Consider the following 57,218-nt stretch of genomic DNA (forward strand, 5'->3'; position numbering starts at 1 on the left):
CGCTGCCACCGCACGCCGCGGCGGTCAGACAGGCCGTGGTGGTCAGCGCCACAATCCTGGATGCTGTTCTCATTCTGGACATCAAGTGCACAGGCGTCATTACGGACTTGGCCATCCTGGGGAACCTCCTGAGCGGCCGACGGCAGAACATCGTCGGCGGGGGGATGGCTGACTTTAGACACCCGAGAGGCAGGTCGTGAATCGTCTGTTCGGACGAAACTGGCGCACTAATGTTGTGCGGGAGGACAAGGGGTCTGCTCCGGGCTATGCGTCCGGCGCCTGCGAGGGCAGTGCTTCTCCGGGGAACAGGGTCAGGCTGAACATGTGTCGCACCCGTTCCGGCGAGGGCTCGTTGCCCGCCCGGGCCATGATCACGGCGCGCAAATCCTCGATCATTCCCGCGAGTTCGTCCCGGCTGAGCCAGAGCGCGTGCTGGCGGAAACCCACCAGGTCGTGGATGGGGTCGGCACCCTCGCGATCGAGGTAGGCGTTGAACTCGGCCTGCAAGGTCGCCGCAGCCACCGCGAATGTCCGGCGGTAGTCCTCGGCCGACATCGAGGCGGCCGTATCGGCGTCGATCACCGTTTTGCCGCGGCACAACACGTACCGGCGTTCGATGGCCCCGCGGACCCGCTCCTCGCTCTCGACCGCGAGGACTTCGCCGCCGACCAGATGGCCGACGTGCCGGTAGACGGTGGCCTGCGACACGTCCGACAGCAGGGCGCACAACTCCGAGGTGGTGCGCGCCCGTCCGTCGTACATGGCATGGACGATGCGCATTCGTACGGGGTGCAGAAACAGGTCGACCGTATCCATGGACAGGACAATGCCATCGCCGCTACCTTTCTCAAAAATGAGAGTAGTTAGGACGCAGACCATGCCGAACCCATCGCCCGCAATCGGCCCCGACGCCGTGCTCCCCCCTCCCCCGCTGGGGCGCCGGCACGCCGTCGGCGGCCGACGGCTGATGCTGCATCGCTCCGGCTCCGGCGGCCCGGCCGTGGTGTTCCTCCCAGGAGGTGGGATGGTCGGTCTGGACTACCTCAACATTCACGACCGGACGGCCGAGCTGACCACCAGCGTGCTCTACGACCGCGCAGGCACCGGTTGGAGCGACCGGGCCGAACTGCCGCGCTCCGCCGGCGAGGTCGCGGACGAACTGCACGGCCTGCTGCGTTCCGCGGACATACCCGCCCCCTACATATTGGTGGGCCATTCCCTGGGCGGGTCCTATGCGCGCATGTTCGCGCAACGCTTCCCCGCTCAGGTGGCGGGCCTGCTCCTGCTGGATCCCTCCCACGAGGACTTCCTCGCCCGCGTGCCCGAGGAGGTGCGACAACACACGGAGCAAATGCGGCAGCAGCTGGAGCAGTTGCGGATCGAGGGATTGCCGGACCCGACACCGGAGCAACTGCGACAGGTTCTCGATCAGCTCGCACCGATCTCGGGGGGATGGCCGGAGTCGGTTCGCCGACCACTCGTCGACTACCACCTCGACGCGTGGCGGACCAGCCTCGACGAGGCATGGAACCTCGACAGCGAGATCGCCGACGAACTGCGGAGCGGTCCGGGCCTGCCGGATGTGCCGTTGATCGTGCTCACCGCTCTGGCGGAAGAGGAGGCCGAGGCCCGGATGTGGCCCGCCGAGACACGGCAGAAATGCAGCGACGCCAAGGCCGCGCTGCACGCCGAACTGGCCCGCTCGGTACGAAACGGTGAGCACCGAACCCTCGCCGACGCCGGACACGTCTGGCTCCACGAGCAACGCGCGGACGCCGTGCTCCGAGCCATCGACGATCTGCTCCGCACGGCGCGATGACACCCCCACCGGCCGACCGCCCCGGGGCACACCGGGGATCGACGCCCGCCCCACGCGTGCCGGCCGACGACGGCGAACAAGGCCGGCGCGGGCCCGGCCCCGTTGCGGCAGCGCTGATGGAGGCTCCGCACCACGGCCGCCCGGCGCACCGCAACCCACGGGGCCGCCGGATCGTCCGACCCACCCATGGGCGGATGCCATGCCGCCGAAGCCTCGGCGCCAGTTGTCCGACGCCGATCCGGACCAGCTCGCACCGGCCGGCCCGTGGCACTGTGTCGACGCGTGTCCCCTATATACAGCCACCGCGCCCCGGGACTCGTCCCGCTCGACGCGGCCGACTGACAGCCACACCCGGCACCCCTGGGCGGCCCAACCCTCCGAACGGCTCGATCGACCCGGCCAAAAAGGTGGAGCGCCGACCGAGCCTCACGCCCGGCCCGGATCGAAGCGCGTTGTCGACGCGCGATCGCCTCGGCAGCTACTCGGGCACGATGCCGCTCCGCCGGTCGCATGCCGCCGAGGGGGTCGGAGCCGTAGACGAGGGTGACGCCGCTGCGGTGGGCGCGTTCCGAGGCGGCGAGCCCCGAGTCCAGGACCTCGTCCGCCGTGCGGCGGCTGTCCTCGGGCAGCCCGAACTCGTTTGCGGTATCGGCAACGTTCGTTGCCCTCCTCGGCGATGGTTGGATTGAATGCGACGCATGGACGAGCCCTCCCCTATCGCCATCACGCTGGCACAGGTCGGCCCGCGACTTCGCCGCATCCGTACCGAGCGTGGCCTGACCCTGTCCGCACTGGCCGAGGCAACGGGGATCTCCATCAGCACCCTGTCCAGGTTGGAATCCGGCCGACGCCGCGCGAGCCTGGAAATGTTGTTGCCGATCGCGCAGGCCCACAGGTTGCCGCTGGACGAACTCCTCGGAACCCTTGAGTCGGGCAAGTCCCGGATGCACACCAGACCTCGTGTACGCCACGGCAGAGTCCATTTTTCACTGACCAACCGCCCGAGCCCCCTGCAGGCGTGGAAGTTGGTCATCCCGGCCGCACAGAACCGGCCCGAGCCGTGCACGCATGAGGGGCACGTGTGGCTGTACGTCCTGTCCGGACGGGTACGGGTCGTCTTGGGCGACCGCGAGCTGGTTCTGGAGCCGGGCGAGGCCGTCGAGTTCGACACCGGCGTGCCTCACTGGTTCGGTCCCCTCGGTGGCTCGGCCGTGGAGGTCCTCGGCCTATTGGGCGGCCGGGGCGAGCGCGTACACGTCCGCACCGGATTGCGGTCCCGTTGAACACCGTGCTCGCCGGACGAGCACGTCGCCCGCTCGGCCCGGCTCGAAGCTCGGACCCCTCGGCGCCACCAGTGTCGGAAGCTGTTTCCCCAGCGCAACCACGCGGCCTGATCAAACCCCGGGCGGGCGAAACCTGTCCCCGACGCCGAACCGCTTGTCCGCGATCGAGAAGAGGTCAGTGGTTGCGGTGCGGCCACCAGTGTTCAGGGAGGGCACGGGGTTGATGGGACGGTGGAGGAGTTGGGGCAGGACTGGCGTCTTCGGTGGCGCGGTCGCCCTACCCAAGGTGGTTGCCGTGCGGCCGGCTCGCATTGAGGGGCGGAGCATTCTTCGGACGCGTTGATGGTGGCCTTCCCGCCGGCAGGGCGTGCTGCATCGCGCCCGGGTGGGTGCCCAGCACACCGATGCTGCCCGCCGACGACGGGTCTGCGGTGGCCCCGCCAGGGCGACGGGCGCGCACCTCGGCACCCTCGCGGTCGGTACGGCGTCAAGCCAATCGTTCACACGGAGCCCCTGCTCCATCCCACTCCCGCCGTGAGGTACATCCGTGCAGGTCATGACCACGATGCGCAAGCGAGTACCGGCTCTGGCCGCTCTTGTGCTGTTGCTTCTCACCGCTGTCGCGGCCCTGTTGCCGTTACGTGTCTCCGAGCCCCGGCCGGCCTCCGCCCCCGTCGGCGAGTTCTCGGCGGCCCGTGCGGTGGCCCGGCTCGACAACATCGCGAAGGTCCCGCACCCGGCGGGTTCGGCCGCGCAGTCGCAGGTACGGGAGTATCTCGTCGGCGAGCTGCGGAAGTTGGGGTTGCGGCCCGAGGTCCAGGCCCGAGTCGCCCCCTCCGACCCCGACGGCAACCCGGCTGTCGTCGGGTCCGTCTCCAACATCCACGCCACGATCCCCGGCAGGGAGCCCACCGGCCGGGTCCTCCTCGTCGCCCACTACGACTCCGTGCCGATCGCCCCCGGCGCCTCCGACGACGGCGCCAACGTCGCCGCCATCCTCGAAATCGCCCGCGCACTCGGGACCGGACCGCAGCTCCGCAACGACCTCGAGATCCTGTTCACCGACGGCGAGGAGCAAGGACTGCTCGGCGCACGGGCGTTCGTCGACGCCGAGGCGGGCACACGCCGAGCCGCCGACCCCCGGCGGACCGTCGTGGTGAACATGGAGGGCCGGGGCCCCTCCGGGCCCGTCGTGATGTTCCAGATGGCGGGCACCGGTCTCGTCCCCGCCGTGCGAGCCTCCGGTGCCTTCACCACGTCGTTCTCCGCGGCGATCTACGACCGACTGCCCAACGACACCGACCTGACAGCCTTCGACGAGGCCGGCATGCGGGGGCTCAACTTCGCCTTCATGGACGGCTCCGGGCACTATCACACCACCCACGACGACATCGCCCGGCTCGACCGCGCGAGCGTGCAGGACATGGGGGAAGCGGCACTCGCAGCAGTCCGGCAGCTCGGCGGGGCGGACCTCTCACAAACCGGTCCGGACGCCACCTACTTCTCCCTGTTCGGCACGGTCGTGTCCTACCCGGCATGGCTGGTCCTGCCGCTCGCCGTGGTGACGCTCCTGGGCGTGCCTGTGCTGCTGTGGTTCGGCCGGCGCCGCGGGTTGTCCCCGGGCGGGGCCGGACGGGCCGCCGCGACCTTCCCGCTCACGCTGATCGGCGCGGCGGCCGGCGGCCTGGCCGGGTGGTGGGTACTGAGCCTGGCCCGACCGGACTTCGCGCTCGGTGAGGGCAGCGTGTACCACCTCGGCCGATACGCGTGGGGTGGGGTGTTGCTGCTCCTGGTGCTGCTCGTCGCCTGGTACCGCTGGGCCCGCCGCAAGGCGTCGCCGTTGGACGTCGTGGTGGGTGTGCTCGGCTGGTTCGCGCTGCTCGCCGTGGTCTGCGCGGTGCTGCTGCCCCAGGGCGCCTACCTCTTCACCTGGCCGGCGCTGATCGGGACGGTCGTCGTGGGCGTGACGTTGAGGTTCACAGCCGCGGACTCCCCGTGGCGGGCGGTGAGCGGAGCGCTGACCGCCGTGCCGGTTGTGGCACTCGTCCTGCCGGTGGTGCTCGTGCTGCTGCCCGCCCTGGGACTGACGCTCATCGCCGCACCGCTGGTCCTCGCGGTACTGCCCGCGGCGTTGCTGCCCGGTCTCCTGGAGCCCCTGCCCTCGCGCCGGGCGGTCACCGCCGGGATGCTCGCGGTGGCGGTGGCGGGTGCCGGCACGCTGGTCGTGGGCACGACCCTCGACGGGTACAGCACCGACGAACCCCGGCCGGTCAGCCTGGGATACGTCCTGGAGTCCGACACCGGCAAGGCCACCTGGGTCAGCCTCGGCGACACCTCCCAGCCCACCGTCGGCAAGCTCCTCACCGGTGAACCGGCACGCTACGACGACCGCGTCCCCTCGCTGGGCGGCCTCGCACTGGCGAACGGAGCGGCCAGGACCGCACCCCTGGACACACCGTCGACCAAGGACGTCTCGGTCGCCGAGGCCGACGGCGTACGTACGATCCGAGTCCGCATCCAGGCCCCCGCCGACGCGCACACCATCGACGTCCACGCCGACACCGGCGCCCACGAGATCCTCGACGCCACCGTCGAGGGCGCGAAGCTCGCCGGCGGCCCCAAGCACCCGGAGCGCGGCTGGGGCTGGAGCTTCAGCTACGCCGCCCCGCCCGCCGACGGCATCGACGTCGTCATCCGCACCCGCGGCAACGGCCCCCTGCCGCTCCGCGTGATGTCCACCGCCGTCGGCCTGCCAAACGGGGCCGGCGCACCCGCCCCGGCCCCGGACGAGAGCTGGGCGAGCTGGCCGTCGGTCGCCGGACAGACCTTCGTCGTACGGACCTTCCGGCTCTGAACCCACCCCACCAGAGCCCGCATCGGTTCCGGCCGCGACCGGGAGAGTCCGGTTCGGCGGAGGGCGCAGAGGTGCGCCGGATCGGCGCCATCAGCGAGCCGACGGTTATCACAGATATCATGGACCTTCTTAGTCCATGATACTGTGCGGATCACACATGGAGACGAGAGAAGGAAAGATCGTCATGCGGATTGCCATCGCCGGCGCGACCGGGAACATCGGGGCCCGGACCGCCACAGCCCTCGAAAAGAGCGGGCACGACGTCGTGCGGATCAGCCGCTCGCTCGGCGTGGACCTGTCGACCGGGGACGGGCTGGACGACGCACTGTCCGGCGTCGAGGTGGTCGTCGACGCGATCACCGCGCCGGTGACCGACCGAGCCGGGACGGTGGCGTACTTCGGCACGACCACCCGGAACCTGCTGGCCGCCGAGGAGCGGGCCGGCGTCCGCCACCACGTGCTGCTCTCGATCGCCGGCGTCGGTCGAAACGAGGGCAATGCGCACCACGCCGGCAAGCGCGAACAGGAGCGCCTCGTGGCGGCGGGGCCGGTGCCGTGGACCATCGTCCCGGCCACCCAGTTCCACGACTTCGCCGCGATGGTGACGAGCTGGACCGAACAGGACGGGGTCGCCGACATCGCGCCGCTGCTCGTCCAGCCGATCGCCCCCGCGGACGTCGCCGACATCCTCGCCGAGATCGCGGTCGGCGAGCCGCAGGGGCGCTACGTCGACGTGGCCGGGCCCGAACCGCAGGACCTGGTGGACATGGCCCGGCGCACCAACGAGGCACGCGGGCGCACGGTGCGGCTCGTGCCGACCTGGTCGTCGGTGTTCGATACGTCGATGGCCGGCGACGTGCTGCTCCCCGGCGAGGGCGCCCGGATCGCACCGACCACCTTCGACGAGTGGCTCCGGGAGCAGCGGTAGCGCCAAAGCACTTCGCCGAGTCCGGGCTTCGACCACCATCGGTCGGTCGGAACTCGCCGACCGGGGTGACCACGGCGGCCGTGCCGCAGGCCGAGACCTCGGAGAGTGTGGTCGCCGGCCTCGCCGGTCGACCGGGAACGCGACGCAGCGATACCCGGATCGCTGCGTCGCCCTCGGTGAGCGGGCCCCGAACGTGTTCCTGAACACCCCGAACCAGTCACGCCCGCGATTGGCGCTCCGGCGCCGGGCGGATGAGCTTGAGCATGATCTCGTCGCACTCCCGGTCCACGCGCCGGCTCTCCTCCGCGAAGCCCATCCGGGCGTGGGACCGGCGTGCGGAAGTGTTCTTCTCGTACACCTCCAGCGTCAGCGCGCCGTGCAAGGCCGCCGCGCTCGTCGGCGGGAACGTACGGGCGGATCACGGGATCTTCGGACATGCGCGGCCATACCCCTATGGGGGATGGGCCGGCTCGGCCGCCGCCGTCGCCGGGCCTTCGTCGAGCATCGTCGCCGTGTCGACGACGCCACCGCCGTCAGCTTGCGCGCGAAACGCCGCTCGCCCTCCGGACGAACCTTTGCCCGACTTCTCGATGCGAGAGCCCCACCCACCCTTGAAAGCCCGCGCCGCCGGCAAGGCCCCGGAGAGCGTTGCCGCCCGCCACGCCGACACCCGGTCCCGCGCCTCGACGGGACGCCGTCCGGGAGCAAACGCGCCGACCCGAATCCGCGCGCGCCCTGTCCCTGAACGTCACTCGAAATCCCTGGGTCTCCCCGGCCTGCGCGTCGCTCACGGACTTACGCGAACTTTCGGACACATCCCCCGAGACGGCCGGCGGCAGCGCCGGGGGACGGCGCCGGAAAGCGATTCTCGGCGGCGCGGCTTCAGGGTTGGACGTGTGGGCGTTCGTGCTGCGCCCGCCAGGAGGGCGTGGCCACGCCGGACATGACGATCATCACGATGTCCTCGGCGAGGGTGTCGGTGATGGGGAGGTGGCCGAAGAGCGCCCGGTAGTACGTGGTCGAGGCCAGCAGGTCGAGGAGAAGGTCGAGATCGGCGTCGGGGCGGATGTCGCCGCGGTCGATGCCTCGGCGCAGGGCGGTGGCCGTGGCGGCGCGGCGGGGGTCGAAGAGGCGAGTGAAGAAGTCTTCGGCCAGTGCCGGGTCGGCGGCGATGTCGGCGACCAGGGCGGGCCACACGCGACGGGTGCCGGGGCCGGCGAAGGCGGCGGTGAGGGTCGCGATGCCGGCGATGAGGTCGCAGTGGGTGCAGCCGGTATCGGGGGTCGGGGCGTCCCCCATGGTCGCTACGAGGGCGTCGACGACCAGGTGGCGGCGCGACGGCCAGCGGCGGCGGATGGCCGGCTTGGTGGTGCCGGCGCGTACGGCGACCGCCTCCAGGGTGAAGTCGGCGTAGCCGCCTTCCTCGAGGAGTCGCATGGTGGCCGCGAGGACTGCCTCGTCGATGCGGTGGTCGCGGGGGCGGCCCCGGTTGGTCGGGATCAGTCGCGTACCGGAGCTGGCCATGGTCACGAGTATAGAGCGCGTCTACTATCGTTCCGTTCTGGAACGGAACATAATTCGCGACGACCCGGGAGTCGACCTTGTCAGCCGAGCTGCAGCGCAAACTCGAAACGACAGTCGAGCCGAAAATGGACAGGACACACATGGGGACACCCGCGGGCCTCCGTCGGGCGGAGGGAGAGGGGACGGCCTCGCCTCCGGGATCGGGGAAGGCCCCGCCGCCGGCGATCACCGGCGTCGACGCGGCTGACGGCGTTGCCCCTGATGACGCCACCGACCCCGCCGACCGCGCGGGGGTGTGGGATCACGGGCATCGGGCGCTGTCGTTGGGGTTGTTGATCTCGGTGGGCCTCGTCGCCTTCGAAGCCATGGGTGTCGTCGCGATCATGCCGCACATCGCACGGCGGCTCGACGGGCTGGAATCGTACGGCTGGGGCCTGTCCGCGCTGATGCTCGCGAGCATCCTGGGCGCGGTCGTCGCCGGTACGGCCGGAGACCGTGTGGGCCCGCGTCGGCCGCTCGCGGTGGCCCTCGGCCTGCTGGCGGCGGGTTGTGTGGTCGCCGGTGTCGCGCCCACGTGGTGGGTCTTCGTGGTCGGCAGGTTCGTCCAGGGGCTGGGGGTCGGCGCGATCATGGGCCTGGCCTACCTGGTGATCGGCCGGGCCTACCCCGATCACCTGCAAGCGCGCATGGTGGCGCTCACCTCCTCGGCGTGGACCCTGCCCGCGCTCATCGGTCCGGTGATCGCGGGTACGCTCGCCGATCGGCTCTCGTGGCGTTCTCTGTTTCTCCTCCTGCCGATTCCGACCATGCTCGCGGCCCTGCTGACGTTGCCGGCGCTCCGTGCGCTGGGCGGCTCGGGAGACTCGGGCGGTTCGACGGCTCCGGGGGCAAGCGGGGATGCCCCTGGGGCGGGAACCTCTCAGGCGGGGGCTGCGGACACAGCCGGCGAGGCGGGGAACACGAAGGGGCGGCGGCTTCGAGACCTTGCGGCGAGTCTCGTACTCGCTTTGGGGATGGGGCTGATGATCGCCGCGTTCGAGTTCTCCTCGTTGGTGCCGGTGCTGCTCCTCGCATCGGTCGGCGCGGTCGTCGCCGTGCTCTCCTATCGCGCACTCACTCCGGCCGGAACCACGCGCGCCCGACGCGGGCTGCCGGCCGGGATCGCCATGCGATGGCTGCTCGCAGGGGCCTACTTCGGGGCGGACACCTTCCTTCCCCTGGGGCTGACCGAGCTGCGTGGGTTGAGCACCGTCGAAGCCGGACTCGGACTGTCGGCGGGCGCGTTGACGTGGGTGGCGGGCTCCGCGCTCCAGGCACGGTGGGACGACCGCCACGGCGCGCGACTGCGCCCGACGCACAGCGCGGTCGGCAGCGCGGTGCTGTTCCTCGGCATCGCGATCCTGGCCGGCACCGTACTGATCGACGCCGTACCGCCGTTGGTGGCCGTACTGGGCTGGGCGATCGGCGGGTTCGGGATGGGCATCGCGTACAACGCCGCCTCCGCCGCGGTCCTCGCGCAGGCCCCGACCGACCAACAGGGCCGCACCGGCGCGGCGCTCCAGCTGTCCCAGACCTCCGCGATCGCCGCACTCAGCGGCCTCGGCGGCGGCGCCGTCGCCCTGACCCACAACCACGGCGCGGGCATGGGTACCGCGCTCGGCATGACGTTCGGACTGACCGCACTACTCGCCTTGGCGGCCGTGGCGGTATCAAGCCGGATCAAACCACCGACCGAGGGCTGAGAGACGGCCGGCCGGGCCCGGGCCCGGATTCGGGCGGGTATCCGGTGCATCCGGCCGCCTTCGGTAGGGCTTTGGCCACGCCGTGTATCGAAACGCGCGTGCTCGCCCGGGTCACCGGCGAGACAAGTCTCGTGACTCGGGCCGTGCGGGTCACGGAAACGCGTGTGCCCGCCGCAGACTTCTCGTCCCATGGAATCCACGGCCTGGACATCCGGTTCATGCCCTCGGGAGACATCGGATCCCTGGACCTGGGGATGACGCCGCACGTACAGCGGGCCGACGACGAACTCCTGACCCGGGTGGTGTTCGGCGAGCCCAACGACCGGGCCCTCGGTGTGTACGAATCCATCCCGAGCGAGGAATGGAGCAGCCATTGAGCGGCGCCCTCAACGACCGCGAGCGAGCCGAGGGTGAACGACACACCCAGGCCGTCCTCGCCCTCGCCCGCCGTCGCGTCAACGTCCTGTGGGCCCTGCTGCGTGACGGGCGGTGCTATCGGACCACACCACCCGTCACCCTCGCCGCTGACAACAGGATCAGGAATCGATCAGTTCACTCTTCGGCGCATCGAGCGGTATTGCTCGGCATCGTGAGCACTGACGGATACAGGTTCGCCTGCGGCGTATGCGGAGTCCAACAGGGCTGGGGCGGTGTCGAGACGAGCGGCGCGCCCCAGCGCGTACAGGCCGAGTGCCGCGGCGCCGAGTGCGGTGCCTTCCGCGCCCGAGGAGAACACCGTGGGTCGGTCGAGCGCGGCGGCGACCACGGTCTGCCACAACGGCGAGCGGAAGGTGCCGCCGGTGATGCGCACGGAGGTGATGGGATGGACGCGGTCCAGGTCGGCGACGATTTCCGCGAGACGAAGAGCGGTTCCTTCGACGGCGGCGCGCACGAAGTGGCCGCGGGTGTGGTGGTGGGTGAGCCCCAGATAGGCGCCGCGCAACTGTGGGTTCCACAGCGGTGAGCGTTCGGGAAGCAGGTAGGGGAGCATGACCAGGCCGTCACTGCCGATGGGTACCGCTTCGGCCAGTTCGAGCAGCTCGGTGTCGCGTCGTGGACCCGCTTCCAGATCGGAGGCGAATACGTCTCCGGCCCAGCGGACCACGCTGCCGCCGTTACTGACCGCGCCGCCGATCACCCAGATCGAGTCGGTCAGCGCGTAGCTGAACAGTCGGCCCTCCGGATCCGCGTACGGTTCGGTCGCGACGGTTCGCACCGCGCCGCTGGTGCCCAGCGAGAGTCCGGCCACGCCGGGGGCCATCGCCCCGGTGCCGAGGTTGCCGAGGGGGCCGTCGGCTGCGCCCGTGACGACGGGAGTGCCGGCGGGGATGCCGGTTGCCCGTGCCGCGGCGGGTGAGAGGTCCAGGACCGCGGTGGTGGGCAGTATTCGGGGCAGTTGCTCGGGCCGGACACCGGTGAGCCGGAGCGCCTCGGGGTTCCACTGTCGTGTTGTCATGTCCAGCATGCCGGTTCCGGAGGCAGAGGACAGTTCCGTGACGAGATCGCCCGTCAGCTGCAGCAGGACATGGTCCTTCAATCCGGCCCACCAACGGGTTCGCGACCACAGCTCCGGTGTTTCCTGGCGGAACCACAGCAGTTTGGCGAGTGGGGTCATCGGATGGACGGGAGTGCCGGAGACGCGCTGTAGTTCGGTTGCCTGCCCGGAGAGGTGCAGTTGCCACGCCTGGTCCACGGCACGGTCGTCCGCCCACGTCACCAAGGGTGTGAGTGGGTGTTTGCGGTCGTCCAGGGCGAGCAGGCCGTGCATCGCCGTACCGACGGATATCGCCACGATGCGCGAGCCCGTGCAGGCGTTCGCGCATTCGCTCAGGACGTGGGTGATCGCGGCCGAGACGTGCGCCAGGTTCTGGGCGGGACCGGGCGGGCACTCCCGGGTGGCGAGATGTCGCCGGGTGGAGCCGAGCCGGAAGGCGACGGCTTTGACCGCGGTGGTCCCGACATCGAGGCCGATGACGACCTCGCCGGTCATATGAGGTCCCCGGCCTGGGCCGTGACCGCCGGCAGCGCACTGTCGAGGCCGCCCTCGGGAGTCCGGCCGCGGCCCGCTTCGGTGACGGTCGGCGTGACGACCGCCGGGTCCGGTGACGACCGGTCGGTGAACCGGGTGGCGCGGTCCGCGCCCGGATGCGCCGCGCCGACCGACGCGATCGACTCGCACCGGTCGCCGTCGCTCCCCCGGGCGATCAGGGTGTACATGCCGCCTTGGGCGGTCGGGCGCCGGGCGTTGTCGGTGCTGCTCCCGGTGAAGGAGGCGATGCCCCGGTGGACGGTGTCCGTCGCGTGCCCGGTGTACCAGGCCCGGTGTGCGCGGAAGAACCCGCCCGGTCCCGGATGGAGGAGGCGAATCGGCGCCGGACGCCCGTCGAGGGTGCGGGTCGAGGCGGTGATCACAGCTTGAACGCCTTTCGCGGGTTGACCGTGACCAGATCCACGGCCGTCTCCATCGCCTCGTCCTCGTCGAGTCGGTGCTCGGCGACCAGTTCGGCGAGATAGCCGCAGTCCAGCCGCCGCGACATGTCGTGTCGGGCGGGGATGGAGCAGAAGGCTCGGGTGTCGTCGACGAAGCCGGACGTCCGGGAGAAGCCCGCTGTCTCGGTAACCGCGCGGCGGAACCGGCGGATGGCGTCGGGGGCGTCGAGGAACCACCACGGGGCGCCCGCGTAGACCGAGGGGTAGAACCCGGCCAGCGGAGCGATCTCCCTGGTGAAGACGGCCTCGTCGAGGGTGAACAGGATCAGGTGGAATCCTTCGGCGGTTCCGTACCTTTGCAGGAGCGGACGCAGGGCGTCGGTGAACTCGGCGCGCAGCGGGATGTCGTGGCCGGTGTCGGGGCCGTACCGGTGGTGGGTGGGCGCGTGATGGTTGCGGCGCACGGATGGGTGCAGGGTCATCACGAGGCCGTCGTCGCAGGACATGCGGGCCATCTCGAGCAGCATGTGTCGACGGAAGGCGACGCCCTCGGCTTCGCTCGCCGTGCCCTGCAGGGCGGCCCGGTAGATGCGGGCGGCCTCGCCGTGGGTCAGCGGTTCGGTGCCCACGTCCGGGTGGCTGTGGTCGGCGGAGGTGGCGCCGTGCGCGATGAAGTGGCGTCGTCGGTTTTCCAACGCCCGGATGTAGCCGTCGTAGTCCGAGGTGTCGACGTCCGCGGCCTCGCCCAGGCGGGTCACGGCCTTTCCCCAACCCTGACCGGGTTCCAGGTAGCGGTCGGGCCGGAAGGTGGGGAGGACCCGCGCCGTCCATTCGGGGTCGGCGGCCAGCGCCCGGTGAGCGGCCAGATCGTCCGCGGGGTCGTCGGTGGTGGCCAGCACCTCGATGCCGAAGCGGCGGAACAGTGCCCGCGGGTGGAAGGCCGGATCGGCCAGCCGCGCGGCGATCCGGTCGTAGATCCGGTCGGCCGTGGCCGCGGCGGGCCGCTCGGTCACGCCGAAGATCTCGACGAGTTCCGCCTCCATCCAGTAGCGGACAGGGGTCCCTCGGAAGGCGGTCCAGTGCTCACACATCGTGCGCCACACCTGGCGGCCCTGCTGTTCGGGCAGTGGCCCCTGCCCTACTCCGAGTTCGTCGAGCGGGACACCGCGGGCGTGCAGCAGGCGCGTGACGTAGTGATCGGAGGAGATCAGCAGACTCGCCGGATCGCTGAACGGCTTGTCGTCGACCAGCAGCCGAGGGTCCACGTGACCGTGCGGCGACAGGATCGGCAGGTCGCGGACCGCTTCGTAGAGACGGCGGGCGACGGCGCGTGTTTGTGCGTCGACGGGCAAGAGCCTGTCGGGATGGAGTGAGGAGGGCATGTTCCGAATGGTTGTCCGCAGCCGGAGGCCACGGCAACCGGTTGTCATGTGTTGCCGCGAGAGCTTGTGTGCGGGGGTGGGCACAGGCGTCGATCAGCAAGGACTGTGGGCGACTTGGGCCGCTGGGGGGTAGCCGGCAACGGAACGGGGCTCATTCCCGGCCGTCCGACCCCCACGATGGAGCCCCGGCCGCCGGCGTGAGGGGTGCCGCGATCTGCGCGGCGAGGTGCCCGGCCCCGAAGCCGTTGTCGATGTTGACGACCGCGACCCCGGGGCTGCACGCGTTGAGCATCGACAGCAGGGGTGCCAGGCCGCCGAAGGCCGCTCCGTAGCCGACGGAGGTCGGCACCGCGACGACGGGCGCGGCGACCAGCCCCGCCACCACGCTGGGCAGCGCGCCGTCCATGCCTGCGGCAACCACCACGACCCGGGCGGAACGCAGCAGGTCGAGCATGCCGATCACGCGGTGGAGCCCGGCAACGCCCACGTCCACGGCCAGCTCACAGCGCCGTCCCAGATAGCGGGCGGTCAGTTCGGCCTCGAGCGCCACCGGGAGGTCGGAGGTGCCCGCCGCCAACACGACCACGAGACCTCCCTCCGGAGCGGGCGGTTCGGGCGGCCACACCAGCAACCGGGCGTCCGACTCGTGACGGGCGTCGGGCAGTTCGGCGAGGACGGCCCGCGCGTGCTCGGGACCGGCGCGGGTGAACAGGGCCACCGCCCGGCCGCGCTCGCGCAGCTCGACAGCGATCGCGCCCACCTGGTCCGGGGTCTTCCCCTCGCAGAAGATCGCCTCCGGATACCCCCTGCGGTCGATCCGCTCATGGTCGAGACGTGCGAACGATTCAGCCATGGCGAACTCCGATCAGGGAAAGCGTGAAGGCGCCCGATTGCATGCCGGCGAGATCGACGGCGACCATCCGGAACCCGGCGGCACGGACCACCGCCAGAGCCGACTCGCGCAGGTCGCCCGCGAGCGCCACAATCTCGGCGACGGGCACCTCGATCCGTGCGACATCGCCGTGGTGGCGGACCCGGCAGTCGCTGAAACCCAGCCCCCGCAGGCCCCGTTCCGCCGCCTCCACCTGTCTCAGCTTTTGCGGTGTGACCTCGCTGAAGTGCGGGATCCGCGAGGCCAGACAAGGCGCGGCCGGTTTGTCCGCGCACGGCAGGCCCAGCGCGGCGGCGATCCGGCGGACCGCCGCCTTGTCCAGGCCCGCGTCGGCGAGCGGGCGCAGCACCCGGTGGCGCATGGCGGCCCTGCCGCCGGGACGGTCCGCACGCACCACGTCGTCGGCGTTCTCCCCGTAGGCGACGGCCGTCAGGCCGTGCGCCCGGACCACCTCCGCGGAAATGCGGGCGAACAACTCGTCCTTGCAGTGGAAGCACCGGTCGGGGCCGTTGGCCCGGTAGGCCGGCAGGTCGCCCTCATGGGTGGCGACCTCGACCACGCGCGCACCGATCTTCACGGCGACTCGCAGGGCTGCCGTCCGCTCGTCTGCGGCGAGGCTGGGCGAGACGCCGAGCACCGCGACCACGCGGTCGGCGCCCAGCGCTCGGACGGCCAGGGCCAACAGTACGGAGGAGTCCACTCCCCCGGAGAAGGCCACACCGAGCCGTCCGGGCGTGTGGAGCAGTGTTCCGACGCGGTCGGCGGCCTCGCTGTCGGCGTCGGACAGTCCCGGGAGCATGACGTGCTTCTCCTGTTCGAGGCCGGCTCGACGGTTTGCGGCCGTCGATTCCGCGCCGGCGGGTTCGCAGTGCACGAGCGGCCGACTCGGGTCGCCGGTCGCGGGTGAGCACACCCTTTTTGTCGCCGCCGACCCGGTGGATGCCGTCGCAGGTCCGGAAGTCCGCGAAGTTCCATACGTGCTCGCCAACGAACGCCTCGATTCGGTCGAACACCCGGTGGTGCATCTCCGGGTAATGCCTGCTGATACTTGTCCGTCCGGGAGATGTCCCGGGTTCCCGACGTCCACGCCGATGACGACGTCTTCGGTCAGGTGAGTTCCCAGGCGCGGGCGGTGAGCGCCTCGACCAGTTCGGTGTCTCGGGCGAGGGCGGGATCGAGGAAGGCCAGCACGGCGTGCGCGGCGTCGGACGGTGAGCCGGTGAGGACCGGGGCGGCGGCGTCTCGTACCGGGATCCCGTTGCTGCCGAGCAGGTGCAGCAACCACGCTGCGATGACGCGGAGCGCACCGGGCGGCATCGCCCCGGCCGTCCGCTCGGCGTAGAGCGTCGGAAGCACGCGCACCGGGATCTTCTGGGCTCCGTCCTCGGCGATCTTGGCGAGGGTGTGTCGGATGCGCGGGTTCGCGAAGCGGGCCGTCAGCGCGTCCCGGTAGGCGGCCAGCGCGGTTTCGGGGAAGTCCAGGTGGGCCGAGGCCTCGTCCCACCATTCGCGCACCCAGACCCGGCAGACCGGATCGGCCACGGCCTCGGCGACGGTGGCGTGCCCGCGAAACGGCGCCGCGTACGCCAACAGCGAGTGAGCGCCGTTCAGCAGCGACAGTTTGCGTTCCTCGTACGGCGTGACGTCGGCGACGAAGCGGGCACCGGCGTCCTCCCAGCGGGGCCGCCCGGCCGGAAACTCGCCGTTGAGCACCCACTCGGTGAACGGCTCGGTGACGACGGGGACTTCGTCGCGGCGCCCGGTCGCCTCGCGGACGGCGGCCACGTCGTCCGCAGTGGTCCACGGGGTGATCCGATCGACCATGGTGCCGACGTACGAGGCGTGCGCGGCCGCCTCGCGCCATCCGGGACGCCCGATCGTGTCCGCCAGTTCGCCGATCACCCGGGCGGTGACCTCGCCGTTTCCCGGCAGGTTGTCGCACGGCACGACAGCCACGGGGCCGCCGCTCGCGCGCTGCCTGGCGGCCAGCCCGGCCAGCAGCCGCGCGGCGACTGTCGATACCGGGGCCTCCGGATCGGCGCGAAGTGCGGCGATATCGGCGCTCACATCGGCGCGTCGGGTGTCCAGGCCGCCCCCGGCGGCGCGTGTGTACGCCGCCTCGGTGACCGTCAGGGTGACCACCGCGAGTTCCGGCCGCCGCCAGTGGTCCAGCCACGCGGCGTGGTCGCCGCCGGAGTGCGCCGAGGTGAGCGAACCGACCACCTCGAAGCGGTCGCGGTCGGGAGCGCGGGTGACCAACGTGTAGAGCCCGTCCTGGGCGGTGAGCCGCTCGGCGATCGCGGTGCTGCGCCCGGTGAACGCCGCGATCCCCCACCGGTCGGCGTCGCCGGCGTGCTCGGTGTACCAGGCCTGATGGGCCCGGAAGAAGCCGCCCAGGCCGAGGTGGAGCATGCGCACCGGCGCGGCGGGGCGTCCGTCGTCCGCGCGGGACAAGGGCCGGGTCGCGGGTTGGGCGGTCACAGTTCGAAGACCTTTCGCGGGTTGACGCTCGCCGGTTCCGTCGCCGCCTCGAATGCCTCGTCCCGGCCGAGCCGGTGCGGTGACGGGATCGGCAGGTCGCGCACCGTCTCGTACCGGCGCCGGGCGAGAGCCCGCACACCGGGGTCGACGGGGAGTGGTCGGTCGGAGTGGGGGCTTGGCATGACGGCATGTTCGCTGCCGTCGGCCTGGCGCGGCAACCGGTTGCCATGTGTTGCCCTGGGCACTTGCACCGTGTCGGACGCCATGATCCCCTGGCCGCCATGACAGCACAGATAGGTGGGCCGGGCGCCGTCCTCCCCGAGGCCCGGGTGCGAGCCTTCGTCGCCGAACAACTGGCCGACGAGGATCTCGACGGCCGGAGCGTATGCCTGGTGGTACCCGACGGCACCCGCAGTTGCCCGCTTCCGCTGCTGCTCGCCGCGGTGCACGAGGCGCTGTACGGCCGGGTCTCCCGGTTGACGGTGCTTGTCGCGTTGGGTACGCACGCGCCGATGGGCGAGGCCGAACTGGCCACCCACGTCCCGCCGCTGCCGGGCATGACCGTCCTCAACCACGAGTGGTGGAAGCCGTCGACGTTCGCCTCGGTCGGCACGATCGGCGCCGAGCGCGTGGCCGAGTTGTCCGGCGGGCTGCTGCGCCAAGAGGTCGACGTGCGCCTCAACCGGGCCGTCGTGGACCACGACGTGGCCTTGGTCGTCGGCCCGGTCTTCCCGCACGAAGTGGTCGGCTTCTCCGGCGGTGACAAGTACTTCTTCCCCGGCGTCGCGGGCGCCGACATCATCGACCTGTCGCACTGGCTCGGGGCCCTGATCACCAGCGCGGAGATCATCGGAACGCGCGGCATCACCCCGGTCCGCGCGCTGATCCACGAGGCGGCCGCGCTGATCCCGAGCCGCAGGCGCGCACTGTGCGTCGTGGTCGAATCCGGCACCGGAGCGCTGCAGTCGATGGCGTACGGGACCCCGGAGGCGGCCTGGTCGGCGGCGGCCGACGTGTCCGCGCAGGTCCACGTCCGCTACCTCGACGCCCCCGTGCGGCGTGTGCTGTCCGTGATCCCGGAGAAGTACGAGGACATCTGGACCGCGGCGAAGGGCTTTTACAAGCTCGAACCGGTCGTCGCGGACGGCGGCGAGGTCGTCCTGTACGCACCGCACGTGCGGACGATCTCCGCGATGCACCCGGAGATCGAGGAGATCGGCTACCACTGCCGCGACTACTTCACCAAGCAGTGGGACCGCTTCAAGCACCTGCACTGGGGCGTCCTGGCGCACTCCACCCACCTGCGCGGCGCGGGTACGTACGACGAAGAGCGCGGCGAGCACTGCCGGTTGACCGTCACCCTCGCGACCGGCATTCCCGAAAGCGTCGTCCGCGGGGCGAACCTCGGCCATCTGGACCCCTCCGCGGTGGATTTCGCGGCGTTCGCCGCCGACCCGGACACACTCGTCGTGCCGCAAGCCGGCGAGGTCCTGCATCGGCTGCGCCCGTGAGGGCCGCGTGGGTCGATGCGTCCGCCGGCATCGCCGGGGACATGCTGCTCGCCGCCCTCGTCGACGGCGGGGCCGCGCTGAGCACCGTGCGTGCCGCGGTGGAGGCCGTGGTCCCCGGCGAGGTACGCCTCGCGCAGACACAGGTCATCCGCGCCGGTATGCGAGCGACGCGGATCCACGTGACGCCGAGCGACGACGACCACGCACACCGAACATGGCGTGATGTACGCCGCCTCATCGAGCAGGCGCCCCTGGCCGATCCGGTCCGCGCGTCGGCACTGGCCGCCTTCGCCCGCCTCGCCGTCGCCGAGGCACGTGTCCACGGCACCGCAACGGAAGAGGTGCACTTCCACGAGGTGGGTGCCTGGGATTCCATCGCCGACGTCGTCGGTGTCTGTGCCGCGCTTCACGACCTCGCCGTGACCGATCTGACGGCAGGTCCGGTGGCGTTGGGCGTCGGCCGCGTCACCACCGCCCACGGCGAACTTCCCGTCCCGGTCCCCGCGGTGGCCGAACTCGCCGCCGAGTGGCAGGTGTTCGCGGGCGGCGAGGGCGAACTCGCCACCCCCACCGGCATGGCGCTGCTCACCACCCTGGCCCGCGAGTGCTCCCCCCTGCCACACCTGCGTCTGGAGCGAACCGGCATCGGGGCCGGCAGCCGCGACACCCCCGGACGCCCCAACGTCACCCGCGTCTTCCTCGGCACCCCGGCCCCCGCCACGACCCCGGACTCCGCCGTCGACGCCTCCGAAGCCGTCGTCCTGGAAACCAATATCGACGACCTGGACCCGCGCGCATGGCCCAGCGTCCTCGCGTCCCTCATGGAGGCCGGCGCCTCGGACGCCTGGCTGACCCCCATCCTCATGAAGAAGGGCCGCCCCGCGCACACGCTCTCCGTCCTGTGCCCACCGCAAGGCGCCCAACCCCTCCGTGACGCCGTCTTCCGCCTCACCACCACCCTGGGCGTACGCGAACGGCCGGTCCGCAAAACCGAACTCCAACGAGGCTGGACGCACGTGGACGTCCTCGGCAGCCGCCTCCCCGTCAAGGTAGGCCACCATTGCGGCAGAATCCTCCAAGCAACCCCCGAGTTCGCTCCCGCCGCCGCCCTCGCCGCCCGTCTCGGCCTTCCCGTCCACACCGTCCTTGCCGCCACCACCACCGCCGCCCACCAAGCGGGCCTGACCTCCAGCGCCCCCACCCCGCAGACGCTCACCTCCGAACCCGCCTGAATCCGCGGCGCAGCCGACGGAGGCGGGGACGCCCACGCCGGGGTGCCGACGACGCCGGCGAGGGCGCCGTCCATGCCCACAGCGACGACGATGGCATGCGCGGCGCGGAGGCGGTCGAGAGGGTCGAGACCGCAGTGGCGGCGGGCGACTCCGCGATCAGGGGCATGGCGCGGGCGCCGGATACCGGTCAGGGCGACGGTCATCGTCGTCGACCCGGACGACCGCGCGGTGGGTGACGGCGTCGAGGCGGAGTACAGTGCGCTCCCTCCCACCATCCCATGGGCAGCCATGGCGTCGTCCGATACCCGGTGTCGCCGCCCCAGACCTGCGGCTTTCCCGCGAGAACGGAAGTGAGATCGGGTGAGCGAGCGTGACGACGCACCGACCGCCGCAACCGGCGGGAGCAAGGCACCGACGATCTACGACGTCGCCCGGGCCGCGGGCGTGGCCGCGTCCACCGTGTCCCGGGCGTTCGCCAGGCCGGGCCGGGTCAACGCGGTGACCGCGGAACGCATCCGGCGGCTGGCCGCGGAACTCGGCTACCGCGTCAATCCGTTGGCATCGGGATTGCCCACCGGCCGCACCTCGATGCTCGCGTTGGTGGTTTCCGACGTGACCAACCCGTTCTACGCCGAGATCATCCGGGGAGCCGAGTCCGCCGCCGCCGAGGCCGGCTTCGTCCTCCTGCTGATCGACGCCCAGGAGTCCGACCGGGTGGAACGCGCCAGCCTGGAAAGGGCGTTGCCCGCCGTCGAGGGACTCGTACTGGCGGGTACCCGACTGTCGGACTCGGCCATCCGCATGACTGCCAAGCAGCGGCCGGTGGTCGTCCTCAACCGGGACGTCGCCGACGTCCCCAGCATCACCCTCGACAACCCGCACGGCATGCTCGTGACCGCGGAACATCTGGCACGGTTGGGTCATCGCACGGTGACCTACGTGGCCGGCCCGGCGGCCTCATGGGCGGACGGGATGCGCTTGCGGAGCCTGCGCGAGGCGGCGACCGGGCTGGACATGCGGGTGCAGCGCGTGGGCCCGTTCGCGCCGACGGTCGCAGGCGGTCGCGAAGCTGCCGACGCGCTCCCCGAGGACCTGCCGACCGCCGTCGTGGCCTACAACGACCAACTGGCGATCGGGGCCATGCTCGCTCTCCAGGCACGCGGCGTCCGAGTTCCCGAGGACGTCAGCATGGTCGGCTTCGACGACATATTCCCGACGCGCATCGTCAGGCCCGGGCTGACCACCGTCGCCGCCCCGCTGCGCGCCCAGGGACGGGCTGCCGTCGACGCGCTGCTGTCCTCGCGCGGCAACCCGGCACCGCGCACCGGCAAGCCCATGACCCTGCCGGTGAAGCTGGTCGTCCGTGACTCGACGGCACAGGCCCGGCGCACCCGGCGTCCGAGCTCGTAAGGCGGTATGGGCTCGCGGACTTCGTCGGCCACCGCTTCATCCGCAGCCCGGCCTTGAGCCCCTCTGCGACCCGCGGACGCTCGCCGGCCGGGCAGTGACCGCACCTGATCCAGGATCCGCACCGACGCGAGCACGCGCATCCGACGCTCCGGTGGTGGTGAACCGCGGCGCTGCTACCGCCCTGTGACCGGGGCCGTGGGAGCGACCTCGGCGAGCCAGGCGTCGGCGATCAGCCGATGCCCCAGAGGGCTCGGGTGGACGCCGTCCGGGGCCAGCTCCTCCGGCTCCCGGTCCTGCGCCGCGCGGGGCAGCACGAGGTCCGCGCGAACCACTTGGGCTCCGTTGTGCGCAGCCGCCCGCAGGACGGCGTCGGTACGCGGCGACAGGTCCTCGAACCAGCGTTCCTGGTCCGGCCCGACCGGAAGCAGGAACGGGGTGATGACGATCAGCTGCGCGGACAGTTTGCGCGCGGTGGTCGCGAGCAGGCGGTCGAGGCACGCCTCGAACTCGTCGACCGGACTGAGGAGGTCTCGGTCGTAGCGTCGCCAGGTGTCGTTGATGCCGATCTTGACCGTGACGACAGTGGGCCGGTGCTCCATGACGTCGGTGTTCCAGCGGGATTCGAGGTCGTACACGCGGTGGCCGTTGATCCCCCTGTTGATGATGCGGGGGCCGGGTCCGTCGTGCGCCCGCTCGCGCAGCGTCCGCGCGATCTCGTGGACGTATCCCGCGCCGAGCGACGCGGGATCCGCGCGGTCGCGGCCCGCGTCGGTGATGGAGTCGCCGATGAACAGGAGCGTGTCGTCGTCCTTGGGATGCATGCCTGCCGTCCTGGCGTCTTGGTGGGTGGGCGGGCGACGGGACATCTCACTCGTGACCCGCCGGATCACAGTCGACCACGTCGGATCGAGGAGGCTTGTTCCGCGGCGTGCCTCAGGGTCTCGGCCTCGCGCGCCAGCACCGCGGGGTCGTCGCCGGGGACGAACTCCAGGAGCGCCTCGACACCCCGGCCCGCCGACAGGCCGAGGGCCGCGATCCACAGGTCCCGGCGATCCGCCAGCGGCAGCCGGTTGTTGCCCGGCCACCACGAGAAGACATGCACGGCGGTGACCCGGTCGCCGAGTTCGACGAGCCCTGCCAGCGCCTGCTCGTCGGGGACGTCGAGCGGCGGCTGCCAGTACGTGCGGACGTTGTCCGCGCCCACCTCGTCCAGCAGCCGGACGGTCGAGGCGACGGTGTCGGTGAGCGTTCCGCCGTGGAACTCCGTCGCGAGTTCCAGGCCGTGGTCCGCGGCGATCCGGGCCGCCTCCCGCAGGCAGCGCACGGTTTCGTCGCGCTCGTCCGGCAGGGCGGACCGCGATCCGGTTCCGCCCGCCCAGACCCGTACCCGGGGCGCCCCGAGCAGCACGGCGGCCCGGGCGACAGCGGGGAACCCGGCCGGCTCGGCGGGGGTGGCCCGAAAGTACGAACCGTACGAGCAACAGGCCAGCCCGTAGCGGTCGGAGACCTCACGGACCGCGCGGAGCGTGCCGGGCTCCCCCGGGGGCGCGTGCACGTCCGCTCCCCACTCGATCACCTCCAGGCCCGCGTCGGCGGCGCGTCGCGCGACCTCGGCGGCGGGCAGCCCGCGGAAGGTGACCGAGCACAGGCCCGGACGGGTCCGCCCGGTGTCCGGCCCGGCCGGCGGGCGGAGCGAGGCGGGGTTCGCCGCGCTCCGTTGGCTCTCCTCGGTCATGGCCCTGCCTTCCTGCGATCGGCCCGCGGGTGGTCTGCGATTGTCTCGCGCGGTCCGACGCGGTCCGCCCGCACGGGGTTCGGGCGGACCGCTTCGGAAGGACCGGCGGGGCCGGGTGGACGAATCGATCAGGCGTGCGGTGCCCCGTCACCGATGGTCGCTCAGGGAGCGTTCGGGCCCACGTCCACGGCGGTGAGGGGGTGCCGGAGTGCGGGCGTTGTGGCGTACTCGTCGGCTCCAATGTCCCGTACGCTGCCGCGCGGGTCCCCGTCGATGTCGTCGGCCAGGGTTATCGTGCCCAGCGTGGCCGCGCCGATCGCCGGGCTGCCCGCCGTCAGCCGCAGCACACCGTCCGCGCCCTGAGCGAGCCGGGGATCGGCCCGGATGAAGCTTCCGGCGGGGATGTTGCCGTTGCCGGCCGCTCCCCACAGCAGGTTGCTCCGCCAGGTGAAAGCGGTGGTGGCGCCCATGGCGACGAGGCTGCCGGAGTCGCCGACCAGCAGGTTGTCGGCGATGGTCACGTCCCGCGGCTCGAACGCCCGCGTCTCGCCCGACAACATGCCGGTGTTGTTGATCAGGGAGTTGTGCGCGATCACCACGCGGTCGCAGGCGTCGTTGCCCCGCCGCTGGCTCTCCGTCTCGCTCGGGGTGTGGTCACGGGTGCTGCCGCTGCCGACCACCAGGGCCCGGCCGGACAGCCCGCTGAGGTAGTTGTTGACGATCACATGATCGTTGCCGTAGATCCGCACCCCGTCGGTGCCGCCGATCAGGTAGTTGCCCTCCACCGTCGAACCGTTGCCGTGCCGCAGCACGATGCCGCCGCGGCTGTCGCGGATGGTGTTGTACCGCACGGTATTGCCCGAGGACTTCACCGAGATGGCCTCGGGGTCGCCGTCGCAGCGCTCGAACAGGTTGTACTCCACGTATCCGCCGGCGTCGGACAGAGCCCGACCGCTGACGCCGAAGCGGATGGGCTCGCCGCCGTTGTCCCCGGTGAAACTGTGATCGGAGAAGTGGTTGCGGAAGATCTGCACGTTCTGCGCCATGTCGGTCTTGCCGGGACCGTCGACGACGATGAAGATGCCCGCGGTGGTCTTGTCGTGGAAATGGTTCCGGTCGATCTTCGTGTCGTTCGCCCGTACGACGACCCAGTACGGATCGCCGCTGTCCGCGAACTGGAAGTCGTTGCGGGTGAGTCGGATCGCCGAGCAGTCCGTCGGAATCTCGAGCGTGGTGCTCTGCCGGAAGGCGAAGCCGCTGATCACGATGTTGCTCGAATTGGCGAGCACGAAGCCGCGTGCGCCCCGCAGCACCGCGCCGCCGCGGGTCTTGGACACGATGGTGATGGGCGCGGCGCTCGTGCCGTTCTTGCCGGAGATGTTGATCGAACCGCCCGACGGGACCGTGTAGGTGCCGTCGGCGACGACGATCCGGTCACCGGGTGCGGCGCCGTTGATCGCGCTCTGGAGCGCCGCGAGCGAGGAGACCGGGATGTCGGCCGCCGAAGCGCTGCCCGACAGCGAGGTGGTGAGGGGTACCGCGGCAAGTGCGGCCACGGCCGAGCCCTTGAGGAACGTGCGTCGTTGCATGGTGCCTCCTGCGTCGAAGTGGGCGGGCGGTGCGCTCAGTCGGCTCGGGGACCGACATCGGCCGGGGTCAGGGGTCCGCGCCTCGGCGGCCGGCGGGAGTACTCGTCCGCGCCCACATCCGGTGTCCTGCTGCGGGGTTGTCCGTCGATGTCGTGGGTGATGCGCGGCCGGCCCAGCGTGCCGGCGTCGATCGCCGGGCTGCCGGCGGCCGGGCGGGCGATGCCGTACGGGTCCTTCACCAGCTTCGGGTCGACACGGGTGCCGCCGCCGGTGGGGATGTTGCCGTCCGCGGCGGCGCCCCACAGGAGGTTGCCCGACCAGGTGAAGCGCACGGTGTTCGCCATCGCGACCAATTGGCCCGTGTCCGCGACGAACAGGTTGTCGGCGACGGTGACGTCGCGCGGCTCGTGCGGACGCTGGCTCTCCCCGGAGAGCGTGCCGTTGTTGTTCAGCAGGGTGTTGTAGGCGATCAGGATCCGGTCGGGGGCATCGTTGCCGCGGCGCGCCTCGGGCGTCTCGCCGGGAAGGTGATCGCGCTCCGAGCCGCTGCCGATCACCATGGCACGCCCGGACAGGCCGGCGAGGTAGTTGTTGACGATCACATGGTCGTTGCCATAGATCCGCACGCCTTCCGTGCCGTCGATGAGGTGGTTGGCCTCGACCCGGTTGCGGTTGCCGTGCCGCAGGACGATCCCGCCGACGCTGTTGCGGATGGTGTTGTACCGGATCGTGTTGTCCGAGCTCTTCACCGAGATCGCCTCGGGATCCCCGTTGGCCCGCTCGAACAGGTTGTACTCCACGACCGCGTGGGCACTGGACAGGGCCCGGGGGCTGACGCCGAGCCGGATCGGTTCGCCGCCGTTGGAGCCGGTGAAGGTGTGGTCGGAGAAGTGGTTGCGGTACACGTGGACGCGCTGGGCCATCTCCTCGGTGTTCGCGCCCTCGATACCGAGGTAGATGCCGAGGGTGCTCTTGCCGTGGAAGTGGTTGTGGTCGACGGTGCTGTCGTCCGCGCGCACCATCACCCAGTGCACGCCCTCGATGTCGGCCAGTTGCAAGTCGTTGCGGGTGAGCCTGATGTGCGAGCAGTCCGGGGGAATGTCCAGGGTGTTGCGCTGCCGGAAGGAGAAGCCGCTCAGGGTGATGTGGGCGGACGCTTCGAGGACGAAGCTGTGCTCGCCTTCCAGGATGACGCCGCCCTGGGTCCGGGCGGCGATGGTGATGGGCGCGCGCCCGGTGCCCTGCTTGTTCCGGACGGTGAGCGGGCGGTCCGACGGGACGGTGTAGGTCCCGTCGGCCACGACGATCCGGTCGCCGGGTCGTGCCCGGTCGATCGCGGCCTGCAGCTCGTCCAGTGTGCGGACGGCCTTCGGGGCCGCGCTCGCGCTCGCGGTCAGGGCTCCGCCGACGGGGGCGGCGGCCAGCGCCACCCCTGCCGCGGTGCCCATCAGGAACGTGCGGCGTTGCATGGTGCCTCCGTGAGGATGTGGTGGAGGTACGGACGGTGTTCCGGCTTGCGATCAGCCGGCGGTCAGGGTGTCGCGGGTGGTGTCCCCGGCGTCCCTGGTTGCCTGGGCGTCCAGGAACAGTTCGATGACGGGTACGGGGGTGTCGGGGCGCCTGACCGGGAGTTGGAGCGTGAGCGTTCCGGCAGGCTGGCCGCCCATCTCGGTGTTGACCGCGGGCCGGTCCGGGTCGATGTGGACCGGGATGATCTCGGACGCGTCGTTGAGCAGCTGGGCGTAGCGCACCCGGCCGGACAGGCCCGGCAGGTGCAGGTGACGCATCGGCCAGGCGAACAGGTGGACGTAGAGCCGGTCGCCGCGCCGGGTGTACCGGCATTCGGCGGGGGCGGTGTACGAGGAGGGGCCGCAGCCGCGAATCGACCGCTCGTGCAGCCGCATCCACCGGCCGATCTCGTCGAGGACCGCGGTATCGCGCGAGTCGAGCGCGCCACGACCGTTGGGCCCCACGTTGAGCAGCAGGTTGCCGCCCTTGGACACGCCGTCGACGAGCATGCGGATCAACAGGTCGGGGCTCTTGTGGTCCAGGTTGTCCCGGTCGTAGCCCCAACTGCCGTTGAGCGTCTGGCAGGCTTCCCACGGCACGGGTCGCCCGTTCTCGGTCATCGGACCGGACGGCTGGTACTGCTCGGGGGTGACGAAGTCCCCGGGAAGGCCGGTCCGGTCGTTGACGAGGACGTGCGGCTGCAGTTCGCGAATCGTCCGCAGGAGCTGCGGGGAATCCCAGTCGTCGGGTCCCTTGCCGCCCCACCAGGAGCGCTCGGCATACGAGAAGTCGAAGAACAGGTAGTCGATCCGTCCGAACGAGGTCAGCAGTTCGCGGACCTGGCCGTGCAGATAGCGCTGGTAGTCGCGGATGTCCCGATCGGCGTTGGCTGCCTTGAACGCCTCGTCGTCGCGCTGCGGGTGGGTCCCGTCCACGGGGAAGGACGGATGGTGCCAGTCGATCAGCGAGTAGTAGAGGCCGACCTTGAGCCCCTCGGCGCGGCACGCCTCGACGAACGGCCCCACGAGGTCACGGCCGTGCGGGGTGTTGGTGACCTTGTACTCGGTGAGGGCGCTGTCCCACAGGCAGAAGCCGTCGTGGTGCTTGGTGGTGAGGACCACGTACCGCATGCCCGCCGCCTTGGCCGCCCTGGCCCACTGGGCGGGGTCGTAGCGGTCGGGGTCGAAGTGGTCGAAATACACCTGGTATTGCTCGTCGGTCAGTTGCTCACGGTTCTTCACCCACTCGTGCCGCGCGGCGAGGGAGTACAGACCCCAGTGCACGAACATGCCGAACCGGGCGGTGGTGAACCAGTTCGTCTCCGGACCTCCCTCGGGATCCGGGGTCGCGGACGGATGCGCCTGCGGGAGGTCAGCGCTCGGAGTCATGGGGAATCGCTCTTTCTCGTCGGCGTCCGGTGGCTTTTCGGCGCGTCGGGGCTCGGTACGGGCTGCGGGCCCGGTACGGGCTGCGGGGCAGGCTACGGAGTCGACGGGGCCGCGGGTCGGCTGGTCGGTCTGCGGGTCAGCCCTTGAGTGCCCCGGAGGACAGGCCGCTGACGAAGGACCGCTGGAAGAACAGGAAGACGATCACCGAGGGCAGCAGCGCCAGCAGCGAGGCCGCCATCACCACGCCGGGGGTCACGGCCGGGTCGATCCGCAGGGTCCGCAGCGCCAGCGGCAGCGTGTACGAGGAGGAGTCGGTGGCCACGAGCAGGGGCAGCAGGTACTGGTCCCAGATCATGGTGAAGCCGAAGACCCCGATGACGCCGAGCGCGGGCTTGCACATCGGCAGGATGATCTGGGCGAAGATCCGGAAGTCCCCGGCGCCGTCGATGCGCGCCGCCTCCTCGAGTTCGCGTGGCACGTCCTTCATGAACTCGGTCATCACCAGGATGGAGAACCCCCAGGCACCCAGCGGAACGATCATTCCGGCGAGGGTGCCGATGAGGTTGAAGTGCACGACCGGCAGGTCGGCGAGCACGACGGACAGCGGGATGGCCAGGATCTCCTCGGGCAGCATCAGCGTCGCCAGGATGGCGACGAACGCCAGCGTCATTCCGGGGAAGACCTTCCTGGCCAGCGCGTATCCGGCCAGGACGGAGACGGACACCTGGAGCAGCAGCCCGAAGCCGACGACGAAGAACGAGTTCAGCAGATACTTGAGCACTCCCTGGTCGAAGGCGATCCTGAAGTTGTCCAACGTGAAGCCCGAGGGCACGATGCTCAGCTGCGTCGGGTCCTTGATGTCGCCGAAGGCGCCGACGAGCAGGGCCAGCAGCGGACCCGCGAACATGGTCAGGACCAGGAGGTAGACGACGGCCTTCAGAATCCGTCCGCCGATGCTGCGGCTCTCGGTCAGGCCCAGCGCGGTTTCGGTCGACTCGCTCACTTGCTCTCCCTCCGCCGCAGCAGTTGGACGATGACGGTCAGGATCAGTGTCGCGACGAACAGCAGGACCGCTCCCGCCGCGCCGACACCGAGCCGGTTCTGCTCGAGCCCGAGCTTGTAGATGAGGGTCATGACGACCTCGGTGGAGCCGTTGGGCCCCCCGTTGGTGAGCAGGAACACCTCGGTGAACACGCGCAGTCCGCGGATGGCGGCGAGGATGAACAGGATCGAGAACACCGAGCGCAGTCCGGGCACCGTCACGTGCCGCACCCGCTGCCACCGGGAGGCACCGTCGACCCTGGCCGCCTCGTACAGACCGCGGTCCACACTCGTCAGACCGGCGAGGAAGATCATCATGTCGTAAGGGGCGCCGCGCCAGATGCCGGTGACCATGATGGATGCCATCGAGGTGTCGGGGTCGTTGATGAACCCCGACGGGCCCATTCCCGCCAGAGCGAGAATGGAGTTGAGCATGCCGTCGCCGGTCGGGTGGTACATGATCCGCCACAGTTCGGCGACGACCGCCATCGGCACCACCACCGGAAGGAACGCGGCGGAGCGCACGAATCCCAGTCGACGGCTCTGCCCCTCCATCAGCAGGGCCAGTGCGAAGCCGAGCGCCATCGCGCCGAAGGTCTGGCCGACGGCGAGGACGATCGTGTGCCATACGGCCTCGCGGAACCCGTGGGACTGCAACACCGTGCTGTAGTTGTCGGTGCCGACCCACCGGTTTCCCAGGTAGGGCTGAACCTCCTGGAAGGACATGGTCACCGCGTTGACCATGGGGATGAACTTGAAGTACAGGGAGAGGATCAGCGCCGGGGCGAGGAACAGCCAGGGCGTCCACCACCGGCCTCCTCTGCGGCTGCGCACCCGGCGGTCGGCGGCCCCGCCGCCCCGGCGGCCCACTTTTCGCGGGGCGGGGCCGGCCGCCGGCGGGGCGGCCGGATCCGCCTGGTCGAGGCTCATGACGCGGCGATCCCCTGCTCCTTGAGGATGTCGGCGAGCTGCTTGTCGAGTTCACGCAACTTGGCGTTGATGTCGAGGCCGCAGTCCGCCATCAGCGCGTTCACCGCGTCCGCTGTCACCTGCCGCACCGGCGTCCAGTTCGGGATGGAGGGCGCGTACCGCCCGGAGTCCTGGTACGCCTGGGCGTAGGTCTTCCAGCGAGGGTCGGTGCGGATCTGGGCGATGTCCACGGTGGTGTTGACGGGAATTTGTACCGTGTAGCCGGTGGTGCCCTCCATCCCCTTCTTCTGGCCTTCGACGGAAACCGCGAAGCCGGCGAAGGCGTCCTGTCCGGCCCGGTTGTCGGAGCCGGCCATCAGGTAGACGGAGCTGCCCTCGGCGAGGACGGTGGCGTCCTTCGGCCCCTTGGGCATCGGCACGACCTCGTACTTGTCCGCGCCGAGCGACTTGTCGAAGCGCGGCAGCAGGTACGGGCCGACGACGTACATGCCGGCCTTGCCCGCCTCGAACGTCTCGTTCGTCGGCGGGGTGTCCATGGTCACGGCGCCGGGCTGGATGGCCTTGGCCTTGCACCCCAGGTCGCGGAACCACTGCATGGCCTGCACCGACGCCGGGGTGGTCATCGCCGGCTTGTACTTGCCCTTCCCGGTCTCGGTGATGAAGTCGCCGCCCGCGGCCCAGAGGAAGTTGGAGAAGTACCAGGAGGCGTAGCCGCGCTTGGTGGACAGAGGGGCGGCGAGCCCGGCGGTGTTGTTCTTGCCGTCACCGTCGGGGTCCTGGGTGGTGAAGGCCGCGGCCATCGCGGCGAAGTCGTCCCAGGTCCGCGGGGCGTCGAGCTTCAGCTTCTCGCGCCAGTCCTTGCGGATCAGCAGCGCGGACGCCTGCGCGGAAATCGGGAGTCCGTACTGCTTGCCGTCCAGGCTCTTCCCGGACTGCAGTCCCTGTCCGATGATCTGCTTGCTGTCCTTGATCTTGCCCAGGTCGATCTCCCGGAGCAGACCCTGACTGTGCATGGTTCCGATCTGCGTCGCGTCGTTCATGACGATGTCGGGAAGCTTCTTCTGGGCGGCGCGCTGCTGCAGTTTGGTCTCGAAGTCGTCGAAGATGGCCGTGACCTCGACCTTGTAGCCCGTGGCCTTCTCGAAGGCGGCGGCCAGCTCCAGCGCGCCCTTCTCCCCGGGTCCGCCCGGCGTCGTCCTGGTCCAAAGCTCGAGAGGCGCCTTGGAGTTCTGCTTGGCATCCACTCCCGCAGGCCCGGATGTACAGCTGGTGAGGATCAGTGCCGAGGCGAGAGCCCCCACACCGATCCATCGCGATCTCTGCATGACAACTCCTGTTTTCGCTGCACCACGGTGGCCTGGAAAGCGCTTGCTGGGACGGTAACGGGGTCCGATTCAAACGGTCAATAGTCCGATGAATACAAAAGGTTTCGGCGACCGACGAGAGTGCTCATCCGGCACGCTCCCGCACCGCTCCCACGTGTTCCGAACCAGACGGGGAGGACGACCCGACGCCTACAAATAGGCTGTTACATGTGTAATTTGGGCATCACTGGAAGCGACCGTTTGCGCCCGAGGCGCGTCTCGCTCTCCACACCAGTCACCCGAACAAAGAAGATCGGGCACTCAAGGTCACGGCGATGACATTTCAATGATCCGATGTATGGTTCCTGCGAGCTACGGGCCGGACAACGCACAGGCCACAGCGATCCGCGACATTCGGTCGGACGCTCGCCACCACCTCATCCGGGCAGGGACCGCCGACCGTCCGACTGCCGGTCCACCATCCGACAGACCGAGGAGACCAACCCGACATGAACGAGCCGGCCACCGCACCGACAGCCCTGCTGGTCATGGAGGAAGCACGCCGGGCCGACGTCTACCCGCCCGAAGTGCTGGCCGAGATCGGCCGGCTCGTGCACTGGCAGGGACCGCCCATCACCCGGCAGGAGCTCGACGCGGACCCCGATGTGCTGCGGAGCGTCGACCTTCTGCTCACGGGCTGGGGCGCGCCCGTGCTCGATGACGCCCTCCTGTCACGTGCCCCTCGGCTGCGGGCCGTTCTCGTCGCGGCGGGATCCGTCCGGCACCTGACCACATCCGCCTTCTGGGAGCGCGACATCCCGATCGTCTCGGCCGCCGCGGCCAATGCCGTTCCGGTGGCGGAGTTCACCCTCGCCCATGTCCTCCTCGGCCTGAAACAGGCCCACCGCATCGGGCGGGAGGTGGCGCAGAGCCGCCGCTTCCCCACCAATCCCGACGTCCCGGGCGCCTACCGGTCACGGGTGGGCCTGTTGGGACTCGGGCACATCGGCCGGCTCGTCGCCGCCCACCTGGCCCGCTTCGACGTCGAAGTCCTCGCCACGGATCCCGTCGCCTCCCCGGAGACCGCCCGGCACGCGGGAGTCCGGCTGATCTCCGTCGAGGAGCTCTTCGCCACCTGTCACGTCGTCAGCCTCCACGTACCGCTTCTGCCCGAGACCCGCGGCTCGATCGGGGCACGACTGCTGAACTCCATGAGGCCGGGCGCGACACTGATCAACACCGCGCGGGGCGCACTGATCGACGAGACCGCCGCCGCGCAGGTCCTGCACGCCAGGCCCGACCTCACCGCCGTACTCGACGTAACGCACCCCGAGCCCCCGAGCCATGACTCCCCACTGTTCACCCTTCCCAACGTCGTCCTGACACCGCACCTGGCCGGCGCCATGGGCGCCGAACGCCACCGCCTCGGACAGCTCGTGCTCGACGAACTCCGCCGCCTCACACAGAACCGGCCGCTCCGGCACGCCATCGACCCCGCCCGCGCCGCCTCGCTGGCCTGACACCGCCAGGCACTCCCGACAAGGCTCCCATCCACGGGAACCTCCGATCGGCGACATCACGCAAGGTCATGCTGTACCGCATGCCAGGGTCCGGGCAAGCCTGCTCGGCGCCCGCTTCCACCCGCTCACAGCCACGGGCATCACGTACACGAAACGTGAGTGAGACGTCGGCGAGGGCCGCGAGACTTCGGGGCCGCGGCAAGCACCGCTCGGCCCCGAATCCGCTCTGCGGACTCGGGGGACCGGGCCGCCGCGGTGAGCGAGGGAGTCGACCATGAGCCCGAGCGGAATCAAGAGCCGAGCGCCCCGAGGGCCTGATCGAAAAGAACCGGACCACGGGTGGAGGGAACTCGGTACCCCCTGCCGGGCGTTGCGCCCCGGGTCGTGCTACGTCGGCGTGGGAACGACGCAGACCGAGGTGGGCGCGACGACCCGGCGACACGTCGCCGTTCGTCGTCCCCTCGTCCGCTCTCCCGGCTCACGCCGCCACGGCCCGGGTCCGGTCGGTGGGCGTCGGACGGCGCAGTGTGCGGGGCACGGCGATGTGCGCGCCCCCTGTTTCTTCACCGCGGGTGCGCGATCCGATGAGAGAGCCATGCGAGTGCGGGCGGCATCCGGTATTCCACGGCGTGATGTCCTCCGTCGAACAACTCGAAGCGTATGACATCCTCATCCACTCGGGCCTCGGCAAGGGCATCGCGGAACGCCTGTGCCCCCAGGTCGAGGAACCATTCGTCGCGGGTGCCCGCGTCGATCCAGATCGCCCGCTGGGATCGCAGTGCCTCGGCGTGCAGTGGCACCATCCGCACCGGGTCCCAGTCCAGCCAACGTTGCCAGATCTCCGGCCTGAGTGCGCCTGTACGCGGGTCGAAGGGCAACTGTGGTGTGCCGTCCGGAGCGGGCGAGAAGCAGGCCGAGACGCCGAGCAGTTCGAGCAGCCTCAGGTCCTCGTCCCGGGTGAAGGCCACTCGTGAGCGGAAGTCGTCCCACCAGCGGAAGATGTCGCCGTCGTATGTTCTCAACTGGCGTGCCGCCATGAGGAAATGAGGGATGTACTGGGCCTCGGACAACGAGTCGCCCGAGTGTGTCGCGAACGCGCCGAACAGGTCGGGCCGGAGCATCGGTGTGATCATCGCGCCGAGCCCGCCGCTCGACTTCCCTGCCAGCGCCCGGTGATCGCGGTCGGCGAGCGACCGGTACTCGGCATCGACCCACGGCACGATTTCCTCGCAGAGATACGAGTGGTAGCGGCCGGTCCCGGGCGAGTCGATGTACTGGCTGCCGCCGTACGTGGTCCAGGCGTCCACGAACACCAGAATCATGGGCGGTGCCTCGCCGCGGGCGAAGATCCCGTCGATGAGTTCCGGCACCGGCCGGCGGTAGGGGGTGTGGTTGCGCCAGACCGGGAGGGTGCCGGCGTAGCCGAGCAGCAGATAGGTCACGGGGTAACGGCGCCCGGGATCGGTGTCGTAGCCGGGTGGGGTGTAGACCCACAACGGCCTCTTGGCCGCGTCTCCCAGGGGATTGTCGCGCAACAGGACACTGTCGATGACGTGCTCGTCGATGCGGCCGGCGAGCACGGTGGGCCATGGGGCCAACGGAACCTCCTCGGGACGGGGAGCTCCGACATTACTACGATTTCAAATTATACGAATCGGTAGTACTGACCGTATGCTGGCGTGATGGACACGACACACGACCAAGTCCCGTCCACCGACTCGGTCGACCGGCACATCGCTCGCTGGAGGCACGAGGTTCCCGATCTGGACCCGCTGGTCGAGGGTGTCGTCACCCGGATGCAGATGCTGGTGCGCCATCTCCAGGGTCGCAAGGAAGCAGGGCTCGCCCAACGCGAGTTGAAGATGTGGGAATACGAGATCCTCTGGCGGCTGCGCTCCGCCGGCGAGCCGTACCGGATGACGCCGACACGGCTCGCCGACGGCCTGGACACCCATCCGGCGACACTCACGAGCCGCCTGGACCGCCTGGCGAAGTCCGGCTACGTGACCCGGGAGCACACCCCGAAAGACCGCCGGAGCCTGCTGGTGACGCTGACCGAGAAGGGACACGAGGCGTGGTCGTCCACGATCGGCGATCAGATGGCGACCGAGCACGCGCTACTGGCCCCGCTGTCCGAAGCGGAACGGGAGCAACTTGTGGCCCTGCTGAGAAAGATCACCTTGACGGCAGAGGCGGGCGGCCCACCGCTGATGCCCACTCTCGACTGAACACACCCACGGGCTCGGCACGTTGCCGGCGAAAGTCGACGCCGGATACCCTCGCGCACCGTCCCGGGTCCGGGAACGGCGTCCCCGGCGGTCCGTGTTGCCGAGCGCCTCGTCGGCGACCGCCTTCGGTTCACGGTGTCCGTCACCCGGCACCTCGTCCGTGAACGACGGGGAGTACTCCCTCCGCAACCCTGCCAACCGCTTTGCCCTGTCGGCCGATCGCCTGGCCCGGGTGGCCACCGCGCTGGCACCGTGACCAACCCTCGACAACCACCTCGCGGTCGCAGAGGATCGGGAGATCGTCCCCCGCTCGTACTCTGCGCCGGCGCGATCCGGTCCGGCATGGTTACGTCTCGCGGGCCGTGACGTCTACTGTGAGCCGATGGGTGAGGAATCGAATCCGCAGGTGTTCTCCAACCGCTGGGCTGACGCCGTCGGGCCCGGCATCCCGGCCAATGGCTACGTCCGGATGCCGCACACCGGCGGGCCGAACACCGGCCGGCCGCCGACCGGCCGACCGCCTCGCTGACGCCGCGCGGATACCGAAGCAGCCCGGGTCACGCGCGACTGCACGCCGCGGCGCTCCGCAGTGCGAGGGCCCTGTAGCCATTCAGCGTTGTGACGATGCGTCGGCGGTTCGGGCGCCCGGTTTGGGGGCGAGAGGCTCGGCGGCATAGGTGATGCGTACTACGCCGTCGGGGTGGCGGTCGGTGCCGGCCCGTACCCCGAAGACATCGTGCAGGATGGCGGGGGTGAGCACCTCCAGTACGGGGCCTGCGGTGATCACCGTTCCTTCGTGCAGCACGATGAGTCGGTCGCAGAGCCGCGCGGCCAGATCGAGGTCGTGCAGGACCGCGAGTGTGGTGATGCCGGTGGCGCGGATCAGGTCGAGGAGTTCGAAACGGGCGCGGATGTCCAGGTGGTTGGTGAGTTCGTCCAGGACGAGGAGCTCGGGGTGCTGTGCCAACGCGCGTGCGAGCAGGACGCGTTGGCGTTCGCCGCCGGACAGGGATGCGAAGTCCCGATCGGCGAGCGGGCGTACGCCGCAGCGGTCGATGGCCTCGGCGACGGCCCGATGGTCTTCGGCGCCGTCACGGTCGAGCAGGCCGTGGTGGGGGGAGCGGCCCAGGGAGACGATCTCGGTGACGGACAGGCCCGTGGTGTTGCCGGTGCTGTCCTGGAGGACGGCGGCGGCGCGTCGGGCGGCGGCGCGCGGGGACAGCGCCCATACGTCGTCACCGCCGACGCGGACCACCCCGCGGGTCGGACGCAGCGAGCGGTAGACGGCGCGGAGCAGGGTGGATTTGCCGCTGCCATTGGGGCCGACGAGGCCGACGATGTCGCCTTTGTCGGCTTCCAGGGTCACATCGCGCAGGATCGGTTGGCGGTCCAGGGTGATGTGGAGCCGGTCGATGGTGAGTTTCATCCGGTGTCCAGGCCCTTGTTGTGGCGGAGCAGCCAGAGGAAGAAGGGTGCGCCGAGGAGGGCGGTGAGGATGCCCAGGGGGAGTTCGTTGGGCCGGTTGAGGGTGCGTGACAGCAGGTCGACGATCACCAGGTAGTTGGCTCCCAGGAGTGCGGTCACGGGGAGCAGTTTGCGGTGGTCGGCACCGATGGCGAGGCGTACGAGGTGGGGGATCATCAGGCCGACGAAGCCGATGCCGCCCGCGACGGCGATGACGGTGCCGGTGAGGAGGGAGGAGAGGACCAGGAGTACGGCACGCAGGCGGTTGACGTCGACGCCGAGGGCGGTGGCGGATTCGTCGCCTGCGAGCAGGACGTTGAGCCGTCGGCCGAAGAGGGTCAGGACGACGGTGGTGGTGAGGACGACGGCGCTGACGGTGGGGAGTTGGCTCCACTGGGCGCCCGCGACGCTGCCCAGCATCCAGAACATCACGGTGCGCAGTTCGTTGGGTGTCGCCTGGAGTTGCAGGAAGCTGGTCGCGGAGAGGAAGACGTATCCGACCGCGACGCCGGAGAGTACGAGGCGGGTGGGGGCCAGCCGTCCTCGGCGTTGTCCGAGGAGGAAGACCAGTGCTCCCGCGGTGAGGGCGCCGAGGAATGCCGCCGTGGAGGCGCCGAGGCCGCCGAGCGCCGTACCGGTGGCGGTGATGACCAGGACGGCGCCGAGCGAGGCGCCGTAGGAGAAGCCCAGGACGGTGGGGTCGGCGAGCGGGTTGGACACCACGGCCTGGAGGACCACCCCGGAGACGGCCAGCCCGGCGCCGACCAGCGCGGCAAGCACGACGCGCGGGGCCCGGAAGTTCCAGACGATCTGGTCCGTCGCCGGGTCACCGACCGGGCCGGCACCGGTCAGATGGTGCAGGACGATTCGCCATACGTCACCGAGCGGAACCGTGACCGCCCCGATGCTGATCGCCACCATCATGACGACGGCCAACAGGGCCGGCAACGCGGCCGATATCAGCGGGAGGTTCAGCCGGTTCGGAACGCGTCGGGGTGCAGCAGCCTGGCGATCCTGTCCACGGCCAGGTCGTTGCCGGGGCCCAGGTAGATCGAGTCGGACAGGACCGTGTAGGCGTTGTTCTCGGCGGCTGGCCACTGGGGGAACTCCTCGAGCAGTTGCTTGGCGTAGGCCGTCGGGTCGGGGGAGTTGTAGCTGATGACGACGAGGGCGTCGACGTCGGTGGCGGCGACCTTCTCCTTGCTCAGGTCGGCAAAGGTGGTCTTGGACGCCGATTCGAAGGCGTTGGTACCGCCGGCCTTGGTGAGGATGTCGTTGATGATGCCCTTGGCGACGACCGAGCTGAAGGCGTTGCCGCCCATCGACATGTTGGCGAAGAGCACCATCACCTTCGGCTTCTTCTCGCCCTGCACCTTCGCGGACACTGCGGCGATCGACTTCTCGGAAGCGGCGATCAGCTTCTCCGCCCGGTCGCTGACGTTGAAGATTTTGCCCATGTCGCGCAGCAGCGTGTAGCTGTCGGAGACGGTCATCTTGGAGGGGTCGTCGTCGCAACCCTGCGGGGAGATGTAACTGTTCGCGCCCACCGTCTCGAGCTGCCGGCGGGTGGCGAAGCCGTTCTTCGCGTCGAATCCGTAGGACGTGACGGACATGACGAAGTCCGGCCGCAGGCCCAGCATCGCCTCGCGGGGGATGTCGTAGGAGTCGTTGAGCTTGATGCCCCCGGTGGGCAGCGCCTTGATGGCCTCCGCCCGGCCCGCGACCTCGGACATCCCGTAGCTCTGCTCGTTGGCGACGATGCGGTCGCCGAGCCCGAGTGCGAGCAGTGTGGAGACCTCTGCGACGGAGGCGCCGTTCATGACGACCACCCTGCCGGGGGCCTTGGTGAACGTCTCGGTCTGCCCGCAGTTGGTGATCGTCACCGGGTAACCGGAACCCGATGCGGACGTGGACGACTTGTCACTCGCCGTCTCGGTCGAGGAACCGGCGCATCCCGCCGTGACCAGACAGAGAGCTCCGGCCAGGACGACGGCGACGAGCCGTTTCTTCGACATGCGAACTCCTCGGTGTGAGCGGGTCTCACGCTCGTAGTCGGCACGAAGGCCGCCGGAGTTCCTGGGGATGCCGAACCATTACGGGACAACGGACGAATGCCCTCGATACGCGGCAGGGCCGGCAGGGATCCGGTGGATGAGCAGTGGACAGATATCGGAACATCAGGGCGTGGTCGACCGGTGGGCATGAAACCCCGCCGCCTACCGAGCCGTTGAGGACGCTGTCGGCACGGACCAGGCCCAGGCCGCTCGCTCTCGACGCGACACACCGGCGGCCCGTCGTGTCCCCGAGCAGGCCCACGGTTGTTCTTGCTTCACGAGCACCGCGCGTTGCGTCCGCCGGCAACGACCCACCGGTCAGCGTTGGTTACCAAAACGAAATCTCGGCCTCACTAGGTTCGGAGCGGTCCGAAATTGTCGGACTCATCTGAATGGAGCGTGACTTCATGAGCGTTCGAGATCGGTTGGCGAGATCGCACCGCGTTCCTGTGCTGGCGGTCTGCATGTCCGTCGCCATCGGATCAACGGCGGCTTCCGCCGCTGCGGAGGAATCCGGGCTTGCCCCGTTCCTGGGGCAGCGGGCGTCCTGGGCACCGTGCGTTCCCGGCCCCCCTCCTGACGACGTTCCGCAAGAGGAGTGGGACAAGCGGTGGGCCAAGATGGATTGCGCCACGCTGAGCGTCCCGATGAACTATCGCAGGCCCGGTGACGGCCGGCTCGATATCGCGGTGAGCCGCCGCAAGGCCAACAGTCCGGACAAGCGGAAGGGTGTCCTGCTGCTGAATCCGGGCGGGCCCGGCGGCGAGGGGCTGGCGTTGCCCACCGAACTCGCCGGCGAGGCCATCGCCGACAACTTCGACCTGATCGGCTTCGACCCGCGCGGGGTGGGCCGATCCACCCCCCTGCACTGCGACGCCGTGGAGCAGGACCCACCGCGGCCGACCCGCCCGACGGACGCGCAGTTCGCCGCGCTGGCCGCCGCCGCGCTGCAACGCGAACAGGCCTGCCAACGAGCGGGCGGCTTCATGCGGCCGTTCGTCAACACCGCGAACACCGCACGGGACATGGACGTGATCCGAGCCGCGCTGGACGAGAAGAAGATCAACTACCTCGGCTTCTCCTACGGTACCCATCTCGGCGCCGTGTACGGCACACTGTTCCCCGGCAGGCTCAACCGCAGTGTGCTCGACTCGTCGATGCACCCGGACTGGCTCTACTACGAGCAGTTCAAGCAACAGGCCGTCGCCTCCCGACAGAACATCGAGGCATGGGCCGCCTGGGTCGCCGAACGGGACAACACCTACCACCTGGGCGACTCGCTCGCCCAGGTGATGGCCACCCTCGACGCGATCGGGGAGCAACTGGCGGTCAAGCCGGTGCCGTCGCCGGGGCATCCCGAGGACCCGCCGATCGACCGCGACTACTTCGACCGGATGCTGGGCTACGAAACCGTTCCCCGCGTCGTCTGGGCGCTGGAGGCCGAACTGGTCGTCGAGATCAGGAAGGCGGTCGGTGGAACGCTGTCCGCCGACGCGGGCAAAGCCCTCGCGGCGCTCGCCAAGGCAACCGCCCCGGCCACGGTCAACGGGACCTACCAGGCGGTGATCTGCGAGGCCGACTGGCCCACGGACCTGAACGTCTACTACGAGCAGATGCGGATCTTCCGCGACCGGTACCCGTACGGCAGGGGCGCGTCGGCGACCGAACCGACCGAGTGCACCTTCCGCTCGTTCACCCCACCGGAGCGGATCACCGACCTGAAACGCAAGGGATATCCGACCGGAGTCGTGGTGCAGGCCGAGTTCGACCCGGCCACCCAGTACGAGGGCGGGCCCGCGATGGCGAACAGGCTGAACAACGACCTGATCTCGGTCTCCGACGAGGGCACACACAGTCTGTACGGCCGCAACGCCTGCGTCACCAGGAAGATCGACGACTACCTGATCAACGGCGTACTGCCCGGCGCACAGGCGGGCTGTTCCGGCCCTCCGCGGCCGGACGTTCCCGCCGACGGGGCCACCGCTCGATCGACGCCCCGGCCGAACCGGTCACTGGAGGAACGCGCCCTCGAACTGATCGAGGCCAACCAGCTCGACCGCCGATTCTGAACCTCGTCCCCACCGCTCGGGATCGCCATTCGTGGAGGGCTCTGCGGGATCCTCCCGGTACAGGTACCGAATAGTGCGTACTTCCGCCCGGGACCGTCGCGATCTACGGTCACATGGATCAATCGGTCGAACACATCCGGCCAACCACCGCACCGCCCGCCGTGGTTGCCCGGCGTTCGCGTACGAGGGGGAAACAGCAGATGAGGATCGGCGTACTGGGCACGGGTGAGGTCGGGCGACGGCTCGCCGGCAAGCTCGCCGCATTGGGTCATCAGGTCACGCTCGGCTCCAGGACGGCGGACAACGCCGAAGCCAAGCAGTGGGCGGCGGACAACGGCGGCGCGCACGGCACCTTCGCCGACGCGGCCGGCATCGCGGAACTCGTGGTGAACGCGACCGGCGGCCTGGTCTCACTGGCCGTGCTGGAGGCGGCGGGTGCCGACAATCTGCGCGGCAAGGTCCTCGTCGACGTGTCCAACCCACTGGACTTCTCCGGGGGGTTCCCGCCCAAGGTCTTCACTCCGGACGGCGGCAGCCTCGCCGAGCAACTGCAAAAGGCGTTCCCCCAAACCCGGGTCGTCAAGACCCTCAACACGATGAACAACACGGTCATGGTCGAGCCCGGCCTCGTCCCCGGCCACCACAACGTGTTCCTGAGCGGCGACGACGAGACCGCCAAGGCCGAAGTGGCGACCCTGCTGGGCACCTTCGGCTGGACCCCCGCCCAGATCATCGACCTCGGCGACCTGTCCAGTGCCCGCGCGACGGAACTCCTGATGCCCCTGTGGCTGCGCCTGTACGGGGTCCTGGGCCCTGTGGACTTCAACATCTCGGTCGCCACCGCCCCCGCCGCCCACCCCTCGACTCACTCATGACCCGGATCAGGCGAAACGGGTAACCAACCACCCACCGTCGCCGAGGCATCGGACCCGGCCGGACTGAGCCCGACGCCTTGGCGTGGCCGGCCGGCCACGGCAGTCCGAGGTACTCCACGATCACCATGGTCTTGACGGTGGGCAGGGCCTTGCGCAACTCCGCCGTGGCCTCGCGACGGTCGTGTGTGGTGCCGTTGAAGAGGTACCCGTCCGAGGCGATGAGCACGGTGGGTTCGAGTTGCCCGAAGCGGTCGGCGGCGGCCCCGGGAGCGTAGTCCTGGCCGCAGACCGACCAGACGGCGCCGAGGGCGGCTGCGGCAAGCAGGGCGATCACGGCGTGCGGAGTGTTGGGCAGGTACCCGACGACGCGGTCGCCCTTGCCCACGCCCAGGTCGCGTAGGGTCGCGGCCACTGAGGCGACCTCGGCCCGCAGCGTGCCTCCCGTCATCTCGTAGCCCGCGCCGGTCTCGTCCAAGGCGATGATCGCGGCCTCGTCGGAGCGCAGCCGGCGCAGCGCGTGGTGGGTGTAGTTGAGCGTGGCACCGGTGAACCAGCGGGCGCCGGGCATCGTCTCCTCGGCGAGCACGTGCTCGTACCCGGTGGGGGCCTGGATGTCGAAGTACTCCCAGACGGCGCCCCAGAACCCTTCCAGGTCGGTGACGGACCAACGGTGCAGTGCCGCGTAATCGGCGAACGGTGTGGCGCCGGAGTACGCCTCGTCGCGGGCGTGCGCGTCGTGGTGTCGGGTGGGTCGGGTGAGTCGGCGGGCGAAGTCGGCGATGCGGGAGTCCGCGACGATGACGGGGTCGGGAGTCCAGAACGGTTCCGGGGGCGGGGTGGGGACCGGGGTGGTCATGGCGGGCTGCTCCTGGGATGGGCGTCGAGGACGTTGGTCCGCTCACCGCTCACCGCCCACTGCTCGGCGCGACAGTGTGTGGGAGATGGGGAGGAACCGCTGTCGGAATAAGGGAGGAACCGTTGTCGGGGCGTGGCCGTCTGCGCCATCGATGAGGCAAGTCGGTGTGTGGACCGATCGGCTGCCGGCACGTTGCGGGCTGCCACCGGCGGGCGGCGGGGCGGGCTGCGGGCCGTCCGATGACCGAACGAGTCTGCTCCGACGGCCGATTGCCCGCACCCGACACTCGGCCGCCGGTACCCACGCCGACCTTCGTCCCGGCGACGGTCAGGGATTGACAGGGCGGGCGCGCATCGGGTTGCGTAGTTCGCCGATGCCCTCGACCCAGCTCACCAGCGTCTGGCCGGGACGGAGGAAGCGTGGCGGTCGGCGCACCGCGCCGACGCCCGCCGGCGTACCGGTGAAGATCAGGTCGCCGGGGAGCAGGGTGCAGTGCGCCGACAGTCGGGCGATCAGCTCGGGTACGGGGAACACCAGGTCTCGGGTGCTGCCGTTCTGGACCACCTCGCCGTCGATCGAGCAGCCCAGGCGCAGGTCGTCCGGGTCCTCGAACTCGTCCGGGGTGACCAGTGCCGGGCCGATCGGGCCGAAGCCGGGGAAGGACTTGGCCAGGGACAGCTGCATCACCGGCGCGCCGACCTGGACCGCTCGTTCGGACAGGTCCTGGCCCACGGTGAGTGCGGCGACGTGCGCCCAGCCGTCCTCGGCGGCCACGCGTTCGGCTCGCCGGCCGACCACCACGACCAGTTCCACCTCCCAGTCCACCGCCGCGCTCGGCAGCGTCACCGGGTCGTACGGCCCGGTCAGGCAGCTCGAGAACTTGCCGAAGACCACCGGGGTGTCCGGTACGGCCAGGCCCGCCTCGGCGGCGTGGTCGCGGTAGTTGACGCCGACGCCGAACACCTGGCGCGGCCGGCGCACGGGCGCGCCGATCCGGGCCGGGTCCACCGGTGTGGCCCGGGCCGGGTCGAGGGTGTGCGCCCAGTCCCGGAGCCGGTCCCAGTCCGCGAAGGCCGCGTCCGGGTCCGGGTCCGCCGCGAACGCGCCGCCGCTCGCGGTGTGCACGTCGATCGCGCCGGCGCCGAGCAGGAGGTGCAGTCGGCCGTCGATGGTGGCGGTACGCATGGGGTCGTCCTCACACCTTCGCGGAATCGGGCCGGCCGGCGACGATCGCGTCGTCGTCGGCGAGCGGAATTTGCATGCGGGTCACGGACGCGACCATGCCGGCGAGCCGCCGGGAGACCCGCAGATGCGTGGGGTGCGCGACGAAGTCGGTCAGCGCGGCGACGTCCGCGAAGACCGTGGCCATCCCGAAGTCGGCGTTGTCGGCGGCCAGTTCCAGGTCGCTACCGGCGCGAACCAGCAGCACCCCCGGAATCCTGGTGAACTGTTCGATGTCGGCGCGCAGTTCGGCGATGTCGGCGGCGGGGGGTACGTCGGGCTTCCAGCGGGCGAGCACCAGGTGCAGCAGCATGGTCGACTCCGGGGTCGGGGTGGTCGGTTCGGTCGGCGGGGGCGGCGGCGCGGCCCCGAACATCGGCGGCGGGCCACGCCGGCGACATGCGGGTCATCCCGTTGCACCCCCTGTGGTGATGCCGATGTCGGTATGGGTGAAGTCGGCTGTGGCGAGGTCGATTTCAGTGATGGGCGAAGTCCGCTGTGACGGCAGCGACTTCGGGTACGGGCGAAGTCCGGCGTGATGGCGGCGACTTCAGGTACGGGCGAAGTCGGCGCCGGTGCGCGCGAGGACGGCGCGCAACGGGGTGGTCAGTTCGGGCCGCTCGTCGCCGGCCATCCGCAGGGCGACGTGTCCGTCCGGGCGCACCAGCACGCACCCGCGCGGGCCGACGCCCCACAACCGCCACGCGTCCTGCTCGGCGTCCGGGTAGCCGTCGACGCCGACCCGGAACGCGGCGATCGGCACGCCCAGTTGCCCGGCCGCGGTGCGCGCCGCGGTGATCCAGGCGCCGCCCTCGGCCCCGGCCAACAACAGGAAGCCGTCGGCGGCCAGGTCGACCGTGGCCGCCCGCGCGCCGTCCGCCGTGCGGAACCAGGTGTGCGGAGCGAGCGCGCCGGGATGCGCGCTCATCCGGTACTCGGCGACGGTGGAACGCGGCGCGAGGGTCCCGTCCGGCACGATCGCCGCGGATGTGTACACGTGCCCGAACGTCTGCCCCGCAAAGAGGAAGTGCTCGCGCTGACCCGGAATGGCCGCCGCCACACGGGTGCGCAACTCGTGCCCGGCGGTGTCCTCGATCGCGGCCAACGCGGCCGGGTCGAGGAACAACACTCCGGCTTCCGCCATGCGTTCGGCGTTGCGCATGCTCTGCGCGGCGTTGAACCGGGCGACCGGCACGCGCTCCGCCTCGTAGCTCGCGAGCAGATCCTCGCCGGCCTGCCCGCGCAGCACGGCGGCCAGTTTCCAGGCCAGGTTGTGCGCGTCCTGGACGCCGGTGTTCATCCCGAAGCCACCGGTCGGCGGGAACCGGTGGGCCGCGTCGCCGACCAGGAAGACCCGGCCGGACCGGAACCGCTCGGCGATGGCGATCTCCAACTGCCACGGCAGCACGCTGAGCACCCGCACCGCCAGGTCGGGCGCACCCACCGCCTGCCGGATCAGCTCGGCGCAACGCTCGGGCGGATAGTCGGCGGGGCTCTCGCGGGTCGGGTCGAGGGGGAAGTTGTACGTCCAGCGGCGGCTGCCGTCCAGCGCGACGAGTGCGCCCTGGGTCTGTGCGTTGAGGATCCACCAGACCGTGTGCGACCGCCCCCCGGTGTACGCGGTGAGATCGGCCTCGAAGTAGGCGTTGAGCAGGTGCCCGATCGGCGCGACCTCTTCGTTTCCGATGCCCAGCAACTCGCGCACCGGACTGCGGGCACCGTCGGCGGCCACGACGTAGCGGGCCCGGACGTGTTCCTCGGTGCCGTCGGAACGCCGTACCGTCACGTCGACGCCGGCCGGGTCCTGCGCGAGCCCGGTCAGTTCGGTGTCGAAGTCCACCCGCGCCCCCGCCTCCCGGGCCGCGGCGAGCAGAATCGGCTCGATGCGATCCTGCGGGCAGGACACCAGCACCTCGCTGGAGTCGTCCCGCGTCCTGGCGACCTCGTCGGGGAAGTCGGCCGCGCTGATCCGGCCGATCTCGATGCCGGCCAGTCGGGTCGTCCAGCCGACGCTGATGCCCTGATCGAGCGGGAGCGCGGCGGCCCGGACCGCGTCCGCCACGCCCCACTGGCGGAACAACTCCATCGTGCGGGCGTTGACCACGTGCGCCTTGGGGTGGGTCGAGGTACCGGCGCGGCGCTCCACGACCCGGGTGTCGATGCCCAGTCGCCCGAGCAGCACAGCCGTGCTCAAGCCCCCCGGTCCCCCTCCAACCACCAACACGTCCACGTCCGGTACGGCCATCGGTACTCCCTGGGTCGGTCCAACGGTGATGCTCGAACGATGCGCGCCGACGGGCGCATCGAGCGCCGTCGGTCGAGGTAGCAGCTGCGGACACCAGACTTTGATTTCACATCAAAATCTGGTGTCGGCCACGTTAGCCAGACTTTGATTTCACGTCAAAGACTTGACGCGGGCGGTTCGATCCGGCTCGATATGCTCGAGCGATGGCTGAGGGAGCAGAGGAGAAGGCGGCCCGACCCGGGGCTGCCGGACGCGGTCCGACGAAGGGTGGAACCGCGAAGAAGCGCCCCTCGAACCGGCTGGGAACGGGCACCGGGCCGGGCACCGGGCGGCGCGGCGAGCGTCGCCGACAACTCCTGGAGGCAGCCGTGCGGCTGTTTTCCGAGCGACCCTACGAGGACATCTTCATCGCGGACATCGCCGACGCCGCGGGCGTCGCGCACGGCCTGCTCTTCTACTACTTCAAGGACAAGCGCGGCATCTACCTGGAGACCCTCGGCCAGGTGACCCGGGACATCCAGGAGTACCAGCGCCCGCGTCCGGACGAGGTGACCGCCGAGGCACGCCTGTACGGACTGGTCCGGCGCCACCTCGACTACATCGGTCGGCACACCCAGACCTTCATCGGCTTCATGCGCACCGGCCTGGGCGACCCCGACGTGAGGCGGATCTTCGAGTCCGCCCGCCGAGAGGGAGTGAACCTGGTCCTGGAGATCTTCGAGATCGAGTGCGAGCCGCCGCCGATCCTGCGCGCCGCGCTGCGCGGCTGGGTGGGCTACCTGGACGAGCTCAGCCTGCACTGGCTCACGCACCGCGACGTCCCGCAGGAGGAGGTCGTGCAGTTGGCCGTCGACGCCCTGATTGCCGGGCTCCGCAGCGCGGCGGCCCGGAGCGCCGAGGTCCCGGCGATGCTGAAGGGGCTGAACCGGGCGACCTGAACGCCCGGTTGCCCGTCCGGCGCGGTCGCCCGGTGCGCTGATCGGATCCCGGGGCGACGCGATGCAGGCGTTCGCGTCGTGGTGCGCGGTCGTCGCGAAGCCGAGGCTCGGACGGCCGGGACGCCGAAGGAGATGCCGAGCCCGGGTCGAGCCGGCGCCGGACATATGCGTCGAGGTACAGGATCCGCATGGGGTTTGCCGTTCGCGGCCTCTCGCACGCCGCGGCTCGGCCGGTGCCGAGCCGGGACGCCGCGACGGGCCCGACGAGGTCGTTGACACCGTAAGCCGTGCCGGCCCCGTTCGGCTGCGTGATCGTGCGGCCGAAAGCGTCGTGGACGATTCCGCTGTCGACGAGACGGGCGGCGTGTGTAGGACACGGAGGTGATGTGGACGAGGCAGTTGCGGGGCCGGGATACATAGCATGTATGGATGCTCGATCTTCGCCAATTTCAGGTTCTCCGCGCCGTTGCCTCAAGCGGTTCGTTGGCCGGGGCCGCCCGCGAACTCCACTACGGACAGCCGACCATCAGCTACCATCTCGGAGCGCTGGAGACGCACTTGGGGGCCAAGCTGGTGGAGCGCGGTCCCACCGGGACGGTCCTGACGGACCTCGGCACGATGGTTCTGGAGCATGCGGGCGCCGTGCTCGACCGGATCGAAGCGGTCGAGGCGGATGTCGAGGCCCGGATGAAACACGGCGTGTCGACGCTGCGCATCGGCGCCTTCCACTCCGCGGCCTCGCGGCTGCTCCCCCAGGCCGTACGGGACGCTGCGATCGGTTCGGACGTGCGAGTGGAGTTGACCGAGGCCGAGCCACTCGATCTGGTCGCACAAGTACGAGCCGGGTCGCTGCACTGCGCCGTGATCTACGACATCGGTGGAGCCGGGGCACGATACGGCGCCGACATGCGGGCCGAAACCCTGTTCGACGATCCGTACCGGGTGCTGCTCCCCGCATCGCACCCCCAGGCCCGGGCGGTGGGTCCGGTCGACATCGAACTCCTCGCCGACGACGGGTGGATCGTCTCTCGCGGCTCGTACGACCCCAGTGACCAGACTCTTTTCGCGACGTGCCAGTCCCTTGGGTTCCGACCCCGGACGGTGCTCAGGACCGACGATTACGGCGTGGTCCACGGCTTTGTCGCAGCCGGCACCGCCGTCGCGCTCGTACCCGAACTCGCTGTGGAGGAGGGGTACGACGTCGTCGTCCGCCCTGCTGTGCAGGTCCTCGGCTCTCGCAGCGTCCGATTCCTCACCCCCCAAGGCGCACAGCCTGCTCTGGTGGAGCGGGTACGAGAGGAACTGCACCGCGCGGCAGCGATCCGAAAGGTGCCCTGACCGAACCGCACAACCGGATACCTGGGCTTCCGGGTAGGCGTGGTGCAGCCTTCCATAGACCATATGGAGTGCTGTCGAAAGCTCCTCCATACCTGTAGTAGCGCAAGGCTGTGAGGATTTGAGCCTGCGCGGTGGGCGCCGCGACGGGTAGGCGGGTCCGGCAAGGCGTGGTGCGCACCCGCTTCGGCGGACTCGTTCGCCGAGCGACGGACCTGCTCGCGGATCCGCACGGCGCCGCACCGCAACACGTCGGCCCGGCGGCCCATTCCGCATGACGCAAAGGACTCCCCCATGACCCGCTATGGCGCGATGTACGGCCCCGACGTCACATTCCTCGGCGTTCCGCCGTGCGACCTGGACGAACGTTCGACGTGGGATGACGCCGAGGTGGTCATCCTCGGCGCACCCTACGACGGCGGCACCTCGTACCGTTCCGGCGCCCGCTTCGGGCCCAAGGCCATTCGGCAGGCCTGCTACCTCGAACACGAGGGCAGCCGGCCCTCCCTCGCGCTGGGTGTGGACGGACTTCTCGACCTGCGCGTCAAGGACGCCGGCGACGTCATGATGTTCAGCGGCAACGCGCAGGAGGCACACGCCGCGTTGGAACAGGCGGTGAACACCATCTCGGCCGCCGGCAAGACTCCCCTCATACTCGGCGGCGACCACTCGATCGCCCTCCCGAACGTCACCGGCGTCGCACGCGCGGTCGGATGGGGCCGGGTCTCGGTCATCCATTTCGACGCCCACGCCGACACCGGCGACATCTGCCACGGTTCGCTCATCGCCCACGGCCAGCCGATGCGCCGCCTCCTCGAATCGGGCGCGGCCCGCAGCGACCGTTTCCTGCAGTTGGGCCTGCGCGGCTACTGGCCCGGCCCCGAGACGCTGGAGTGGATGGCCGAACAGGGCATGCGTTCGTACGAGATGACCGAAATCGTGGAACGTGGCCTGGAAACCTGCCTGGCCGAGGCGTCGCGGACGGCACTGGACGACTGCGACGGCGTCTACCTCTCGGTCGACGTCGATGTCGTCGACCCCGGCATGGCCCCCGGGACCGGGACCCCGGAGCCCGGCGGCCTGACCTCGCGCCAACTCCTGGACACGGTTCGCCGCCTGGCCTACGAACTACCCGTTGTCGGCGTCGAGATCGTCGAAGTCGCCCCCAGCCACGACCACGCCGACATCACCGCGATGCTCGGCAGCCGCATCGTCCTCGAAGCACTGTCCGGCATCGCCCGCCGACAGGCCGAGAAGAACGGCCGCCTGGAGACGTGGGACCGCGGACGACCCCTCCTCGGGCAGTACGACACCGTCCACCGCGACTCGAACCGCCGGCACCGCGGAGCGACGCGCGGGTGAGCAGCCTCGAGGTGTCCAGGCGCCCGCCGCGAGTCGGCCGCCGTAGCAACCGCGGGTTAACGCCGGCGTCACGGGCAGGAGATGCGCACCTCGTCCCCTTTCGCGTCCACCGCGGCGCTCGGCGCGCCCTCCAATGTGGCGTTCGCGGCTTCGTAGCTGCCGTCCTGCCATTCGCTGGAGGCCTTGCTCATCGCCTCGGCGTTGGCCTGGTACAGGTCCCGCCATTCCCGCAACGGTCGCGCCTCGTTCGGGTCGGCCGGCAAGGCGACGCCCTTGATGCGCGTCGTCAACGCCGCAAGTTCCGTACTCGCCTGGGACAGGCTCAGGCCGACTGCGTTCAGGTCCTGATCGGCGACGGCCTGGTTGAGTTCGGTGACCCGTCGGGTGATGCCGTCGATCTTGTCGCCACAGATCTTGTTGACCGTCTCGATGTACGTCGCGCCCGTCTGGGCCGGCTTGTCGTCGTTCCTGGGGCCCGAATCCCCGCCGGCACGCGGGGTGTTGTCCCCTCCCCCACTCCCGTTCCCGCCGCCGCCCGTCACGTCGAACGGTCCGATGCCCAGCGCGACGAGCACGCTGAGTACGGTCGCGACCGTACCCACCAGTGTGAGGACCAGCATGAGCCTGCCGTGTCCCTCCTCGCGTCTGCGCTCGCGCCCGGGCGACGGCGGCATCTGCTGCGGATACGACTGATAGGGCTGTTCCTGTCGATAACGCATTCTGTCTCCGGATCCCCGCGTTTCCCAAAGCTTCGATGCCCTGCGCACGCGCGCCGGGTGGACTTCAGGTCGTGCCGGATCCCGCCCAGTCGCCCGCAGGACCCCCCTCGCGGAAACCGCCGACTGGACCGGGTCCCCCCGCTCCGACCCCTGTGTGGGGTGTTCGCATCGTCGAACCGGGCCGAGGCCCGATCGACGTCGATGTTCGGATGGACGGCACCGCACCGGCGGCGGTTCCCGGAGCGGGCCCTCGGAGATCACGACGAGGGATTTCCATCGGCGAGAGCCCGGCCGCGGACTCCCGAACCAAGACATGGCGCCGATATCCGATTCCGCAACCGGCGTCGGGAGGTTGCTGTTTCGCCGGCGCCGTCGGTGTCGACGCCCCTGTCGGGCAAGCGCGCCACGTCGTCCACTGCGACGGCCTCGGCGGCCGCCGCTCCCCGACCGGCGATGACGGGGACCACGGCTGCGGTGTCGGCCTGCTGAAGTATCCTTCCCGCCGCCGCACATCGACTGGGAGGACCAAGAGAATTGACTGGCCCGTCTGCTTTCCCACTGCCCTTTCATGCCTCCCGTTCCATATCCTTCGCGACGCCCCGAACGCTGCGCGAACTCGGGATGATGCAGTGCAGCTCACACATTCGGGCGAAGCCGGGGTGGTTCGACAAGATGAACGATGCCGACATCGTCGCCAGGTGGACGCGAGAAGCGGTCGCTCAGGGCCTCACCGAAGCGCAGGTTCGTTACGTGCTTGCCGAACTCCTGCACTACGCCGCACTGCGGGACGGACGAACCGGCGTCGAGGTGTCCACCGTCGACGGGGTGTGGCAGTCGGACACACTGGTCGACGACAAGCTCACATCCCGGCTGCGCGAGGCGGTTCGGGTGCTGGAACAGGTCCCCGAAGCGGAACAGGACTGGCATCCCGGATCCGACGGCCAGGTACTGGATCTGGTTCATCCCTCACTGTTCTGCCTGGTACGAGAGGTGAGCGGTGCGCCCGAGCGGGCTTGGCAAAACCCGACGGACCGTTACTCGAGGTACGAATTCTCGGAGAGATTCCAGTGGCTGCCCACGGACGTCGACGTCAGTGCGGACGGGGATGTCGCCTTCCGTTCGTACGTCAACAACGTCCACCCCGAGACTCATCGCAAACTGGCCTCCGTCCTGCCGGACTTGTTCGCGCGCATGCGCCCGCTGCTGGAGAACGTGCTCACCGATCTGCGCCATCCGCGGCCCCTGCGGATCGAGGCGGATCCCTTCGGGTGGTACGACTCGAAGCCGGAGTATCCGAACAAATCCTCCTACAGTGATGACGGGGCTTACGCAGAAGCCCTCCGTGCCTGGGAAGAGGCCCAGGACGACTGGTGGGAAAACCGCCGTCCGACCATCCCGGACGCCCCGACCTTCGTCCCGCCCGAGTTGCCCGACGAATCCGCCCGAGTCGACCTGCGCGGGCGCCGTCTCCAGGTCATCGTCAAACTCGCCACCATTCATCTCACCCCGGACAAGCCCGAGTACCCCGGCGGTTCCTGGCATGTCGAGGGGATGATGAACGAGCGGATCGTCTCGACCGGCATCTACTACTGGGACAGCGAGAACACCACCGAAAGCCGGCTGAGTTTCCGGGCGGCACTGTACGACCCGTCTTACGAACAAAACGACGACAACGGCCTGCGTGAGGTCTACGGCCTGGAGGACGAAGATGCACTGAACCAGATGCTGGGATCGACATCGACCCCGGCGGGCCGCTGCCTGGCGTTCCCGAACATCCTGCAGCACCGCGTCGGCTCATTCCGCCTCATGGACCCCAGCCGCCCGGGACATCGCAAAATTCTCGCGTTCTTCCTGGTCGACCCGTCGGAAAGGATCGTCTCGACATCCGATGTACCACCGCAACAACCATGGTTCGACACCTCGACCATGACGCTTGAACAGGCCAGGAACTACCGCGAACACCTCATGCGGGAACGCAAGTTCTTCGTCGACGAACACAACGAGCAGCTCTACGAACGAGAATTCTCCCTCTGCGAGCACTGAGCCTCTTCCATCCCGAATACGTGCGGTTCAGGAGGGCGCGGACGGCCTGGACGATGGTGCGGATGCGGCAGGTGGCGCATATGGCCCGCCGGAGCAGTAGCCAGGTTTCAGTGCGGGGTCGGGCGCGACCGGCATACCGGTGTCGGTCGCGCCCGCGATGATCGGATGGGGTCATGGGTCGGGTCAAGCGGCTTGACGCGATGTGGCAGCCTCGGGCAACGCGGTCAGGCATGGGGTTCGGCCCTGTCGTCGGCGAGAGTCTCTTCCAGGCGTGACATGACGTCCGCCATGAATGTGCCGGTGGTGCCGTGGCCGCCCAGGTCCGGGGTGGCGGAGTCGGCCCGCGCCGCGGCAGTCAGCGCCCGGCGCAGCGGGGCCGCCGCCTGGGGATGCCCGAGATGGTCGAGCATGAGGGCGACCGCTGTCGCTGCGGCATACGGATTGGCGATGCCCTGGCCCGCGATGTCGGGCGCGCTTCCGTGTACCGGCTCGAACAGGGCACAGCCGGTCTCCGGGCACACGCTCGCGCTGGCGGCCAGCCCCAGTCCGCCCATGAGGGCCGCGCCGATGTCGCTGACGATGTCGCCGAAGAGATTGGAGGCGACGATGCCCTCGTAGGGCGAGGGGTCGCGCACCAGGTGGTAGCAGAAGGCGTCGACGTACTCCTCGCTGCCCACCAACCCGGGAAAACAGTCGAGTTCGGCACGGAAGACCCCCTGCCAGAGGCGACCCGTGTGGGGAACGGCGTTGCTCTTGTGCACCAGGGTGACCCGTTCGCGACCGCTCTCGCTCAGGGTGCGCAGGCAGTAGCGGAGGAACTTCTCGACAGTCTCCCGGGTGTATACGCATTCGTCGATGGCTACGGCCGGGTGCCTCCCGTGGGAGACGGTGCCGCCGACTCCGGCGTAGAGTCCTTGGGTGTTCTCCCGGAACAGGGCGATCGCCCGGTCGCTGCCGCGAGGGGTGAAGGGCCGGTAGTTGACGTACAGGTCGAGGCCTCGACGAAGGCCCAGCAGAATGTCGCGACCATGTGCCATGTCAGGGATCCTGGGGTCGCCCAGGGCTCCGAGGAGAATGGCGGGGTAGTCGGAGGCCAGCAGGTCGAGCGCACCGGGCGGCAGACCGACACGCTCGGCCAGCCACCGCTCGGCGCCCCAGTCGAAGATTCTGTACGAGAGGTCCAACCCGAAGTGGTCGCTGAGGAGTTCGAGAGCGGGCAGGACGGCCGGGACGACTTCGCCTCCGATTCCGTCCCCGGGAATCACGGCGATCTTCATACCCGCGCTCCGGTGGCGAGCATGTCCTCCACGGAGCTGAGTCGTCCCGCGATGGCGCTCGCCGCGACCACGTACGGGGAGGCCAGATAGACCTGGCCGGGTCCGGACCGTCCGGGGAAGTTGCGGTTCTGCGCGCTGACGGTGATTTCGTCGGGCCGCTCCGAGACGCCCGGCCCGGCGTTGATGCAGGCGCCGCAGGAGGGCGGCAGGACGGTGACGCCGACCTGCTCGAAGAGGTCGAGATAGCCGCGTTCGGCGGCGTGGTCCAGCACGGCCTCGCTGCCGACCTGGATGTACGCCTGGACCTCGGCGGGTACGGATCGTCCCTGGTCACGGGCGAGGCTGAAGACGCTGGCGTACATGTCCATGTCCGCGGCCTTGCCGCCGGTGCAGGAACCGCCGTACACCTTGTCGACGCGGACGTCCTCGCGCACCGAGGCGAGCGGCACGGCGTTGCGCGGGTCTCCCGGCAGGGCCACCATGGGCTGGATGGAGCCCAGGTCCACGGTGACGGTGGAGGCGTACCGTGCACCGGGGTCCGAGGACGGTACGGCGGTGGCGGGAGCCGCCGGAGTGCGGCGGGCCAGATGGGCGTGAGTGACCTCGTCGGCTTCGAACAACGCGGTCATGCCCCCCGCTTCCACCGCCATGTTGCACAGGGTGGCGCGTTCGTCCACGCTGATGGACCCCACGCCGGAGCCGGTGAACAGGAGGACCTTGCCCAGGGTCCGGCTCCCCTCGATCCCGGGGTGGGCCAGCAGGCTGAGCATGACGTCCTTGGCGCAGACGCCCGGGCGCAGTGCGCCGTCGAGTTCGACCCGAACGACGGCCGGCACCTTCACCAGGATCTCGCGGTTGTACCAGGCGTTGGCGATGTCGGTGGCGCCCACCCCGAAGGCCAGGGCGCCGACGGCGCCGCCCGTGCAGGTGTGACTGTCGGTACCGATGATCACGTCCCCTGGGCGGGCGACGTGCTCCAGGATGTGGTTGTGACAGATCGCCCGGCTGCCGCCGTCCTCGCGGGTGCCGATGAAGTGTCCGCCGCCGAGTTCCGCGAACTCCCGTTGCCGGACCCCGAGGTCCGCGACACGGGCGATGAGCCGGTCGCCGTTCTCCCGACGCTTCAGGACAGGGCCGGCCAGGGAGAGGTGGTCCTGGAAGAAGTAGCAGGTGTCCGGCTGTTCGAGCCGGGCGTCCGGTCCGAACTGCCGCGTGAACATGCCTGCGGCCATGGGGGTGACGTACTCGTGCGAGAACCGGACGTCCGTCGTGACGAAGTACGACTCGCCGACGCGCACCGAGGCGTTCTCGGGGAGCGGGTTGCGTGGTGACAGGGCACGCTGAAGGATCTTCTCCACGACGTTCAGCGGGCGGGCGGGAGCGAAGTCGGGGGTGATGCCGGAGCCTTGGCGATTGAAGCCGAACAGGCCCCCGAGGTCGACGATGGCGCGCTCGATGTTGTTGGCACGTCGGGTGAACGCCGCGAGCGGCAGCTCCTCGCCTTCGAGGAGCGACTCCAGCAGGTCGAAGTCGGTGCAGGTGATGATGCCGACGTTGCGGCAATTCTGCTCGTAGATGCGCTCGAAGGACCGGGCGAAGACGACTTCGACACCGGCGTACTTCTCGGCGTAGACGGCGTGTTCTCGGGAGGATCCGCAGCCCTTCGCCTCGCCACTGACGATGATCTGGGGCGCGAGAGACTTCAGGGCACCCTCGGCGACCTTGTTGTCCCGCAGTCCCAGGTAGGCGTAGTCACCGAGCTTCTCGTCGTACCAGTAACAGCACCAGCCCGGGATGATCTCGTCGGTGGAGATGTTGTTCATCAGCGGCGTGCGCAGCAGTTCGGCGGCGCCGAGCGCTGAACCGCCCGACAGCTGAGCGGCCACGACATCGGTGTTCTCGGTCAGGACGAGGACGTTGCCGTGCAGGCCGATCCGGCGCTCCTTGGACTCGTCGCCCCGGGTATCACTCCGCTGTCGCAATGATCCGCCCTATCTGTTCGTCGGTGAGGGGACCCCGATTGGCCTTCGAGCCGGCCAGGATCTTTTTGAGGAGGGACGCGTCGGTGCTGTCGTAGCCGTGGACGGTCAGCCAGTAGCGGACGTTGTTGGTGCCCGACGCCTGGTCGATCAGCACTTCCTGCTCGCGGCCCAGGTAGCTGGCCGGGACGCTGGAGTACACGCTGTCCTTGACGAGCGTGTTGCCCTTTTGGTGCGCCTTGAGGATCGCGGAGGCGTGGACACCGGCGCTGGTCTTGAAGACGTCCCGGCCCAGAGCGGGGTAGTTCCGCGGGATGTCCACGTCGAGCACGTCCGCCGCGTACTCGCTGTACTGCCTGAGCGCCTTCAGATCGTACGTTCCATGTCCGTCGAGATGGCTGTTGATCACCAGCTGGTCCAGGGAGGCGTTCCCCGCGCGCTCTCCGATGCCCAGGATGGTGCCGTGCACCCGGGTGCAGCCCAGGGCCAACGCCGTCAGGGAGTTGGCGAGGGCGAGCCCCCGGTCGTTGTGACCGTGCCACTCCAGGTCGACGGACTGCTGCCGGTTCCGGAAGTACCGGGAGGTCCAGTGGAGCAGCGCGGCCGTACCCTCCGGACGGGCCGCTCCGACGGTGTCGCACAGCGTCAGCCGGGTCACCCCGGAATCGATCGCGGCGTCGTAGACCTGCCCGAGGACCTCCGGGGTGCACCGCACCGCGTCCTCCAGAACCAGGACGAAGTCGACCTCGCCGTGGGGGCAGGCCGCGGCCGAATCGACGATGTTGCGCTGGATGGTGGCGATGCTCCAGCCCTCGACGTACTGCCGGATGGGGCTCACACCGACGAAGACGTAGGCGTCCACCGTGGTCTCGGCCCGCGCCGCGATCTCACGGATCGCGGCGACGTCCGCGGGGTGAGTGCGGCCGGCGTAGCCCGGGACGATCAGGTGTCCGGAAGCGATGATGTGGTGGGCCAGAGCCACGCACTCACGGAGTGCTTCCGGGTCGGACCCCGGGAAACCCAGGTCGGCGGATCGCACCCCGGCGCGAGCCATGTGGTCGACCAGGGCCCGTTTCTGATCCAGCGAAGGATTTCTGATGTGGGGCGCCTGGAGTCCATCGCGGAGGGTTTCGTCGAAGAACGTTCCGGAGTACGCCGCGGGGTGCGGGGCGGCGTCGACGACCACGGTGTTCCAGTTGAACCAGATATCAGTGCTCGGATGCACGCTCTGGCCGGTCATGCCGTTCAATTCGACCTCCTTTTCGATGGGGTGGGATCCTTAACGGGGCCGGGATGGACACCAAGGACGCCGGAATATGTACCGCGACAGGATCCGGGACGCCCATCAAGGGAATCAATGGTTCGAGGCCGTTCGACAGTGCGTACCGGCCATTGCGCCCGCCGGATATGACGTAGCCGGACCATATCCGCGTTCCCGGACCTGTGCCGTGGAATCCCCTGTCCTGTTGCCAGGACAGGGGACATCAGGGCAGAGGTCAAGGATCCCGAATGCAGTCCGTCCACATCACGCCCGCCATCGAGATCGCCTGGCGCTCGGGATGAGAAGCCTTCAGTGAGAAGCGCAGTGAAAGCTGTACCTTCGACGCGTGCCGAGTTGGCGTCGAATTCGCTTTCTCGCATCATGTTCCCAGGGCTCACCAGCCGGTCGGTGGAGCCGAGTTCCGGAACGCAATATTCCGAACTCGGGACCATCGTGAGCGGAGAAGGCGACTGCAGGGAGCCTGTGGCAGGTGGAATGACAGTGGATCCCACATGTTCGTGGTGGTCTCGTCACTCTCTTTTCAGCTTGTTCCGACGTGTCTTTACGAGGGAGTCGAATCCGGTGCGTTCCATTGGCGTTTCACAAGCGCAGGAGAGCCTGTGGCTGGCTCAGAAGATCACGCCGGATGTGCCGAACATCCCTGCCTCCAGGTGGCTCATCGCAGGCGATGTCGACGTGGAGCTGCTGAGCGCCGCGCTGCGCATCGTCTTCCACGAGAACAGCGCCGCACGGGTCAACTTCCGGCAATTCGGAGACGAGCTGCGGCA

General features: G+C 69.8%; 49 protein-coding genes and 3 pseudogenes (2 of these 52 running past the window's edge). 20 read left to right on the plus strand and 32 right to left on the minus strand.

Going from position 1 to position 57,218, the window contains the following annotated elements; translation table 11 throughout:
• Together A3IC_RS0141940 and A3IC_RS0141945 are read right to left on the minus strand one after the other, a co-directional pair.
• Window positions 1-73, minus strand: partial view of an ABC transporter substrate-binding protein gene (locus A3IC_RS0141940; RefSeq protein ID WP_026219349.1) — the beginning only. The gene continues 1,493 nt to the left of window position 1, outside the view; the window shows 73 of its 1,566 coding nt (coding positions 1-73); it begins with the start codon at window positions 71-73; its stop codon lies off the left edge, out of view.
• Between the two features lie 191 nt (window positions 74-264).
• A complete protein-coding gene (locus A3IC_RS0141945; RefSeq protein WP_026219350.1) occupies window positions 265-816 on the minus strand; it encodes a helix-turn-helix domain-containing protein in 552 nt (183 codons plus the stop codon).
• A gap of 61 nt (window positions 817-877) precedes the next feature.
• Between A3IC_RS0141945 and A3IC_RS0141950 the strand changes: the two genes are divergently transcribed.
• From A3IC_RS0141950 to A3IC_RS0141965, 4 genes are all read left to right on the plus strand, one after another.
• On the plus strand, window positions 878-1,819 hold the full coding sequence (locus A3IC_RS0141950; protein WP_063744953.1) for an alpha/beta fold hydrolase: 942 nt from the start codon (window positions 878-880) through the stop codon (window positions 1,817-1,819).
• Between the two features lie 689 nt (window positions 1,820-2,508).
• Window positions 2,509-3,102 carry a helix-turn-helix domain-containing protein gene (locus A3IC_RS0141955; RefSeq protein WP_020556057.1) on the plus strand — a complete coding sequence of 198 codons (594 nt, stop codon included), beginning with the start codon at window positions 2,509-2,511 and terminating at the stop codon, window positions 3,100-3,102.
• A 556-nt stretch (window positions 3,103-3,658) separates the two neighbouring features.
• On the plus strand, window positions 3,659-5,956 hold the full coding sequence (locus A3IC_RS59660) for a M20/M25/M40 family metallo-hydrolase (protein WP_079027028.1): 2,298 nt from the start codon (window positions 3,659-3,661) through the stop codon (window positions 5,954-5,956).
• A 184-nt stretch (window positions 5,957-6,140) separates the two neighbouring features.
• On the plus strand, window positions 6,141-6,884 hold the full coding sequence (locus A3IC_RS0141965) for an SDR family oxidoreductase (protein ID WP_020556059.1): 744 nt from the start codon (window positions 6,141-6,143) through the stop codon (window positions 6,882-6,884).
• A 217-nt stretch (window positions 6,885-7,101) separates the two neighbouring features.
• Here the strand turns inward: A3IC_RS0141965 and A3IC_RS59665 are convergent, their stop codons facing one another.
• Together A3IC_RS59665 and A3IC_RS0141975 are read right to left on the minus strand one after the other, a co-directional pair.
• Entirely contained in the window at window positions 7,102-7,266 is a 165-nt protein-coding gene (locus A3IC_RS59665; RefSeq protein WP_020556060.1) for a hypothetical protein, read from the minus strand.
• 500 nt (window positions 7,267-7,766) lie between these two features.
• Window positions 7,767-8,408, minus strand: a complete 642-nt coding sequence (locus A3IC_RS0141975; protein ID WP_020556061.1) for a TetR/AcrR family transcriptional regulator — start codon at window positions 8,406-8,408, stop codon at window positions 7,767-7,769.
• Window positions 8,409-8,701: 293 nt separating this feature from the next.
• Here A3IC_RS0141975 and A3IC_RS0141980 point away from each other — a divergent pair, with 293 nt between their 5' ends.
• The 3 genes and pseudogenes from A3IC_RS0141980 to A3IC_RS73845 all read left to right on the plus strand — a co-directional run.
• On the plus strand, window positions 8,702-10,150 hold the full coding sequence (locus A3IC_RS0141980; protein ID WP_020556062.1) for an MFS transporter: 1,449 nt from the start codon (window positions 8,702-8,704) through the stop codon (window positions 10,148-10,150).
• A 164-nt stretch (window positions 10,151-10,314) separates the two neighbouring features.
• On the plus strand, window positions 10,315-10,527 hold the full coding sequence (locus tag A3IC_RS0141985) for a hypothetical protein (RefSeq protein ID WP_158696322.1): 213 nt from the start codon (window positions 10,315-10,317) through the stop codon (window positions 10,525-10,527).
• Window positions 10,528-10,541: 14 nt separating this feature from the next.
• Window positions 10,542-10,676 (plus strand): annotated as a pseudogene (locus A3IC_RS73845) (IS110 family transposase); the annotation flags it as partial.
• 21 nt (window positions 10,677-10,697) lie between these two features.
• Here the strand turns inward: A3IC_RS73845 and A3IC_RS0141990 are convergent.
• The 8 genes and pseudogenes from A3IC_RS0141990 to A3IC_RS66045 all read right to left on the minus strand — a co-directional run bounded on the left by A3IC_RS0141990 (window position 10,698) and on the right by A3IC_RS66045 (window position 17,517).
• Entirely contained in the window at window positions 10,698-12,140 is a 1,443-nt protein-coding gene (locus A3IC_RS0141990) for a gluconokinase (protein WP_020556064.1), read from the minus strand.
• Window positions 12,137-12,562 carry a Rossmann-fold NAD(P)-binding domain-containing protein gene (locus tag A3IC_RS69330; RefSeq protein ID WP_020556065.1) on the minus strand — a complete coding sequence of 142 codons (426 nt, stop codon included), beginning with the start codon at window positions 12,560-12,562 and terminating at the stop codon, window positions 12,137-12,139. Before A3IC_RS69330 ends, A3IC_RS0141990 begins: the two co-directional genes overlap by 4 nt.
• Complete coding sequence (uxaC, locus tag A3IC_RS0142000) at window positions 12,559-13,962, minus strand: glucuronate isomerase (RefSeq protein WP_026219353.1); 1,404 nt, start codon at window positions 13,960-13,962, stop codon at window positions 12,559-12,561. Before uxaC ends, A3IC_RS69330 begins: the two co-directional genes overlap by 4 nt.
• A gap of 151 nt (window positions 13,963-14,113) precedes the next feature.
• On the minus strand, window positions 14,114-14,815 hold the full coding sequence (gene larB / locus A3IC_RS0142005; protein ID WP_020556067.1) for a nickel pincer cofactor biosynthesis protein LarB: 702 nt from the start codon (window positions 14,813-14,815) through the stop codon (window positions 14,114-14,116).
• On the minus strand, window positions 14,808-15,653 hold the full coding sequence (gene larE, locus A3IC_RS0142010) for an ATP-dependent sacrificial sulfur transferase LarE (RefSeq protein WP_040878115.1): 846 nt from the start codon (window positions 15,651-15,653) through the stop codon (window positions 14,808-14,810). Before larE ends, larB begins: the two co-directional genes overlap by 8 nt.
• Before the next feature lie 112 nt (window positions 15,654-15,765).
• Window positions 15,766-15,879, minus strand: a pseudogene (locus tag A3IC_RS71870) (hypothetical protein); the annotation flags it as partial.
• Between the two features lie 82 nt (window positions 15,880-15,961).
• Window positions 15,962-17,335: a mannitol dehydrogenase family protein gene (locus A3IC_RS0142015; RefSeq protein WP_020556069.1), complete on the minus strand. Its 1,374-nt coding sequence runs from the start codon at window positions 17,333-17,335 to the stop codon at window positions 15,962-15,964.
• Window positions 17,332-17,517 carry a hypothetical protein gene (locus tag A3IC_RS66045; RefSeq protein ID WP_079027031.1) on the minus strand — a complete coding sequence of 62 codons (186 nt, stop codon included), beginning with the start codon at window positions 17,515-17,517 and terminating at the stop codon, window positions 17,332-17,334. Before A3IC_RS66045 ends, A3IC_RS0142015 begins: the two co-directional genes overlap by 4 nt.
• A gap of 99 nt (window positions 17,518-17,616) precedes the next feature.
• Between A3IC_RS66045 and A3IC_RS0142025 the strand changes: the two genes are divergently transcribed.
• From A3IC_RS0142025 to A3IC_RS0142035, 3 genes are all read left to right on the plus strand, one after another.
• Complete coding sequence (locus tag A3IC_RS0142025) at window positions 17,617-18,846, plus strand: lactate racemase domain-containing protein (protein ID WP_040878024.1); 1,230 nt, start codon at window positions 17,617-17,619, stop codon at window positions 18,844-18,846.
• Window positions 18,843-20,078: a nickel pincer cofactor biosynthesis protein LarC gene (gene larC, locus A3IC_RS59670; RefSeq protein WP_020556072.1), complete on the plus strand. Its 1,236-nt coding sequence runs from the start codon at window positions 18,843-18,845 to the stop codon at window positions 20,076-20,078. The genes A3IC_RS0142025 and larC overlap by 4 nt, the downstream gene beginning before the upstream one ends.
• Window positions 20,079-20,438: 360 nt before the next feature.
• A complete protein-coding gene (locus A3IC_RS0142035) occupies window positions 20,439-21,488 on the plus strand; it encodes a LacI family DNA-binding transcriptional regulator (RefSeq protein WP_020556073.1) in 1,050 nt (349 codons plus the stop codon).
• Between the two features lie 173 nt (window positions 21,489-21,661).
• On the opposite strand, the gene A3IC_RS0142040 is transcribed toward A3IC_RS0142035, so the two are convergent.
• The 8 genes from A3IC_RS0142040 to A3IC_RS0142075 all read right to left on the minus strand — a co-directional run bounded on the left by A3IC_RS0142040 (window position 21,662) and on the right by A3IC_RS0142075 (window position 31,005).
• Complete coding sequence (locus A3IC_RS0142040) at window positions 21,662-22,309, minus strand: SGNH/GDSL hydrolase family protein (protein ID WP_020556074.1); 648 nt, start codon at window positions 22,307-22,309, stop codon at window positions 21,662-21,664.
• Window positions 22,310-22,374: 65 nt separating this feature from the next.
• Window positions 22,375-23,223, minus strand: coding sequence for a sugar phosphate isomerase/epimerase family protein (locus A3IC_RS0142045; RefSeq protein ID WP_020556075.1), 849 nt, complete (start codon window positions 23,221-23,223; stop codon window positions 22,375-22,377).
• Between the two features lie 161 nt (window positions 23,224-23,384).
• The gene (locus A3IC_RS0142050) at window positions 23,385-24,812 is read right to left on the minus strand and encodes a polysaccharide lyase 6 family protein (protein WP_020556076.1); all 1,428 of its coding nucleotides are present in this window, start codon (window positions 24,810-24,812) and stop codon (window positions 23,385-23,387) included.
• 35 nt (window positions 24,813-24,847) lie between these two features.
• Entirely contained in the window at window positions 24,848-26,281 is a 1,434-nt protein-coding gene (locus A3IC_RS0142055; protein WP_020556077.1) for a polysaccharide lyase 6 family protein, read from the minus strand.
• 51 nt (window positions 26,282-26,332) lie between these two features.
• Complete coding sequence (locus A3IC_RS0142060) at window positions 26,333-27,709, minus strand: alpha-L-fucosidase (protein ID WP_020556078.1); 1,377 nt, start codon at window positions 27,707-27,709, stop codon at window positions 26,333-26,335.
• Between the two features lie 136 nt (window positions 27,710-27,845).
• Window positions 27,846-28,712: a carbohydrate ABC transporter permease gene (locus A3IC_RS0142065; protein WP_020556079.1), complete on the minus strand. Its 867-nt coding sequence runs from the start codon at window positions 28,710-28,712 to the stop codon at window positions 27,846-27,848.
• The gene (locus tag A3IC_RS0142070; RefSeq protein ID WP_020556080.1) at window positions 28,709-29,680 is read right to left on the minus strand and encodes a carbohydrate ABC transporter permease; all 972 of its coding nucleotides are present in this window, start codon (window positions 29,678-29,680) and stop codon (window positions 28,709-28,711) included. Before A3IC_RS0142070 ends, A3IC_RS0142065 begins: the two co-directional genes overlap by 4 nt.
• A complete protein-coding gene (locus tag A3IC_RS0142075) occupies window positions 29,677-31,005 on the minus strand; it encodes a sugar ABC transporter substrate-binding protein (protein ID WP_026219355.1) in 1,329 nt (442 codons plus the stop codon). Before A3IC_RS0142075 ends, A3IC_RS0142070 begins: the two co-directional genes overlap by 4 nt.
• 488 nt (window positions 31,006-31,493) lie before the next feature.
• Between A3IC_RS0142075 and A3IC_RS0142080 the strand changes: the two genes are divergently transcribed.
• On the plus strand, window positions 31,494-32,504 hold the full coding sequence (locus A3IC_RS0142080; RefSeq protein WP_020556082.1) for a hydroxyacid dehydrogenase: 1,011 nt from the start codon (window positions 31,494-31,496) through the stop codon (window positions 32,502-32,504).
• Window positions 32,505-33,067: 563 nt separating this feature from the next.
• Here A3IC_RS0142080 and A3IC_RS0142085 read toward each other — a convergent pair.
• Window positions 33,068-34,102 (minus strand): alpha/beta hydrolase, encoded by a 1,035-nt coding sequence (locus A3IC_RS0142085; RefSeq protein WP_026219356.1) that lies wholly within the window; start codon window positions 34,100-34,102, stop codon window positions 33,068-33,070.
• Window positions 34,103-34,186: 84 nt separating this feature from the next.
• Here A3IC_RS0142085 and A3IC_RS0142090 point away from each other — a divergent pair, with 84 nt between their 5' ends.
• Both A3IC_RS0142090 and A3IC_RS69335 read left to right on the plus strand, forming a co-directional pair.
• Complete coding sequence (locus tag A3IC_RS0142090) at window positions 34,187-34,732, plus strand: MarR family winged helix-turn-helix transcriptional regulator (protein ID WP_020556084.1); 546 nt, start codon at window positions 34,187-34,189, stop codon at window positions 34,730-34,732.
• A 382-nt stretch (window positions 34,733-35,114) separates the two neighbouring features.
• Window positions 35,115-35,261 carry a hypothetical protein gene (locus A3IC_RS69335; RefSeq protein WP_020556086.1) on the plus strand — a complete coding sequence of 49 codons (147 nt, stop codon included), beginning with the start codon at window positions 35,115-35,117 and terminating at the stop codon, window positions 35,259-35,261.
• An 81-nt stretch (window positions 35,262-35,342) separates the two neighbouring features.
• On the opposite strand, the gene A3IC_RS0142100 is transcribed toward A3IC_RS69335, so the two are convergent.
• From A3IC_RS0142100 to A3IC_RS0142110, 3 genes are read right to left on the minus strand one after another with little or no spacing between them, the layout of a single operon-like run.
• On the minus strand, window positions 35,343-36,158 hold the full coding sequence (locus tag A3IC_RS0142100; protein WP_020556087.1) for an ABC transporter ATP-binding protein: 816 nt from the start codon (window positions 36,156-36,158) through the stop codon (window positions 35,343-35,345).
• On the minus strand, window positions 36,155-37,144 hold the full coding sequence (locus A3IC_RS0142105) for an iron chelate uptake ABC transporter family permease subunit (RefSeq protein WP_020556088.1): 990 nt from the start codon (window positions 37,142-37,144) through the stop codon (window positions 36,155-36,157). Before A3IC_RS0142105 ends, A3IC_RS0142100 begins: the two co-directional genes overlap by 4 nt.
• Before the next feature lie 23 nt (window positions 37,145-37,167).
• Complete coding sequence (locus A3IC_RS0142110; RefSeq protein WP_020556089.1) at window positions 37,168-38,211, minus strand: ABC transporter substrate-binding protein; 1,044 nt, start codon at window positions 38,209-38,211, stop codon at window positions 37,168-37,170.
• Window positions 38,212-38,897: 686 nt separating this feature from the next.
• Between A3IC_RS0142110 and A3IC_RS59675 the strand changes: the two genes are divergently transcribed.
• Entirely contained in the window at window positions 38,898-40,319 is a 1,422-nt protein-coding gene (locus tag A3IC_RS59675) for an alpha/beta fold hydrolase (protein WP_245599809.1), read from the plus strand.
• 200 nt (window positions 40,320-40,519) lie between these two features.
• Complete coding sequence (locus tag A3IC_RS0142120) at window positions 40,520-41,194, plus strand: NADPH-dependent F420 reductase (protein ID WP_020556091.1); 675 nt, start codon at window positions 40,520-40,522, stop codon at window positions 41,192-41,194.
• 88 nt (window positions 41,195-41,282) lie between these two features.
• On the opposite strand, the pseudogene A3IC_RS0142125 reads toward A3IC_RS0142120, so the two are convergent.
• The 4 genes and pseudogenes from A3IC_RS0142125 to A3IC_RS0142140 form a co-directional block, all read right to left on the minus strand.
• Window positions 41,283-42,050 (minus strand): annotated as a pseudogene (locus A3IC_RS0142125) (AMP-binding protein); the annotation flags it as partial.
• A 327-nt stretch (window positions 42,051-42,377) separates the two neighbouring features.
• Complete coding sequence (locus A3IC_RS0142130) at window positions 42,378-43,235, minus strand: fumarylacetoacetate hydrolase family protein (RefSeq protein WP_020556093.1); 858 nt, start codon at window positions 43,233-43,235, stop codon at window positions 42,378-42,380.
• A 10-nt stretch (window positions 43,236-43,245) separates the two neighbouring features.
• Window positions 43,246-43,584 (minus strand): Dabb family protein, encoded by a 339-nt coding sequence (locus tag A3IC_RS59680; protein ID WP_158696323.1) that lies wholly within the window; start codon window positions 43,582-43,584, stop codon window positions 43,246-43,248.
• 237 nt (window positions 43,585-43,821) lie between these two features.
• Window positions 43,822-45,516 carry an FAD-dependent monooxygenase gene (locus tag A3IC_RS0142140; RefSeq protein ID WP_020556095.1) on the minus strand — a complete coding sequence of 565 codons (1,695 nt, stop codon included), beginning with the start codon at window positions 45,514-45,516 and terminating at the stop codon, window positions 43,822-43,824.
• A gap of 203 nt (window positions 45,517-45,719) precedes the next feature.
• On the opposite strand from A3IC_RS0142140, the gene A3IC_RS0142145 reads away from it, so the two are divergent.
• The 3 genes from A3IC_RS0142145 to speB all read left to right on the plus strand — a co-directional run bounded on the left by A3IC_RS0142145 (window position 45,720) and on the right by speB (window position 49,151).
• Window positions 45,720-46,454: a TetR/AcrR family transcriptional regulator gene (locus tag A3IC_RS0142145; RefSeq protein WP_079027032.1), complete on the plus strand. Its 735-nt coding sequence runs from the start codon at window positions 45,720-45,722 to the stop codon at window positions 46,452-46,454.
• 429 nt (window positions 46,455-46,883) lie between these two features.
• A complete protein-coding gene (locus tag A3IC_RS0142150) occupies window positions 46,884-47,792 on the plus strand; it encodes a LysR family transcriptional regulator (RefSeq protein ID WP_026219358.1) in 909 nt (302 codons plus the stop codon).
• A 291-nt stretch (window positions 47,793-48,083) separates the two neighbouring features.
• Window positions 48,084-49,151 carry an agmatinase gene (gene speB, locus A3IC_RS0142155; RefSeq protein ID WP_020556098.1) on the plus strand — a complete coding sequence of 356 codons (1,068 nt, stop codon included), beginning with the start codon at window positions 48,084-48,086 and terminating at the stop codon, window positions 49,149-49,151.
• A gap of 68 nt (window positions 49,152-49,219) precedes the next feature.
• On the opposite strand, the gene A3IC_RS0142160 is transcribed toward speB, so the two are convergent.
• Window positions 49,220-49,870 carry a hypothetical protein gene (locus tag A3IC_RS0142160; RefSeq protein ID WP_020556099.1) on the minus strand — a complete coding sequence of 217 codons (651 nt, stop codon included), beginning with the start codon at window positions 49,868-49,870 and terminating at the stop codon, window positions 49,220-49,222.
• A 534-nt stretch (window positions 49,871-50,404) separates the two neighbouring features.
• On the opposite strand from A3IC_RS0142160, the gene A3IC_RS0142165 reads away from it, so the two are divergent.
• Window positions 50,405-51,913, plus strand: a complete 1,509-nt coding sequence (locus A3IC_RS0142165) for a DUF4246 domain-containing protein (protein ID WP_026219359.1) — start codon at window positions 50,405-50,407, stop codon at window positions 51,911-51,913.
• Between the two features lie 224 nt (window positions 51,914-52,137).
• On the opposite strand, the gene A3IC_RS0142170 is transcribed toward A3IC_RS0142165, so the two are convergent.
• Genes A3IC_RS0142170 through A3IC_RS59685 form a run of 3 tightly spaced genes read right to left on the minus strand, consistent with a single transcriptional unit; the run spans window position 52,138 to window position 56,409 of the window.
• Entirely contained in the window at window positions 52,138-53,190 is a 1,053-nt protein-coding gene (locus A3IC_RS0142170) for an isocitrate/isopropylmalate family dehydrogenase (RefSeq protein ID WP_020556101.1), read from the minus strand.
• Entirely contained in the window at window positions 53,187-55,172 is a 1,986-nt protein-coding gene (locus A3IC_RS0142175) for an aconitase family protein (protein WP_020556102.1), read from the minus strand. Before A3IC_RS0142175 ends, A3IC_RS0142170 begins: the two co-directional genes overlap by 4 nt.
• Window positions 55,156-56,409, minus strand: coding sequence for a LeuA family protein (locus A3IC_RS59685; protein WP_020556103.1), 1,254 nt, complete (start codon window positions 56,407-56,409; stop codon window positions 55,156-55,158). The genes A3IC_RS0142175 and A3IC_RS59685 overlap by 17 nt, the downstream gene beginning before the upstream one ends.
• A gap of 516 nt (window positions 56,410-56,925) precedes the next feature.
• On the opposite strand from A3IC_RS59685, the gene A3IC_RS0142185 reads away from it, so the two are divergent.
• Window positions 56,926-57,218, plus strand: part of the annotated coding region (locus A3IC_RS0142185; RefSeq protein WP_425387391.1) for an amino acid adenylation domain-containing protein (this coding region is incomplete at its 3' end). The annotated region continues 4,746 nt past the right edge of the window; 293 of its 5,039 annotated nt are in view.

It is taken from the genome of Embleya scabrispora DSM 41855 (assembly GCF_000372745.1).
Classification (GTDB): Bacteria; Actinomycetota; Actinomycetes; order Streptomycetales; family Streptomycetaceae; genus Embleya; species Embleya scabrispora.

Coding starts and splice junctions, on each gene's coding strand:
- A3IC_RS0142080 (WP_020556082.1), top strand. CDS start 31,494: ATGAACGAGCCGGCCACCGCACCGACAGCCCTGCTGGTCATGGAGGAA.
- A3IC_RS0141965 (WP_020556059.1), top strand. CDS start 6,141: ATGCGGATTGCCATCGCCGGCGCGACCGGGAACATCGGGGCCCGGACC.
- A3IC_RS0141990 (WP_020556064.1), bottom strand. CDS start 12,140: ATGACCGGCGAGGTCGTCATCGGCCTCGATGTCGGGACCACCGCGGTC.
- speB (WP_020556098.1), top strand. CDS start 48,084: ATGACCCGCTATGGCGCGATGTACGGCCCCGACGTCACATTCCTCGGC.
- A3IC_RS0142160 (WP_020556099.1), bottom strand. CDS start 49,870: ATGCGTTATCGACAGGAACAGCCCTATCAGTCGTATCCGCAGCAGATG.
- A3IC_RS0142145 (WP_079027032.1), top strand. CDS start 45,720: ATGGCTGAGGGAGCAGAGGAGAAGGCGGCCCGACCCGGGGCTGCCGGA.
- A3IC_RS59680 (WP_158696323.1), bottom strand. CDS start 43,584: ATGCTGCTGCACCTGGTGCTCGCCCGCTGGAAGCCCGACGTACCCCCC.
- A3IC_RS0142070 (WP_020556080.1), bottom strand. CDS start 29,680: ATGAGCCTCGACCAGGCGGATCCGGCCGCCCCGCCGGCGGCCGGCCCC.
- A3IC_RS0142100 (WP_020556087.1), bottom strand. CDS start 36,158: ATGAAACTCACCATCGACCGGCTCCACATCACCCTGGACCGCCAACCG.
- A3IC_RS59675 (WP_245599809.1), top strand. CDS start 38,898: ATGAACTATCGCAGGCCCGGTGACGGCCGGCTCGATATCGCGGTGAGC.
- A3IC_RS0142045 (WP_020556075.1), bottom strand. CDS start 23,223: ATGACCGAGGAGAGCCAACGGAGCGCGGCGAACCCCGCCTCGCTCCGC.
- A3IC_RS0142170 (WP_020556101.1), bottom strand. CDS start 53,190: ATGAAGATCGCCGTGATTCCCGGGGACGGAATCGGAGGCGAAGTCGTC.
- A3IC_RS0142060 (WP_020556078.1), bottom strand. CDS start 27,709: ATGACTCCGAGCGCTGACCTCCCGCAGGCGCATCCGTCCGCGACCCCG.
- A3IC_RS59685 (WP_020556103.1), bottom strand. CDS start 56,409: ATGACCGGCCAGAGCGTGCATCCGAGCACTGATATCTGGTTCAACTGG.
- A3IC_RS0142090 (WP_020556084.1), top strand. CDS start 34,187: ATGGACACGACACACGACCAAGTCCCGTCCACCGACTCGGTCGACCGG.
- A3IC_RS0142055 (WP_020556077.1), bottom strand. CDS start 26,281: ATGCAACGCCGCACGTTCCTGATGGGCACCGCGGCAGGGGTGGCGCTG.
- larE (WP_040878115.1), bottom strand. CDS start 15,653: ATGCTCCCGGGACTGTCCGACGCCGACAGCGAGGCCGCCGACCGCGTC.
- A3IC_RS0142025 (WP_040878024.1), top strand. CDS start 17,617: ATGACAGCACAGATAGGTGGGCCGGGCGCCGTCCTCCCCGAGGCCCGG.
- A3IC_RS0141945 (WP_026219350.1), bottom strand. CDS start 816: ATGGATACGGTCGACCTGTTTCTGCACCCCGTACGAATGCGCATCGTC.
- A3IC_RS0142140 (WP_020556095.1), bottom strand. CDS start 45,516: ATGGCCGTACCGGACGTGGACGTGTTGGTGGTTGGAGGGGGACCGGGG.
- A3IC_RS0142075 (WP_026219355.1), bottom strand. CDS start 31,005: ATGCAGAGATCGCGATGGATCGGTGTGGGGGCTCTCGCCTCGGCACTG.
- A3IC_RS0141955 (WP_020556057.1), top strand. CDS start 2,509: ATGCGACGCATGGACGAGCCCTCCCCTATCGCCATCACGCTGGCACAG.
- A3IC_RS59660 (WP_079027028.1), top strand. CDS start 3,659: ATGACCACGATGCGCAAGCGAGTACCGGCTCTGGCCGCTCTTGTGCTG.
- A3IC_RS0142050 (WP_020556076.1), bottom strand. CDS start 24,812: ATGCAACGACGCACGTTCCTCAAGGGCTCGGCCGTGGCCGCACTTGCC.
- A3IC_RS0142120 (WP_020556091.1), top strand. CDS start 40,520: ATGAGGATCGGCGTACTGGGCACGGGTGAGGTCGGGCGACGGCTCGCC.
- A3IC_RS0141950 (WP_063744953.1), top strand. CDS start 878: ATGCCGAACCCATCGCCCGCAATCGGCCCCGACGCCGTGCTCCCCCCT.
- A3IC_RS0142130 (WP_020556093.1), bottom strand. CDS start 43,235: ATGCGTACCGCCACCATCGACGGCCGACTGCACCTCCTGCTCGGCGCC.
- A3IC_RS0142150 (WP_026219358.1), top strand. CDS start 46,884: ATGCTCGATCTTCGCCAATTTCAGGTTCTCCGCGCCGTTGCCTCAAGC.
- larB (WP_020556067.1), bottom strand. CDS start 14,815: ATGGCTGAATCGTTCGCACGTCTCGACCATGAGCGGATCGACCGCAGG.
- A3IC_RS69335 (WP_020556086.1), top strand. CDS start 35,115: ATGGGTGAGGAATCGAATCCGCAGGTGTTCTCCAACCGCTGGGCTGAC.
- A3IC_RS66045 (WP_079027031.1), bottom strand. CDS start 17,517: ATGCCAAGCCCCCACTCCGACCGACCACTCCCCGTCGACCCCGGTGTG.
- A3IC_RS0142040 (WP_020556074.1), bottom strand. CDS start 22,309: ATGCATCCCAAGGACGACGACACGCTCCTGTTCATCGGCGACTCCATC.
- A3IC_RS0142110 (WP_020556089.1), bottom strand. CDS start 38,211: ATGTCGAAGAAACGGCTCGTCGCCGTCGTCCTGGCCGGAGCTCTCTGT.
- A3IC_RS0141975 (WP_020556061.1), bottom strand. CDS start 8,408: ATGGCCAGCTCCGGTACGCGACTGATCCCGACCAACCGGGGCCGCCCC.
- uxaC (WP_026219353.1), bottom strand. CDS start 13,962: ATGCCCTCCTCACTCCATCCCGACAGGCTCTTGCCCGTCGACGCACAA.